At 69.0% G+C, this 49233-nt stretch carries 47 protein-coding genes, 1 tRNA gene and 1 riboswitch (1 of these 49 running past the window's edge); of the genes, 15 read left to right on the top strand and 33 right to left on the bottom strand.

Annotated features, from left to right (window positions below; translation table 11 throughout):
- Nucleotides 1-841, bottom strand: the 5' portion of a protein-coding gene (locus ACFPJ1_RS39695) for a ScyD/ScyE family protein (protein WP_380111526.1). Its footprint begins 269 nt before the window's first position; the window shows 841 of its 1110 coding nt (coding positions 1-841); it begins with the start codon at nucleotides 839-841; its stop codon lies off the left edge, out of view.
- A 269-nt stretch (nucleotides 842-1110) separates the two neighbouring features.
- Entirely contained in the window at nucleotides 1111-2082 is a 972-nt protein-coding gene (locus ACFPJ1_RS39700) for a heme o synthase (RefSeq protein WP_380111527.1), read from the bottom strand.
- A 415-nt stretch (nucleotides 2083-2497) separates the two neighbouring features.
- On the opposite strand from ACFPJ1_RS39700, the gene tkt reads away from it, so the two are divergent.
- From tkt to ACFPJ1_RS39735, 7 genes are all read left to right on the top strand, one after another.
- The gene (gene tkt, locus ACFPJ1_RS39705; protein WP_380111529.1) at nucleotides 2498-4711 is read left to right on the top strand and encodes a transketolase; all 2214 of its coding nucleotides are present in this window, start codon (nucleotides 2498-2500) and stop codon (nucleotides 4709-4711) included.
- 35 nt (nucleotides 4712-4746) lie between these two features.
- Nucleotides 4747-5859, top strand: a complete 1113-nt coding sequence (tal, locus tag ACFPJ1_RS39710) for a transaldolase (protein ID WP_380111530.1) — start codon at nucleotides 4747-4749, stop codon at nucleotides 5857-5859.
- A complete protein-coding gene (locus ACFPJ1_RS39715) occupies nucleotides 5856-7472 on the top strand; it encodes a glucose-6-phosphate isomerase (protein WP_380111531.1) in 1617 nt (538 codons plus the stop codon). The genes tal and ACFPJ1_RS39715 overlap by 4 nt, the downstream gene beginning before the upstream one ends.
- On the top strand, nucleotides 7469-9022 hold the full coding sequence (gene zwf / locus ACFPJ1_RS39720) for a glucose-6-phosphate dehydrogenase (protein ID WP_380111532.1): 1554 nt from the start codon (nucleotides 7469-7471) through the stop codon (nucleotides 9020-9022). Before ACFPJ1_RS39715 ends, zwf begins: the two co-directional genes overlap by 4 nt.
- Nucleotides 9019-10218 carry a glucose-6-phosphate dehydrogenase assembly protein OpcA gene (locus ACFPJ1_RS39725; protein ID WP_380111533.1) on the top strand — a complete coding sequence of 400 codons (1200 nt, stop codon included), beginning with the start codon at nucleotides 9019-9021 and terminating at the stop codon, nucleotides 10216-10218. Before zwf ends, ACFPJ1_RS39725 begins: the two co-directional genes overlap by 4 nt.
- Nucleotides 10215-10985 carry a 6-phosphogluconolactonase gene (gene pgl / locus ACFPJ1_RS39730; RefSeq protein WP_380111534.1) on the top strand — a complete coding sequence of 257 codons (771 nt, stop codon included), beginning with the start codon at nucleotides 10215-10217 and terminating at the stop codon, nucleotides 10983-10985. Before ACFPJ1_RS39725 ends, pgl begins: the two co-directional genes overlap by 4 nt.
- Nucleotides 10986-11055: 70 nt before the next feature.
- Entirely contained in the window at nucleotides 11056-11877 is an 822-nt protein-coding gene (locus ACFPJ1_RS39735) for an isocitrate lyase/PEP mutase family protein (RefSeq protein WP_380111535.1), read from the top strand.
- 76 nt (nucleotides 11878-11953) lie between these two features.
- Here the strand turns inward: ACFPJ1_RS39735 and ACFPJ1_RS39740 are convergent, their stop codons facing one another.
- The 6 genes from ACFPJ1_RS39740 to whiA all read right to left on the bottom strand — a co-directional run bounded on the left by ACFPJ1_RS39740 (nucleotide 11954) and on the right by whiA (nucleotide 16869).
- Nucleotides 11954-12313: an RNA polymerase-binding protein RbpA gene (locus ACFPJ1_RS39740; protein WP_380111536.1), complete on the bottom strand. Its 360-nt coding sequence runs from the start codon at nucleotides 12311-12313 to the stop codon at nucleotides 11954-11956.
- Nucleotides 12314-12329: 16 nt separating this feature from the next.
- Nucleotides 12330-12563: a preprotein translocase subunit SecG gene (gene secG / locus ACFPJ1_RS39745; protein ID WP_132298030.1), complete on the bottom strand. Its 234-nt coding sequence runs from the start codon at nucleotides 12561-12563 to the stop codon at nucleotides 12330-12332.
- On the bottom strand, nucleotides 12560-13366 hold the full coding sequence (tpiA, locus tag ACFPJ1_RS39750) for a triose-phosphate isomerase (RefSeq protein ID WP_380111537.1): 807 nt from the start codon (nucleotides 13364-13366) through the stop codon (nucleotides 12560-12562). The genes secG and tpiA overlap by 4 nt, the downstream gene beginning before the upstream one ends.
- A 6-nt stretch (nucleotides 13367-13372) precedes the next feature.
- A complete protein-coding gene (locus tag ACFPJ1_RS39755) occupies nucleotides 13373-14575 on the bottom strand; it encodes a phosphoglycerate kinase (RefSeq protein ID WP_380111538.1) in 1203 nt (400 codons plus the stop codon).
- A gap of 105 nt (nucleotides 14576-14680) precedes the next feature.
- Nucleotides 14681-15688 (bottom strand): type I glyceraldehyde-3-phosphate dehydrogenase, encoded by a 1008-nt coding sequence (gene gap, locus ACFPJ1_RS39760; RefSeq protein WP_380111539.1) that lies wholly within the window; start codon nucleotides 15686-15688, stop codon nucleotides 14681-14683.
- Between the two features lie 197 nt (nucleotides 15689-15885).
- The gene (gene whiA / locus ACFPJ1_RS39765; protein ID WP_132191256.1) at nucleotides 15886-16869 is read right to left on the bottom strand and encodes a DNA-binding protein WhiA; all 984 of its coding nucleotides are present in this window, start codon (nucleotides 16867-16869) and stop codon (nucleotides 15886-15888) included.
- A 177-nt stretch (nucleotides 16870-17046) separates the two neighbouring features.
- Between whiA and ACFPJ1_RS39770 the strand changes: the two genes are divergently transcribed.
- Nucleotides 17047-17577 (top strand): SigE family RNA polymerase sigma factor, encoded by a 531-nt coding sequence (locus ACFPJ1_RS39770; RefSeq protein ID WP_380111540.1) that lies wholly within the window; start codon nucleotides 17047-17049, stop codon nucleotides 17575-17577.
- Nucleotides 17574-18368, top strand: a complete 795-nt coding sequence (locus tag ACFPJ1_RS39775; RefSeq protein ID WP_380111541.1) for a hypothetical protein — start codon at nucleotides 17574-17576, stop codon at nucleotides 18366-18368. The genes ACFPJ1_RS39770 and ACFPJ1_RS39775 overlap by 4 nt, the downstream gene beginning before the upstream one ends.
- Before the next feature lies 1 nt (nucleotide 18369).
- Here ACFPJ1_RS39775 and ACFPJ1_RS39780 read toward each other — a convergent pair whose 3' ends face one another.
- From ACFPJ1_RS39780 to uvrC, 3 genes are read right to left on the bottom strand one after another with little or no spacing between them, the layout of a single operon-like run.
- The gene (locus tag ACFPJ1_RS39780) at nucleotides 18370-19311 is read right to left on the bottom strand and encodes a gluconeogenesis factor YvcK family protein (RefSeq protein ID WP_380111542.1); all 942 of its coding nucleotides are present in this window, start codon (nucleotides 19309-19311) and stop codon (nucleotides 18370-18372) included.
- A 7-nt stretch (nucleotides 19312-19318) separates the two neighbouring features.
- On the bottom strand, nucleotides 19319-20185 hold the full coding sequence (gene rapZ, locus ACFPJ1_RS39785) for an RNase adapter RapZ (RefSeq protein ID WP_380111543.1): 867 nt from the start codon (nucleotides 20183-20185) through the stop codon (nucleotides 19319-19321).
- 6 nt (nucleotides 20186-20191) lie between these two features.
- On the bottom strand, nucleotides 20192-22219 hold the full coding sequence (gene uvrC, locus ACFPJ1_RS39790; RefSeq protein WP_380111544.1) for an excinuclease ABC subunit UvrC: 2028 nt from the start codon (nucleotides 22217-22219) through the stop codon (nucleotides 20192-20194).
- Nucleotides 22220-22457: 238 nt separating this feature from the next.
- Here uvrC and ACFPJ1_RS39795 point away from each other — a divergent pair, with 238 nt between their 5' ends.
- On the top strand, nucleotides 22458-23696 hold the full coding sequence (locus ACFPJ1_RS39795; protein ID WP_380111545.1) for a S8 family peptidase: 1239 nt from the start codon (nucleotides 22458-22460) through the stop codon (nucleotides 23694-23696).
- Between the two features lie 100 nt (nucleotides 23697-23796).
- Here the strand turns inward: ACFPJ1_RS39795 and ACFPJ1_RS39800 are convergent, their stop codons facing one another.
- The 5 genes from ACFPJ1_RS39800 to uvrA form a co-directional block, all read right to left on the bottom strand.
- On the bottom strand, nucleotides 23797-24339 hold the full coding sequence (locus ACFPJ1_RS39800) for a Rieske (2Fe-2S) protein (RefSeq protein ID WP_380111546.1): 543 nt from the start codon (nucleotides 24337-24339) through the stop codon (nucleotides 23797-23799).
- Nucleotides 24340-24486: 147 nt separating this feature from the next.
- Nucleotides 24487-24717 (bottom strand): hypothetical protein, encoded by a 231-nt coding sequence (locus ACFPJ1_RS39805; RefSeq protein ID WP_380111547.1) that lies wholly within the window; start codon nucleotides 24715-24717, stop codon nucleotides 24487-24489.
- 16 nt (nucleotides 24718-24733) lie between these two features.
- The gene (locus tag ACFPJ1_RS39810) at nucleotides 24734-26026 is read right to left on the bottom strand and encodes a hypothetical protein (protein ID WP_380111548.1); all 1293 of its coding nucleotides are present in this window, start codon (nucleotides 26024-26026) and stop codon (nucleotides 24734-24736) included.
- Nucleotides 26027-26035: 9 nt separating this feature from the next.
- Nucleotides 26036-26362, bottom strand: coding sequence for a hypothetical protein (locus ACFPJ1_RS39815; protein ID WP_380111550.1), 327 nt, complete (start codon nucleotides 26360-26362; stop codon nucleotides 26036-26038).
- 81 nt (nucleotides 26363-26443) lie between these two features.
- Nucleotides 26444-29524 (bottom strand): excinuclease ABC subunit UvrA, encoded by a 3081-nt coding sequence (uvrA, locus tag ACFPJ1_RS39820; protein ID WP_380111551.1) that lies wholly within the window; start codon nucleotides 29522-29524, stop codon nucleotides 26444-26446.
- Between the two features lie 183 nt (nucleotides 29525-29707).
- Between uvrA and ACFPJ1_RS39825 the strand changes: the two genes are divergently transcribed.
- The 3 genes from ACFPJ1_RS39825 (at nucleotide 29708) to ACFPJ1_RS39835 (ending at nucleotide 31750) form a co-directional block, all read left to right on the top strand.
- On the top strand, nucleotides 29708-30415 hold the full coding sequence (locus tag ACFPJ1_RS39825) for a maleylpyruvate isomerase family mycothiol-dependent enzyme (RefSeq protein WP_380111552.1): 708 nt from the start codon (nucleotides 29708-29710) through the stop codon (nucleotides 30413-30415).
- 20 nt (nucleotides 30416-30435) lie between these two features.
- Nucleotides 30436-31095, top strand: a complete 660-nt coding sequence (locus ACFPJ1_RS39830) for an MBL fold metallo-hydrolase (RefSeq protein ID WP_380111553.1) — start codon at nucleotides 30436-30438, stop codon at nucleotides 31093-31095.
- Between the two features lie 82 nt (nucleotides 31096-31177).
- Nucleotides 31178-31750, top strand: coding sequence for a GNAT family N-acetyltransferase (locus ACFPJ1_RS39835; RefSeq protein WP_380111554.1), 573 nt, complete (start codon nucleotides 31178-31180; stop codon nucleotides 31748-31750).
- A 23-nt stretch (nucleotides 31751-31773) separates the two neighbouring features.
- On the opposite strand, the gene ACFPJ1_RS39840 is transcribed toward ACFPJ1_RS39835, so the two are convergent.
- The 14 genes from ACFPJ1_RS39840 to dop all read right to left on the bottom strand — a co-directional run bounded on the left by ACFPJ1_RS39840 (nucleotide 31774) and on the right by dop (nucleotide 43556).
- Entirely contained in the window at nucleotides 31774-32703 is a 930-nt protein-coding gene (locus ACFPJ1_RS39840; RefSeq protein WP_380111571.1) for a S1C family serine protease, read from the bottom strand.
- Between the two features lie 170 nt (nucleotides 32704-32873).
- Nucleotides 32874-32947 (bottom strand) — tRNA-Pro (locus tag ACFPJ1_RS39845).
- Between the two features lie 178 nt (nucleotides 32948-33125).
- Nucleotides 33126-34511 carry a ribosome biogenesis GTPase Der gene (der, locus tag ACFPJ1_RS39850; RefSeq protein WP_380111555.1) on the bottom strand — a complete coding sequence of 462 codons (1386 nt, stop codon included), beginning with the start codon at nucleotides 34509-34511 and terminating at the stop codon, nucleotides 33126-33128.
- On the bottom strand, nucleotides 34504-35232 hold the full coding sequence (locus tag ACFPJ1_RS39855; RefSeq protein ID WP_380111556.1) for a lysophospholipid acyltransferase family protein: 729 nt from the start codon (nucleotides 35230-35232) through the stop codon (nucleotides 34504-34506). Before ACFPJ1_RS39855 ends, der begins: the two co-directional genes overlap by 8 nt.
- A complete protein-coding gene (cmk, locus tag ACFPJ1_RS39860) occupies nucleotides 35229-35912 on the bottom strand; it encodes a (d)CMP kinase (RefSeq protein WP_380111557.1) in 684 nt (227 codons plus the stop codon). Before cmk ends, ACFPJ1_RS39855 begins: the two co-directional genes overlap by 4 nt.
- A 10-nt stretch (nucleotides 35913-35922) precedes the next feature.
- Entirely contained in the window at nucleotides 35923-36987 is a 1065-nt protein-coding gene (locus tag ACFPJ1_RS39865) for a prephenate dehydrogenase (RefSeq protein ID WP_380111558.1), read from the bottom strand.
- A 34-nt stretch (nucleotides 36988-37021) separates the two neighbouring features.
- A complete protein-coding gene (gene aroH / locus ACFPJ1_RS39870; protein ID WP_380111559.1) occupies nucleotides 37022-37390 on the bottom strand; it encodes a chorismate mutase in 369 nt (122 codons plus the stop codon).
- A 144-nt stretch (nucleotides 37391-37534) separates the two neighbouring features.
- Complete coding sequence (locus ACFPJ1_RS39875) at nucleotides 37535-38443, bottom strand: bifunctional 5,10-methylenetetrahydrofolate dehydrogenase/5,10-methenyltetrahydrofolate cyclohydrolase (protein WP_380111560.1); 909 nt, start codon at nucleotides 38441-38443, stop codon at nucleotides 37535-37537.
- A 29-nt stretch (nucleotides 38444-38472) separates the two neighbouring features.
- A riboswitch (ZMP/ZTP riboswitch) is annotated at nucleotides 38473-38567 on the bottom strand.
- A 5-nt stretch (nucleotides 38568-38572) separates the two neighbouring features.
- Nucleotides 38573-39241 carry a GNAT family N-acetyltransferase gene (locus ACFPJ1_RS39880; RefSeq protein WP_380111561.1) on the bottom strand — a complete coding sequence of 223 codons (669 nt, stop codon included), beginning with the start codon at nucleotides 39239-39241 and terminating at the stop codon, nucleotides 38573-38575.
- Between the two features lie 81 nt (nucleotides 39242-39322).
- Nucleotides 39323-39856 carry an NUDIX hydrolase gene (locus ACFPJ1_RS39885; RefSeq protein ID WP_380111562.1) on the bottom strand — a complete coding sequence of 178 codons (534 nt, stop codon included), beginning with the start codon at nucleotides 39854-39856 and terminating at the stop codon, nucleotides 39323-39325.
- 146 nt (nucleotides 39857-40002) lie between these two features.
- Nucleotides 40003-40872 carry a proteasome subunit alpha gene (gene prcA, locus ACFPJ1_RS39890; protein ID WP_380111563.1) on the bottom strand — a complete coding sequence of 290 codons (870 nt, stop codon included), beginning with the start codon at nucleotides 40870-40872 and terminating at the stop codon, nucleotides 40003-40005.
- Between the two features lie 31 nt (nucleotides 40873-40903).
- On the bottom strand, nucleotides 40904-41743 hold the full coding sequence (prcB, locus tag ACFPJ1_RS39895) for a proteasome subunit beta (RefSeq protein WP_380111564.1): 840 nt from the start codon (nucleotides 41741-41743) through the stop codon (nucleotides 40904-40906).
- Nucleotides 41744-41751: 8 nt separating this feature from the next.
- Nucleotides 41752-41961, bottom strand: coding sequence for a ubiquitin-like protein Pup (locus ACFPJ1_RS39900; RefSeq protein WP_132191293.1), 210 nt, complete (start codon nucleotides 41959-41961; stop codon nucleotides 41752-41754).
- A 74-nt stretch (nucleotides 41962-42035) separates the two neighbouring features.
- Complete coding sequence (gene dop / locus ACFPJ1_RS39905) at nucleotides 42036-43556, bottom strand: depupylase/deamidase Dop (protein WP_380111565.1); 1521 nt, start codon at nucleotides 43554-43556, stop codon at nucleotides 42036-42038.
- 73 nt (nucleotides 43557-43629) lie between these two features.
- Between dop and ACFPJ1_RS39910 the strand changes: the two genes are divergently transcribed.
- Nucleotides 43630-44130, top strand: a complete 501-nt coding sequence (locus ACFPJ1_RS39910) for an NUDIX hydrolase (protein WP_380111566.1) — start codon at nucleotides 43630-43632, stop codon at nucleotides 44128-44130.
- The gene (locus tag ACFPJ1_RS39915; RefSeq protein ID WP_380111567.1) at nucleotides 44127-44870 is read left to right on the top strand and encodes a phosphotransferase; all 744 of its coding nucleotides are present in this window, start codon (nucleotides 44127-44129) and stop codon (nucleotides 44868-44870) included. The genes ACFPJ1_RS39910 and ACFPJ1_RS39915 overlap by 4 nt, the downstream gene beginning before the upstream one ends.
- Before the next feature lie 40 nt (nucleotides 44871-44910).
- Here ACFPJ1_RS39915 and ACFPJ1_RS39920 read toward each other — a convergent pair whose 3' ends face one another.
- The 3 genes from ACFPJ1_RS39920 to ACFPJ1_RS39930 all read right to left on the bottom strand — a co-directional run bounded on the left by ACFPJ1_RS39920 (nucleotide 44911) and on the right by ACFPJ1_RS39930 (nucleotide 48217).
- Nucleotides 44911-45258, bottom strand: coding sequence for a hypothetical protein (locus tag ACFPJ1_RS39920; RefSeq protein WP_380111568.1), 348 nt, complete (start codon nucleotides 45256-45258; stop codon nucleotides 44911-44913).
- A gap of 190 nt (nucleotides 45259-45448) precedes the next feature.
- Complete coding sequence (gene arc / locus ACFPJ1_RS39925) at nucleotides 45449-47191, bottom strand: proteasome ATPase (RefSeq protein WP_132191298.1); 1743 nt, start codon at nucleotides 47189-47191, stop codon at nucleotides 45449-45451.
- A gap of 69 nt (nucleotides 47192-47260) precedes the next feature.
- Complete coding sequence (locus tag ACFPJ1_RS39930; protein ID WP_380111569.1) at nucleotides 47261-48217, bottom strand: tRNA (adenine-N1)-methyltransferase; 957 nt, start codon at nucleotides 48215-48217, stop codon at nucleotides 47261-47263.
- Between the last annotated feature and the right edge of the window lie 1016 nt (nucleotides 48218-49233).

The following is a 49233-nucleotide window of genomic DNA, read 5'->3' on the forward strand; positions in this document are numbered from 1 at the left end:
CGATCGAGGTGTACCCGTCGGCGTACCGCTGGCACTTGCCCTTGTACGGCTTCGCGGGGTCGCACACGGCGCCGTGCGAGCCGGGCTTGATCCGCCAGATCTGGGACGTGCCGGGCGTTGCCGGGAAGCCCCGGAGCTCGCCGACGTACCAGTAGCCGTCCGAGCCGACTGTGACGGACGTCGCGACCGCCTCGCTCGGGATCGAGCTACCGGCCGGCGGGGAGCCGGGCGGCAGACCGGTCGGGACCTTGACCGTGCGCGGCTTCAACCGCGCGACCGTCTTGATGTGGCCGTTCGGCCAGACCCTGAGCAGGTCGTTGTTCGCGGCATCGGACACCAGGACCGTGCCGTCCTTCAGCGCCGCGACGCCGAACGGGTTGGACTCGGTCGGGCTGTCGGCCAGGTTGTACGGATCCGGATCCGTCAGCTGGTACTTGCCGATGTCCGCGACCTTCACCGGCGACTTGCCCGGCCGCAGCCGGTAGAGCGTCGCGCCGCCTGGCGGCAGCGGCTGACCCGGTTCACCTCCCGCACCGGTCAGTGCGTACGTCGTACCCCACTTGTTGGTGTCGATGGCCGGTGCGAAGCCGCCCGGCACCTGGCCAAGCTTGCGGATCCGCTTGCCGTTCGCCCAGGCCTCATACACCGAGCCGTCGCCGACGCTGTAGATGATCTTCCCGCCGAACGTCGCGACGCCGCGCGGCGAGACCAGGTTGGTGACGACAGGTTTCAGGCTGCTGCTGTGCTTGCCGGTCGCCTCCGCCGGACCGGCGACCACCAGGACGGAACCGATCAACGCAACCGCCGACAACGCGGCCAGACGTGCTGTTCTTACCCCCACTGTTACCCCCCTCGTTCCCCGTCCCCCCAGGGTGGAGCCGTCCCCCACGGACACCACATCGCAACACTCCAAGTGGCTGAGGTCAACGGGAGGACTCCCCGCCACCACTCGTGTACCGACGGCGAAATCCTTGTACCGCAACGGTTTGTGCGGTCTCACGCACCCTCAGTGCATACGGAGTTCGATGCCTTGGGCAACGAATCGTCGCCGTTCAGGCGTCGGAGGCAACCAAAATCGGGCCCGATCAGGCAACGGATCCGGTCGACGGGTCAGCGCAGCAGCGGATCGATGGCCGCGGCGATGAAGAGCAGCGCCAGGTAGATGTTGGAGAAGTGGAACAGGCGCATCGGACGCAGGGCCGCGCCCTCGGCGCCGGTGTTCGCCCGGGCCAGCAGGGCGAAGGCCTCGCGGAGGAAGACGACGCCCAGGATCACGGCCGCCAGCGGGTACACCCAGCCGGTGCCGCCGACGGGCCAGAGCGCGATCGAGGTGATCACCATGACGATGCTGTAGGCCAGGATCTGCCGGGCCGTGGCGACCGGGGTGGCGACCACCGGGAGCATCGGCACGTCCACCGAGGCGTAGTCCTCGCGGTACCGCATCGCCAGCGCCCAGGTGTGCGGCGGCGTCCAGAAGAACACCACGGCGAACAGCACCAGCGGGGTCCAGGCCAGCTCACCCGTCACCGAGGTCCAGCCGATCAGGGTCGGGAAGCAGCCGGCGATCCCGCCCCAGACGATGTTCTGCACGGTCCGGCGCTTCAGCACCATCGTGTAGCCGAAGACGTAGAACGCGTTAGCGGCCAGCGCCAGGAACGACGACAGCCAGTTGACCAGCAGTCCGAGCTCGAGCGTGGCCAGGATGCCGAGCGCGATGCCGAAGATCGTCGCCGAGCGTGGGCTGACCGCGTGCCTGGGCAGCGGGCGGCGTCTGGTCCGGCGCATCTGCTCGTCGATGTCGCGGTCGAGCACGCAGTTGATCGTGTTCGCGCTGCCGGCGGCCAGGATCCCGCCGACCAGGGTCGCGGCGACCACCCCGAGCCCGGGCACCCCGCCCGCGGCCAGGAACATCACCGGCACGGTGGTGATCAGCAGGAGCTCGATGATGCGCGGCTTGGTCAGACCGACGTACGCCTTGATCACGTCGCGTACCGACGGACCGGTCACCTCGAGGGCTGGGTCTGCCGGGTGCGGCGCCGGGTACGACGTCGTCGCGGCTGGACGCGGATCGACGGCCGTCACGAACACCTCGAACTGAGTGGGTTGACGCCGGGGACCGGCGCTGACGGTTCGACAGTCTACGACGCCCCGTAGGAGCCCCACGCACCCACCCGTACCGGGGTGTCGGGCCGGCTCGACGGACAACCGTGCGGCCCTGGTAACGCGACCGTCGGACAGCGGTAATCCGCGCGTGGAACAAGAGGCATGGACACCGACCGGAGGGGAACCGATGTGATGTGCGGGACGCCCGGGCCGAGCCGGGAACAAGAGCGGGCCCCGCAGGGTTTGCGAGGTATGGAAGGCAGAGAGCGACCGGGCGAGTAGGCTCGCTCACGGTGACGCGCGGGGGCGCGATCGGCGTGGGACCAGCTGGTCCGGCCGGCCCTCGGACGCCAACCTGGACGTGTTCGAAGCCATCGAGAGGAGCGCCGCCGGCGTGACGGAGAAGACCAGCCCCAAGCTTGACTGGACCGAGCTCGACAAGCGTGCGGTCGACACCGTGCGGGTCCTCGCGATGGACGCGGTGGAGAAGGTCGGGAACGGCCACCCCGGTACCGCGATGAGCCTGGCCCCGGCGGCCTACCTGCTGTTCCAGAAGGTGATGCGGCACAACCCGGCGGACCCGTCGTGGACCGGTCGCGACCGGTTCGTGCTGTCCGCGGGCCATTCCAGCCTCACCTTGTACATCCAGCTCTACCTGGCCGGCTACGGCCTCGAGCTGGACGACCTGAAGTCCCTGCGCGTCTGGGGCAGCCTGACCCCGGGTCACCCGGAGCACGGCCACACCAAGGGTGTCGAGACCACCACCGGTCCGCTCGGCCAGGGCGTCGGCAACGCGGTCGGCATGGCGATGGCGGCGCGCCGCGAGCGCGGCCTGTTCGACCCGGAGACGCCGAAGGGCGAGAGCCTCTTCGACCACCACGTCTACGTGATCGCGTCCGACGGCGACCTGGAGGAGGGCGTCTCCTCCGAGGCCTCCTCGCTGGCCGCCCACCAGAAGCTGGGCAACCTGACGCTGATCTACGACGACAACAAGATCTCGATCGAGGACGACACCAACATCGCGTTCTCCGAGGACGTGGCCGCCCGTTACGCGGCGTACGGCTGGGACGTCCGCGCCGTCGACTGGACCAACGGCGGCACGGGGTACGAGGAGGACGTCCAGGCCCTGTACGACGCCATCGAGGCGGGCAACGCGGTCACCGACAAGCCCAGCTTCATCCGGCTGCGCACCATCATCGGCTGGCCCGCCCCGAACAAGCAGAACACCGGCAAGATCCACGGCTCCGCGATCGGCGCCGACGAGGTCGCCGCGACCAAGGTCATCCTCGGCTTCGACCCGGCGAAGGACTTCGAGGTCGCCGACGAGGTGGTCGAGCACAGCCGGCTCGCCCTCGAGCGCGGCAAGGCGCTGGAGGACGAGTGGGCCGGGAAGTTCGAGGCCTGGAAGCAGTCCTCCCCGCAGCGGGCGGAGCTGTTCGACCGGCTGTCGCGGCGCGACCTGCCGGCCGGCTGGAAGGACGCGCTGCCGAGCTGGGACGCGAATGCCAAGGGTGTCGCCACCCGGGCCGCCTCCGGCGAGGTGCTGACCAAGCTGGCGCCGGAATTGCCCGAGCTCTGGGGCGGTTCGGCCGACCTGGCCGGCTCGAACAACACCACCCCGAAGGGTGAGCCGTCGTTCATCCCGGCCGAGCACGCCACCAAGGAGTTCCAGGGCAACGAGTACGGCCGGGTCCTGCATTTCGGCATCCGCGAGCACGCCATGGGCTCGATCCTGAACGGCATCGCGCTGCACGGCGGCACCCGTCCGTACGGCGGCACGTTCCTGGTCTTCAGCGACTACATGCGCCCCGCGGTCCGGCTGGCCGCGCTGATGAAGCTTCCGGTCACATACGTCTGGACCCACGACTCGATCGGCCTCGGCGAGGACGGCCCGACCCACCAGCCGGTGGAGCACCTGGCCGCGTTGCGGGCGATCCCGGGCCTCGACGTGGTCCGCCCGGGTGACGCCAACGAGACCGCCGCCGCGTGGGCCGCGATCCTCCAGCACAAGGACCGCCCGGCCGGTCTGGCGTTGACCCGGCAGAACGTGCCGACCTTCCCGCGCGGTACCGACGGCTTCGCGACCACGGAGAACGTGGCCAAGGGCGGGTACACCCTGCTCGACACCGAAGGCACCCCCGACGTCGTCCTGATCGGCACCGGCTCCGAGCTCCAGCTCGCCGTCGAGGCCCGCAACACGCTGGCCGAGCAGGGCATCAAGGCCCGCGTCGTGTCGATGGTGTCGCGCGAATGGTTCGACGAGCAGGACGACGCGTACCGCGACTCCGTCATCCCGCCGCAGGTCCGTGCCCGGGTCTCGGTCGAGGCCGGTATCGCGCTGACCTGGCGCGAGATCGTCGGCGACGCCGGACGGAGCGTGAGCCTGGAGCACTACGGGGCTTCGGCTGACTACCAGCGGCTGTACACGGAGTTCGGCATCACCGCCGAGGCCGTCGTCCAGGCCGCGAAGGACAGCATCGCCGCAGCCGCCGAGCTCGGCGGCTCCGGAGTACCGGCCGGCCGACGGCCCGCCGGTCCGCTGGGTCCCGGTGACGACCCCGCGGTGAGCGCCGACCCGGATGCCGACGCCACCAACGAACGCAACTGAACAATCCACAACAGAACATTTCGGAGGCTTCGGACATGAACGATCGCTTGAAAGCACTCGCCGATGCCGGCGTGTCCATCTGGCTCGACGACCTCTCCAGGCAGCGCCTGGTCAGTGGCAGCCTGGCCGCGCTGATCCAGGACCAGTACGTCAGCGGGGTGACCACGAACCCGACGATCTTCGCCAAGGCGATCTCCGACGCGGACGCGTACGCCGAGCAGGTCACCCGGCTGGGCCGCGAGGGTGTCTCGACCGACCAGGCGATCCGGGTGATCACCACCGACGACGTGCGTGACGCCGCCGATCTGTTCAAGCCGGTGTACGACGACACCGACGGCGTGGACGGCCGGGTCTCGATCGAGGTCGAGCCCGGCCTGGCCCGCGACACCGCGAGGACGATCGCCCAGGCCGAGGAGCTGTGGAAGGCCGTCGGCCGGGAGAACGTCTTCGTCAAGATCCCGGCCACCAAGGAGGGGCTGCCGGCCATCACCGCGACCCTGGCCGCCGGCGTCAGCGTGAACGTCACCCTGATCTTCTCGCTGGAGCGCTACAAGGCCGTCGCCGCCGCCTTCCTGTCCGGCATGGAGAAAGCGGTCGAGAACGGTCACGACGTGACGAAGCTGGGCAGCGTCGCCTCCTTCTTCGTCAGCCGGTTCGACACCGAGATCGACAAGCGGCTGGACGCCATCGGCACCGACGAGGCGAAGGCGCTGAGGGGCAAGGCGGCGATCGCCAACGCACGGCTGGCCTTCGAGGCCTACGAGGAGATCTTCGCCTCCGACCGCTGGCGCGAGCTCGAGATCGCCGGCGCCAAGCCGCAGCGCCCGCTGTGGGCCTCCACCGGCGTCAAGGACCCCGCGTATAAGGACACCATGTACGTCGAGGAACTGGTCACCTCGGGCGTGGTGAACACGATGCCGCAGGCAACCATGGAGGCGGTCGCCGACCACGGCGACGTCACGGACGACGCCGTCCGCGGCCGCTACGACGAGTCCCGCAAGGTGATCGAGGACCTGGAGAAGCTGGGCATCTCCTATGACGCGGTGGTGCAGATCCTCGAGGACGAGGGCGTGGCCAAGTTCGACGCGTCCTGGTCAGAGCTGCAGAACACCGTGACGGCGGCGCTGAAGCAGGGATCGGCCAAGTGACCACTCCCGCTGTCCGTACCGAGAACGGTGACTGGGCCGCGACGATCGACCGGCTGGTGTCGGAGAAGATCGCCTCCCGGATCGCCGCCAAGGACGCCACCATCTGGGGTCCGGAGGCCGAGCCGGAGTCGTCGATCAGGCTGAACTGGGTCGACCTGCACGAGACCTCGCGGCCGCTGCTGGCCGAGATCGAGGCGCTGCAGGCCGACCTGCGGTCCGAGGGCCTGGACCGGATCGTGCTCTGCGGCATGGGTGGCTCGTCCCTGGCTCCCGAGGTGATCACCCGCACCGCGGGCGTCGACCTCGTGGTGCTGGACTCCACCAACCCGAGCGTGATCGCGCGGGCCCTGGCCGGCGACCTGCAGCGCACGGTGGTCGTCGTCTCCAGCAAGTCCGGCGGCACGGTCGAGACCGACAGCCAGCGCCGGGTCTTCGTCAAGGCGTTCACCGACGCCGGGATCGACGCCTCCTCACGGATCGTCGTCGTCACCGACCCCGGCTCGCCGTTCCAGAAGCTCTCCGAGGACGAGGGCTACCGGAAGACCTTCCTGGCCGACCCGAATGTCGGTGGCCGCTACAGCGCGCTGACCGCCTTCGGCCTCGTCCCGTCGGCACTCGCCGGCGCCGATGTCGCCGAACTGCTCGACCAGGCTGCCGAGGCCGCGCCGTCGCTCCAGGCCGACTCCGCGGACAACCCGGCGCTCGTGCTGGGCGCAGTACTGGCTGCCAGTGAGGGCCGGGACAAGGCGATCCTCGCGGCGCACGGCTCGGACATCGTCGGGTTCCCCGACTGGGCCGAGCAGCTGATCGCGGAGAGCACCGGCAAGAACGGCACTGGTGTGCTGCCGGTCGCGGTCAAGGGTGAGCACGCCCCTGAGCTGCACAAAAGCCTGCCCGACATCGTGCACGCACTTCTCGCGGACAAGGCGACCAACAACGAAGTACCGACCGGTCTGACGTCCGGGTCGCTCGGTGGGCAGCTGCTGCTGTGGGAGACGGCCACAGCAGTCGCGGGCTACCTGCTCGGGATCAACCCGTTCGACCAGCCCGATGTGGAGAGCGCCAAGAAGGCCGCGCGCGGTCTGCTGGACGCGCAGCCCGAGCCTGAGCCGGCGGCCTTCACCGACGGCGCCGTCGAGGTCCGTGCCACCGAGGGCCTGCTCGACGGCGTCGACACGGTTCAGGGCGCGCTCGACTCGCTGCTGAGCCAGCTCGCCGACGACGGCTACGTCGCCGTGATGGCGTACCTCGACTCCGAGCGCGACGAGAACCTGATGGCGATCCGGCCGGCCCTGGCCGCGCGGACCGACCGGCCGGTCACCTTCGGCTGGGGCCCGCGCTTCCTGCACTCCACCGGCCAGTACCACAAGGGCGGCCACCCGCAGGGCGTCTTCCTGCAGGTCACCAGCACCGAGACGGGCGATGTCGAGATCCCGGACCGGCCGTTCACCTTCGGCACGCTGATCTCGGCCCAGGCAGCGGGTGACGCGAACGTGCTGGCCGAGCGCGGACGGCCGGTACTGCGGTTGCACCTGACCGACCCCGCGGCCGGCGTACACCAGCTCATCTCGCTACTCGACGCCCACGACAAGTCGGAGGACGGCGGCACATGACCGCGGAACTCGATGAGGAGCAGACAAACCGGCCGGTGAACCCGCTCCGGGATCCCCAGGACAAGCGGCTCCCCCGGATCGCCGGGCCCTGCAGCCTGGTGATCTTCGGTGTCACCGGCGACCTGGCCCGCAAGAAGCTGATGCCGGCCGTGTACGACCTGGCCAACCGGGGCCTGTTGCCGCCCGGGTTCGCGCTGGTCGGGTTCGCCCGGCGGGACTTCTCCAACCAGGACTTCGCGCAGATCGTGCACGACTCGGTCAAGGAGCACGCGCGGACGCCGTTCCGGGAGGAGGTCTGGCAGCAGCTCGCCGAGGGCTTCCGGTTCGTCCCGGGAGACCTGACCGACGACGCCGCGTTCGAGCGGCTGCGGGAGACCGTCGAGGAGCTCGACGTCAGCCGGGGCACCGGTGGCAACCACGCCTTCTACCTCTCGATCCCGCCCGGCCTGTTCCCGGAGGTCGTGCGGCAGCTGGCCGAGCACGGGCTGACCAAGGAGCGGCCGGGTTCCTGGCGCCGCGTGGTGATCGAGAAGCCGTTCGGCCACGACCTGACGAGCGCTCGCGAGCTGAACCACGTGGTCGAGTCGGTGTTCCCGCCCCAGGCGGTCTTCCGGATCGACCACTACCTGGGCAAGGAGACCGTCCAGAACATGCTGGCGGTCCGGTTCGCCAACTCGATGTTCGAGCCTGTCTGGAACAGCAACTACGTGGACCACGTGCAGATCACCATGGCCGAGGACATCGGCATCGGTGGCCGCGCCGGGTACTACGACGGTATCGGCGCTGCCCGGGACGTGATCCAGAACCACCTTCTCCAGCTGCTCGCGCTGACCGCGATGGAGGAGCCGGTGAGCTTCGACGCCTGGTCGCTGCGGCAGGAGAAGAAGAAGGTGCTGGCGGCGGTCAAGCTGCCGGAGCGCCTGGACCTGCACACCGCTCGCGGCCAGTACGCCGCCGGCTGGGCGGGCGGCGTCAAGGTGAAGGGCTACCTGCAGGAGGACGGCATCCCGCAGGACTCGAACACGGAGACGTACGCCGCGATGCGGGTGGACGTGGACACCCGTCGCTGGGCGGGCGTGCCGTTCTACCTGCGCACCGGCAAGCGGCTCGGCCGTCGCGTCACCGAGGTGGCCGTGATGTTCAAGCGCGCGCCGCACCTGCCGTTCACCAAGACGGAGACCGAGGAACTCGGCCAGAACGCCCTGGTGATGCGGATCCAGCCGGACGAGGGGATGACGCTGCGCTTTGGCGCGAAGGTACCCGGCACGATGATGGAGATCCGCGACGTGAACATGGACTTCGCCTACGGCGGGTCCTTCACCGAGTCCTCCCCCGAGGCCTACGAGCGGTTGATCCTGGACGTGCTGCTCGGCGATCCACCGCTGTTCCCGCAGCACACCGAGGTGGAGCTCGGCTGGAAGATCCTCGACCCGGTGATCGAGTACTGGTCCAAGCACAGCCAGCCGGAGCCGTACTCGTCCGGCAGTTGGGGTCCGAAGTCCGCCGACGAGATGCTCGCTCGTGACGGACGCTCCTGGAGGCGGCCATGATCATCGACCTGACCAGCACGACGTCGAGCGAGATCGCCTCGGCGTTGCTGAAGGCCCGGCGCAGCGCCGGTTCCCCGGCCATGGGCATGGTCGGCACTGTCGTGGTCGTCGTCGACGAGGCGTCGCACCATGACGCGATGAAGGCGGCGAACGAGGCAGGCCGCGAGCACCCGTCCCGAGTCCTGGTGGCGATCCTGCGACCGGGTCGCGGTACCGGTGGTCTGGATGCCGAGGTCCGGGTCGGCGAGGGAATTCCCGGCGAGGCCGTGCTGCTGCGGTTGCACGGCGAGCTCGCCAAGGTGCCGGAGTCCGTCGTCATCCCGCTGCTGCTGCCCGACTCCCCCGTCATCGTCTGGTGGCCGGGTGGCGGTCCCAAGGCGCCTGCAGCGGACCCGCTGGGCAGTCTCGGCCGTCGGAGGGTCACCGACGCCGCCGAGACGCGCAAGGCCCGTGAGGCGTTCGTCGCCCGGGCCGAGAGCTATGTGCCGGGCGACACGGACTTCGCCTGGACGCGCTTGACCCCGTGGCGTGCGCTGATGGCCGCGGCCCTCGACCAGTACCCGACAAAGGTCAGCGGCGCCGAGGTGGTTTCCGCCCGGGGCAACGCCAGCGCGGATCTGATGGCAGCCTGGCTCCAGTGCCGCCTCGGTGTTCCCGTGGAGCAGCGGACCTCCCGCGGCCCGGGCATCACCGCGGTACGGATGTTCACGCCCGCCGGGCCGATCGCGCTGACGCGGCCGGACGGTGCGGTGGCGACGTTCAGCATCCCCGGGCAGCCTGACCGGCCGGTGGCGCTGAAGCGGCGGGTGACGTCGGAGTTGCTGAGCGAGGAACTGCGGCGGATGGACCCGGACGATGTGTACGCGCAGTCGCTGGCGTGCATGGTCGAGCGGGAGAACATGCCAGCCGAGGCCAAGACGGTCGGCGCGGCCGATCGCCGGTCCACGCAGAGCGCCGCCGAGAAGGCAGCAGCCCGTACTTCGCGCGTCGCCGGCAAGGCTGCCTCGCCGCGACTCGAGGCGAAGGCGGCCGGCAAGGGCCGTTCCGCCGCGAAGAAGACGACTGCTCGTAAGTCCGTCGCGAAGAAAGCGGCTGCCGCGGCCAAGAAGGCGACCACTGCCAAGAAGGCGCCAGCTGCGAAGAAGGCGGCAGTTGCGAAGAAGGGCACGAGCAAGAGGGTGGCCGGCCGCTCATGAGTTCACCGTCGATCCTGGTCAACCGCGACGCCGAGGGCCTCGCCCACGCCGTCGCGGCCAGGCTCATCACCCGCCTGGTGGACGTGCAGAGCAGCGGCGAGGTCGCGCAGGTCGTCCTGACCGGCGGCCGCGTCGCCGCGGTGGTCTACCGGGCCGTGGCGGAATCCCCTGCCCGCAGCGCGATCGACTGGCGCCGGGTCGAGTTCTGGTGGGGCGACGAGCGCTTCCTGCCCGAAGGAGACCCGGAGCGCAACGAGACCCAAGCCTGGGACGCGTTGCTCTCGCACGTCGACGTGGATCCCGCACTCGTGCACCCGATGCCGGCCGACACCGGCCAAGGTCCCGAGGCGGCCGCGGACGAGTACGCCGCGACCCTCGCCGCGGCAGCCGGTCCCGGTGATCGTGACGGCGTGCCCACGTTCGACGTCCTGATGCTGGGCGTCGGGCCGGACGGGCATGTCGCGTCGCTGTTTCCCGAGCACCCCGCACTGCAGGAGGTGGAGCGGTCGTCGGTCGCCGTACACGGAGCGCCGAAGCCGCCGCCAATCCGGATCTCGCTCAGCTTCCCGGCACTGAACCGCGCGCACGAGGTGTGGTTCGTGGTCGCCGGCGACGACAAGGCGAAGGCGGTACGGCTCGCCCTGTCCGGCACCGGACCGCTGCAGATCCCCGCCGCCGGGGTGAAAGGCCTGAACCGCACCCTCTGGCTCCTCGACGAGGCGGCGGCAGGCGACATTCCCCACGAGATCCGGGCACCCCGCACCTGATCCTTCCCGCTCTCTGGCGTCGCGGGGTGCTTCGGCGGTGGCCGAAGTGTTTCGCTGTCAGGATGGCGGTATGACGACCTTTCGTGAGCTGCACGACGGATCCTTCGTGATGCCGAACGCCTGGGACGCCGGGAGCGCGGTCCTGCTCGCCGAGGCCGGGTTCTCCGCGATCGCGACCACCAGTGCCGGGATCGCCTTCTCCCTCGGCGTCGGTGACCACAGCCTTCCCGACGGGGCGCCGTCGGTGTCCAGGGAGGTGATGTTCGAGCGGATCCGGCAGATCGCGGACGCTAGCTCGGTCCCCGTGAACGGCGACCTCGAGGACGGGTACGGCGAACGTCCGGAGCAGGTGGCGTCGACCATCCGGCTCGCGCTCGACGCAGGGCTCGCAGGCGGCAACATCGAGGATTTCGACGGCCGGGAACTGTACGACGAGGCGCTGTCGGTCGAGCGGATCGTGGCCGCCCGAGAGACGGGTGGAGCTGACTTCGTGCTCACTGCCCGTACGGATGGGCAACTACTGAAGCAGCCCACTCCCCTGGCGGACTCGATCCGTCGCGCCAACCTGTTCCGCGAGGCCGGCGCCGACTGCCTCTTCGTCCCCGGCGTCAACGACCTGGGCACGCTCGAGACGCTGGTGAAGGAGATCGACGGGCCGCTGAACGTCGTCCTCGGTCTCGGCAGCTCCACGCTGACCGCGCAGGACGTGTTCGGGATCGGCGTCACCCGGATCAGCCTCGGCGGCAGCATCGCCCGGGCGGCACTCGGCTTCATCCGGCGCAGCGCCCAGGAACTGCTGACTCAGGGGACCCTGGGCTTCGCCGCCGACCAGATCCCCCAGGCCGAACTCAACCAGCTGTTCGCGAAGAACGCCTCAGCGACGAAGGACTAGTACGCAGAGTGCTGGAACGCGGACGCCCGGGTGGTCCTTGCGGACCGGCCCGGGCGTGCGTTCGTCCTGGTGGAACTCAGAAGATCACTTCGCCGCGAGCGCGGCGGGCGCGGAGCTTCTGGAGTGCCTCGTCGAGGATCTCGGCCGCTTCCTGCTCACTGCGGCGTTCCTTGACGTAGGCGAGATGGGTCTTGTACGGCTCGATCTTCGGGGGCGGCGGAGGGTTGTTGACGTCGGTGCTGGTCGGTAGACCACACCTCGGACAGTCCCACGCCTCCGGGATGGCTGCCTCGACCGCGAACACCGTCGCCGTCTCGTGCCCATTGGCACAGAAGAACACGATGCGCTGCCGGGGCGCGGTGTCGCCGCGCTCCGCCTCACCCATCGGTCCGGCACCGACCCGGCTGCCACGAATTGCGCTGGCACCACCTGCCACGGGAGCTACTCCCCTCTCAGCCGAGCTTGTAAAGCAGGCCGAGCGCGACGATAGCAGCGAACCAGATCAGGCCGACGCCGATCGTGATCCGGTCCAGGTTCCGCTCGGCGACCGAGGAGCCGCCCAGGCTGGACGACACACCGCCACCGAACAGATCCGAAAGACCGCCACCGCGGCCTTTGTGCAGCAGCACGAGCAGCGTGAGGATCAGGCTGCAGATGATGACGACGATCGAAAAAGCGAGAATCACGAGGAGTAGCCTAACTGAAGGTCCAGGTAACGGCAGATACCGGCGAACTCGTCCACCTGCAGGCTAGCTCCACCCACCAGGCAGCCGTCGACATCCGGCTGGGCCATGATGCCACTTGCGCTGCTCATCTTCACCGACCCCCCGTAAAGAATGCGTACCGAGTCGGCCACCGCGGGTGAGATCTCCTCCAGCCGGCCCCGGATCGCGGCGCAGACCTCCTGCGCGTCCTCGGGAGTGGCCACCTCGCCGGTGCCGATCGCCCAGACCGGTTCGTACGCGATGACGATCTTGCGGACGTCGTCCGGCTTCAGCCCGGCCAGCGCACCATCGACCTGGCCCAGGCAGTGGTCGACGTGCCCGTCGGCCTTGCGGACGTCGAGACCCTCGCCGACGCAGATGATCGGGACCAGCCCGGCCGCGAGCGCCTTGGTGGCCTTCGCGTTCACCAAGGCGTCGTCCTCGTGGTGGTACTGGCGGCGCTCGGAGTGCCCGGCCAGCACGTAGGTGCAGCCGAGCTTGGTGAGCATGGCCGCCGAGATGTCCCCGGTGTACGCGCCCGCGTCGTACTGCGACACGTCCTGCGCGCCGTACACGATCTTCATCCGGTCACCGTCGACGAGCGTCTGCACGCTGCGGATGTCGGTGAACGGCGGCAGCACCGCCACCTCGACCCGCTCGAAGTCGTGCTTCTTGTCCTGCAGCGTCCAGCTCAGCTTCTGCAGCAGGTGCACGGCTTCCACGTGGTTGACGTTCATCTTCCAGTTGCCCGCCATCAACGGCGTACGGGCAGCGTTATCAGCCATCAGGTGTCAGTCCTCTTCCAGCACAGCAAGACCCGGGAGCTCTTTGCCCTCCAGGTATTCGAGCGACGCGCCACCACCGGTGGAGATGTGCCCGAACTGGTCGTCGGCGAAGCCCAGCTGCCGTACCGCGGCGGCGGAGTCGCCACCGCCGACCACACTGAGCCCGTCCACCTCGGTCAACGCCTGCGCGACGGCCTTGGTTCCACCGGCGAACGCCTCCATTTCGAAGACACCCATCGGGCCGTTCCAGAAGACCGTCCTGGCCGACGAGATCTCCGCGGCGAAGGCCTTGCCGGAGTCCGGGCCGATGTCGAGGCCGAGCTGGTCGGCCGGGATCGCGTCCGCGGCGACGACCGTGGCGGGAGAGTCGGCCTTGAACTCGGGCGCGACCACGATGTCGGTCGGCAGCACGATCTCGACACCCTTGGCCTTCGCGCTCTCCAGGTAGCCCTTCACGGTGTCGAGCTGGTCCTCCTCGAGCAGGCTCTTGCCGACCTCGTGGCCCTGGGCCTTGAGGAAGGTGAAGACCATGCCGCCACCGATCAGCAGCTTGTCCGCCTTGGCGAGCAGGTTATCGATCACCGCGAGCTTGTCGGACACCTTCGCGCCACCCAGGACGACGACGTACGGGCGGGCCGGGTCCTCGGTCAGCTTCTTCAGTACCTCGACCTCAGCGAGCACCAGGCCGCCGGCCGCGTGCGGGAGCTGCCGGGCCACGTCGTACACGCTGGCCTGCTTGCGGTGCACGACGCCGAAGCCATCGCTGACGAACAGGTCGGCCAGGCCGGCGAGCTCCTCGGCCAGCGCGGTCCGCTCGGCCTCGTCCTTGCTCTCCTCGCGCGGGTCGTACCGGACGTTCTCGAGCAGCAGGACCTCGCCCTCGTCCAGCTCCTGGACGGCCTCCTGCGCGGAGTCGCCGGTCACGTCGGTGGCGAAGTGCACCTTGATGCCCTCCGGCTCCAGCAACTCACCGAGCCGCTTGGCGACCGGAGCGAGGGTGAACTCGGGGTTCGGCTTGCCCTTGGGGCGGCCGAGGTGGGCGGTCACGATCACCTTGGCGCCGGCCTTGGCCAGCTTCACCAGGGTCGGCACGCTGGCCCGGATGCGGCCGTCGTCGCCGATCTTCTCGCCGTCGATCGGCACGTTCAGGTCGGAGCGCACCAGTACCCGCAGGCCGGCCACGTCCCCGAGGTCTTCGATCGTCTTCACAGTTCAGCTTCCTTCAACGCAGTGCTGCTTCGTCGGGGCGCCAACGTCCGAAGAACCGTGCGCCCTAGGCCACAGTTCTTCGGACGCAAGGCGAATGGGGAGCCGTCAGAGCGAGGCGCCGACGTGGTTGACCAGGTCGACGAGGCGGTTCGAGTAGCCCCACTCGTTGTCGTACCAGCCGACGACCTTGACCTGGTTGCCGATCACCTTGGTCAGGCCGGAGTCGAAGATGCAGGACGCCGGGTCGGTGACGATGTCGGTCGAGACGATCTCGTCCTCGGTGTAGGTCAAGTAGCCCTTCAGCGCGCCCTCGGCGGCCGCCGCCCTGTAGGCGTCCTTGACCTCGTCGACCGTGACCTCGCGGCCGACGGTGACGGTCAGGTCGGTGGCCGAGCCGGTCGGGACCGGAACGCGCAGCGCGTAGCCGTCCAGCTTGCCCTTCAGCTCCGGCAGCACCAGACCGATCGCCTTCGCGGCACCGGTCGAGGTCGGCACGATGTTCAGCGCGGCGGCGCGGGCGCGGCGCAGGTCCTTGTGCGGGCCGTCCTGCAGGTTCTGGTCCTGGGTGTACGCGTGGATCGTGGTCATCAGACCCCGCTCGATCGTGAACGCGTCGTTCAGGACCTTGGCGAGCGGGGCGATGCAGTTCGTGGTGCAGGACGCGTTCGAGATGACCGTGTGCTTGTCGGCGTCGTACAGCTGGTGGTTGACGCCCATCACCACGGTCAGGTCCTCGTTCTTCGCCGGGGCGGAGATGATGACCTTCTTGGCGCCGTTGTCGGCGTGCGTCTTGGCCTTGGTGGCGTCGGTGAAGAATCCGGTGGACTCGATCACCACGTCGGCGCCCACGTCAGACCACTTCAGGTTCGCGGGGTCGCGCTCGGCGAACGCCTTGAAGGTCTGGCCGCCGACGCTGATGTCGGTGTCGGTCGCGGACACATCGCCGGGGAAACGGCCCAGGATCGAGTCGTACTTCAGCAAGTGGGCCAGGGTCTGGTTGTCGGTCAAGTCGTTGACGGCGACGACCTCGATGTCGGCACCGGCCGCCTGCACGGCGCGGAAGAAGTTACGGCCGATCCGGCCGAAGCCGTTGATACCTACGCGAACGGTCACGGGACTGCGTCTCCTCAGAACTAGCTTTTGAGCACTGCCGCTATGCCCGAAACACTAGCCCAACAGCCCACTCGACCCACTGGTACCGTCCACATCAGACCACCACCCACCCACACGGTCGCAACGTCCGAACGACTGTGGGCCATAGGCCTCGGTACTTCGGACGTTGCGTTCCGCCAGGGGTCAGGCCGCCAGGGTCAGGCGGGGTCGAGCATGTCGGGGGTGAGGTTGGCCTCGGTGTTCGGGATGTTGAGGTCGGCGGCGCGCTTGTCGGCCATCGCCAGCAGGCGGCGGATCCGGCCCGCGACGGCGTCCTTGGTGAGGGCCGGCTCGTGCAGCTGGCCGAGCTCCTCGAGGCTGGCCTGCTTGTGCTCCAGCCGCAGCTTGCCCGCCACCTGCAGGTGGTCCGGGACGTCGTCACCGAGGATCTCCAGGGCCCGCTCGACCCGGGCACCGGCGGCCACGGCCGCACGGGCGGACCGGCGCAGGTTGGCGTCGTCGAAGTTCGCGAGCCGGTTCGCGGTGGCGCGGACCTCGCGACGCATCCGCCGCTCCTCCCAAGCGAGCACGGACTCGTGCGCGCCGAGGCGGGTCAGCAGGGCACCGATCGCGTCGCCGTCGCGGATCACCACCCGGTCCACGTTGCGGACCTCACGGGCCTTGGAGCCGATCCCGAGGCGACGGGCAGCACCTACCAGGGCCAGCGCTGCCTCCGGACCGGGGCAGGTCACCTCGAGGGACGAGGAGCGGCCCGGCTCCGTCAGCGAGCCGTGCGCCAGGAAGGCCCCGCGCCAGGCCGCCACGGCGTCGCAGGAGGCGCCTGACACGACCGCCGGCGGAAGACCGCGGACTGGGCGTCCGCGGTTGTCCACGAGGCCTGTCTGCCGCGCCAGAGCGTCGCCGTCGCGGACCACGCGGACGACGTACTTGGTCTGCTTCCGGATACCGGACGGGGAGATCACCACGACGTCCGACGGGTGTCCGAAGATCTCGGCGATGTCCTTGCGCAACCGGCGGGCGGCGGCACCGCTGTCGAGCTCGGCCTCCACCACGATCCGGCCGGACACGAGGTGCAGGCCGCCCGCGAAGCGCAGGACGGAGGACACCTCGGCCTTGCGGCAACAGGGTTTGGTGACCTGGATGCTGGTCAGCTCGGACTTCACCTGTGCTGTCATCGCCATGTAGGGAATCCTCCCACTGCTGTCAAAGACCCTCGCGTCACCACTGGTCCAACTGCCCGCACCCCTACCCCGTTACGGCTGACCTCACGCAGGTGATGGGTGGGCCGCAGAATTCGCGGCAGCAACCTTTCCGGTGGCCGGCGTCGTTCCTTCCCCGACAATCGAGAGGAGCGGCCGATGCGAAGACGGGACGAGGTGGACTTCACCGAGTTCGCGACCGCGGTCGTACGCCGGTTACGCCGTACGGCGTATCTGATGTGCGGCGACTGGCACCGGGCCGAGGACGCAGCCCAGGACGCACTGGTCCGCGTGTACAAGGCGTGGCACCGGCTGGACCACCGGGCGGGCCTCAACACCTATGCCCACAAGGCCGTCGTGTCGGTCGTGCTCGACCAGGCGAAGCGACCGTGGCGACGCGAGCATGTCGTCGACCAGCCCGTGGAACAACCTCTGGCGGACCCGGCCGGCACGATCGACGACCGCCTGCTGGTGATCCAGGCGCTGGCGGAACTGCCACCTCGGCAGCGCGCCTGCGTGGTGTTGCGGTACTACGCGGACCTCAGCCTCGAGGAAACCGCGAGCGTGCTCGGCATCGGCGTCGGAGCCGTCAAGAGCCAGAGCTCACGCGGCCTCGCCACTCTCCGCGAAGTGCTGAACCGCCCAGAGCTGGAAGAGCCCGTCGACGACCGGGAAGAGGTCTTGTCATGACACCCGAGATCAAGGACCTGCTGGCCGGTGCCGCCGACGACACCGACCGGCCGCTGCACCACTCCATCGACGACGTCGTACGCCGGGGCCGGCGCAGCCTGCGACTGCGCCGGGCAGGCGTGGTTGCGGCCGGCGCGATCACGGCCGGGGCCGTCGTCGCCGGCGTCACCACCTGGTCGGACGGCAACCCCGTCAACGGTGTCCAGCCGGCCAGTCCCCCGGCTATCGGGGAGCTGCTGCCGCTCCAGCCGCCGCCCAGCAGCCTCACCGACGCGCAGATCATCAAGCGCTGCGAGCCGCAGGACAAGCAGTGGCAGCGCGGCAGTCGCAAGGCCGGGGGTGGCACTGGGTCGATCACCGGCTGGAAGGTCGCCGTCAGCCAAGCGAAGGGCGCCTGGTTCCGGGCGATCCTGCTGTCTCCCGACCGCAAGAGCTGGGCGTTCTGCCAGCACAACGCCGGCACCGGCGCCCCTGGCGACAACTACCTGCGCGAAGACCTGAAATGGCAGCAGGCCTTCGAGGTTTGGACCGACCGCGACGGCGCGGAAGGCACCGTGCCGAAGAACGTCGCCGCCGTCGACTTCGAGATCGACGGCATCGTCAGTCCGGCGACGGTGCAGAACGGCTTCCTGCTCTGGTACGCCGAGCTGACGCCCACCGACGTACGCGACAAGCCGATCTGGGCGATCTACTACGACGTGAACGGGCGGGAGCTCGCCCGGTTCGACTCGAACGTCTACAACCCCTGGGAGGGGTACAACGCCGACCGGCAACCGGTCTACCCGAAGTGAGTCACTCGAAGATCTCGCGGTAGATCTTGGCGAGTTTGCCGGGGTCGTGGTGCAGGTGGCGTTCGTCGTCGGCGATGTCGGCGATCACCAGGTGTGCGCCGAGCGAGTCCGCAGTACGTTGCAGCGACGCCGGGTCCGGCACGTGGCCCTCATCCGCCAGCACGACGTCGATCCGCAGGTCGGGTGCGTGCGCGGCCAGTACTTCGAGGTGGGTCTCCGGCGAGAACCCGGCGGTCTCGCCCTTCTGCTCTCCCAGGTTCAACGTCAGCAGCCGGCGGGCGTTCGTCTCCTGCAGGCCGCGGGACAACGCCGGGACGAGCAGGTTCGGGATCACGGAGGTGAACCACGACCCTGGACCAACGACGACCCAGTCGGCCTCCGCGATGGCGACCAGCGCCTCCGGGCAGGCCGGCGGGTCGGCCGGGTCGAGCGCGACGTCCACCACGTGTCCCTCGGTGGTCGCCACCTCGGTCTGGCCGCGGATCTCGGTGATCGCCTCGGGATGCGCGGGATCCAGCCCGAGCACGCGCGCGGTGATGTCCAGCGGTACGGCGGACATCGGCAGTACGCGGCCCTGAGCGCCGAGCAGTCTGGCCACCCAGTCGAGTCCGTCGACGGCCTCGCCGAGCAACTCCCACAGGGCCACGATGAGCAGGTTGCCCACCGCGTGGTCGTGCAGGGCGCCGTCGCTGCGGAAGCGGTGCTGCAGCACGTCCGCCCAGGTGCGGCCCCACTCGTCGTCGCGGCACAACGCGGCCAGCGCCATCCGGAGGTCCCCCGGTGGCAGCACGCCGAGCTCGCTGCGCAACCGGCCGGAGGAGCCGCCGTTGTCGGCGACCGTCACGACCGCCGTCAGCTGGTCGGTGACCTGCCGGAGCGCGGACAAGGAGGCGGCGAGACCATGCCCACCACCCAGTGCGACAACGCGGGGCGATCGCGACACTACGCCGTCACTCCCGCCCCAGATCCCTGTGCACGACCAAGGTGGGTGACCCCTTCTCCCGCAGCCTGCGAGCGATCTCCTCGGCCATCGCGACGCTCCGGTGCTTCCCACCGGTGCAGCCGATCGCGACCGTGACGAACCGCTTGCCCTCGTTCAGATAGCCGGTCCGCAGGGTGTCCAGCACGTCCACGTAGTTCTGCAGGAACTGCTGGGCCAGCGGATGACCGAGCACGAAGTCTGACACAGGTTTGTCCTGGCCCGTCATCGGGCGCAGGTCGGGCTGCCAGTACGGGTTCGGCACGAAGCGCATGTCCGCCACCACGTCGGCGTCCACCGGGATGCCGTACTTGAACCCGAAGGAGACCACGGTCGCGCGCAGCTCGGCGTTCTCCTCCTCGCCGAAGGCGTTCACGATCTTCGCCGCGAGCTGGTGGATGTTCAGGCTGGAGGTGTCGATCACCATGTCCGCGCCGGCCCGGATGTCACCGAGCAGCTCGCGCTCGCGCTGGATCCCGGTCAGCAGCCGGCCCTCACCCTGCAGCGGGTGCGGCCTCCGGACGCTCTCCTGCCGCCGCACGATCACGTCGTCGGAGGCCTCCAGGAACAGTGTGACCGGCCGGTACCCCTTGGTCCGCAGGTCCTGGATCGCCGAGCCGAGCTCGTCGAAGAACATCCCGGTCCGGACGTCCACGACGATCGCCAGCCGGGGCGAGGCGCCGGTCCCGACGACCTGCTCGACGATCGTGGTCAGGAACATCGGCGGCAGGTTGTCGACCACGAACCAGCCGAGATCCTCCAGCACGTCCGCGACCGAACTCCGTCCCGCGCCGGACATTCCGGACACGATAATGAGGTTGCCGCTCGACTCGTCCATCAGTTCTCAAATCTCCCCGTTCAGGTCCCCGTCGGGCAGACCGGCAAGCTCCGGCCCGTCGTCGTCCAGTATCTCGCCCGTGGCGGTGTTGACCGACGGTGCGCGGGACGTGTCGGCCTTCGTTGCCGCGGAGTTCACTGCCAGTACTACGGACTCGGCGGTCCGGCGCCCGAAACCGGGCAGCTCGGCGACCTCGTCGACACTCGCCTGGCGCAACTTCTTCAACGAGCCGAAGTGTTTCAGCAGCGTCTTGCGGCGGACCTCGCCGAGCCCGGCGACATCGTCCAGCACGCTCTCGACCATCGACTTGGACCGCCGGTTGCGGTGGTGGGTGATGGCGAACCGGTGGGCTTCGTCGCGCAGCCGCTGCAGCAGGTACAGGCCTTCCGAAGTACGGGAGAAGATGACCGGGTCCTCGTCGTCGGGCAGCCAGACCTCCTCGAGCCGCTTGGCCAGACCGCAGACCGGGATGTCGCCGAGGCCCAGCTCGTCCATCGCCTGGCGGGCCGCCGCGACCTGCGGCGGGCCACCGTCGACGACGACCAGGCCCGGCGTGTAGGCGAACTTCTTCGCCCGGCCGGTCTCCGGATCGACCAGGTACGCCGTCGGGTCCTCCCCCTCCGGGATGTCCGCGCGGTCCTCCAGCAGCCGCTTGAACCGCCGGGTCAGCACCTCGGCGATCGACGCGACGTCGTTCTGGCCCTCGACGCCCTTGATCACGAACCGCCGGTACTCGCTCTTGCGCGGCAGGCCGTCCTCGAAAACGACCATCGAGGCGACCACCTCGGTGCCCTGCAGGTTCGAGACGTCGTAGCACTCCATCCGCAGCGGCGCCTCGGGCAGATCGAGCGCCGCCTGGATCTCCTCGAGCGCCAGGTTGCGGGTGGTCAGGTCGCTGGCCCGCTTGGTCTTGTGCATGGTCAGCGTCTGCAGCGCGTTGCGCTCGACGGTCGCCATCAGGTCCTTCTTGTCACCGCGCTGCGGAACCCGGATCGCCACCCGCGAACCCCGGAGCTCGGAGAGCCACTGGATCAGGGCTTCCTCCCCCTCGGGCACGGTCGGCACCAGGATCTCCCGCGGGATGGCGTCCGAGGTCTCCCCCGCATACGTCTGCTGGATGAACCGCTCGACCAGGTCGGCCGTGGTCGCGTCACCGTCCGCCTTGTCGGCGATCCAGCCGCGCTGACCGCGAATCCGCCCGCCGCGCACGTAGAAGATCTGTACCGCGACCTCCAGCGGGTCCTCCGACAACGCGATCACGTCCGTGTCGGTGCCGTCGCCGAGAACCACCGCGTTCTTCGCCAGCGCCTTGTCCAGGGCACTGAGGTCGTCGCGGATCTTGGCGGCCTTCTCGTACTCGAGCTCGATCGCCGCCGCCTTCATCTCCCGCTCCAGGCGGCGCACGTACGTCGCGGTCTGGCCGGACAGGAAGGCCGAGAAGTCCTCGACGATCTTGCGGTGCTCCTCCTGGCTGACCTGGCCGGTGCACGGCGCGGCGCACTTGCCGATGTAGCCGAGCAGGCAGGGCCGGCCGATCTGGCGGTGCCGGTTGAAGACGCCCTTGCTGCACGAGCGCATCGGGAACACGCGGAGCAGCAGGTCGACCGTCTCGCGGATCGCCCAGGCGTGGCTGTACGGACCGAAGTACCGGACGCCCTTCTTCTTCTGGCCGCGGCCGACCATCACCCGCGGGTACTCCTCGTTCAACGTGATTGCCAGCCACGGGTAGGACTTGTCGTCGCGGTACTTCACGTTGAAGCGCGGGTCGTACTCCTTGATCCAGGAGTACTCCAGTTGCAGCGACTCGACCTCGTTGGCCACCACCGTCCAGTCGACCTTCGCCGCGGTCGTCACCATCGACTGGGTCCGCGGGTGCAGGTTGACCAGATCCTGGAAGTACGACGACAGCCGGGCGCGCAAATTCTTCGCCTTGCCGACGTAGATCACCCGTCCGGACGCATCGCTGAAGCGGTACACGCCGGGGGAATCGGGAATCGACCCCGGAGCAGGGCGATAGGAGGAAGGATCAGCCACCGAACCAGCCTAGTTCGCCCCGCCGACAGCCCTTCCGCGGCACCGGCCGGCCGGCTGTCGGCACGGTGGTGGAGAGCTCATGGTTGCGATCGCGCGGAGATCGTGTTGCGGCTTGTCCCATAAGGCCGGTCTGACCCTGATTGGGATGGGCGCCCTCCGTAACTTGTAGCTCAGGGTAGATGCGCAGGACCTGAGCGTGAGGCAACGGGCCCGCGCTTGACTCGAGGGAGTTCCGCCCATGTCCCCAGTGACAACACCACGTCGGTTGCGGACCGCGATCGGTGCGACCGCCGCGGCCGCACTCGCCGTCACCGGTCTGGTCGCCACCGCGGCCGGCAGCGACGCCAGCCAGACAGCCCCCACCAGCGCCACCGCCACCGTTCGCGGCGCGGACAGCCCGACCGCGATCCCCGGCAGCTATGTGGTCGTCCTCTCCGGCAATCGCTCGCCCGCGGCGACCCGCGCCACCACGCAGAGCCTCGCGACGTCGTACGACGCGAAGGTGCGCAAGCAGTTCAGCGCGAGCATCAAGGGATTCTCTGCGAGCATGACGCCGGAGCACGCCCAGAAGATGGCCGCTGACTCGCGGGTCGCGTTCGTCCAGCAGAACCAGAAGTTCACCGCGAACCAGGACAACCCGCCGTGGGGCCTGGACCGCACCGACCAGCGCGACCTGCCGCTGGACCAGAAGTTCGAGCCCTCGGCAACGGCCGACAACGTCAACGTGTACGTCATCGACACCGGCATCTATGCCGCTCACAACGACTTCGGCGGCCGCGCCTCGGTCGGCACCGATACCGTCGGCGACGGGCAGAACGGCGTCGACTGCATGGGCCACGGCAGCCACGTCGCGGGCACCATCGCGGGCACGAACTTCGGTCTGGCCAAGGGCGCGAAGGTCTTCGGTGTCCGGGTGCTCGACTGCAGCGGCTCCGGTTCGACCGAGAGTGTTGTCGCGGGCATCGAATGGGTGACGGCCAACGCGAAGAAGCCGGCCGTCGCGAACATGAGCCTCGGCGGTGGCGCCGACGAGGCGCTGGACGCCGCGGTGAAGGCCTCCGTCGACTCCGGTGTCACCTACGCGGTTGCTGCCGGCAACGACAGCTCGGACGCCTGCGGTGGCTCGCCGTCCAAGGAGCCGTCCGCGATCACCGTCGGGGCGACCGACGACCAGGACGCCAAGGCGACCTTCTCCAACTGGGGCACCTGCGTCGACCTTTTCGCGCCGGGCGTCGACGTGGAGTCGGTCGGCATCACCGCGCCGGACTCGACGGCCAAGATGAGCGGTACGTCGATGGCGACCCCGCACGTGGCGGGTGGCATCGCCCTCTACCTGAGCGCGCACCCCGACGCGACGCCGGCGGACGTGGCGACCGCGCTGGTCGGCGCGGCGACTCCGGACAAGGTCGGTGACCCGGGCACCGGCTCGCCGAACAAGCTGCTCTTCGTCGGCGCGGTGGACCCGACCCAGAGCTGATCCGGCGGAGTACCTCTAGCTGAAGCGGAAGGCCCGGCCACCTGACCGGGCCTTCCGCATGTCCTCGACCGTCCCCCACAGCCGATCAGAGGACCGTCTATCAGGCGGAGGCGACGATGTTCTTGCCGTCGACCGCCACCGGGACCGCGGCGAGCGGCGCCGGCGCCGGACCGCTGATGACACTGCCGTCGGTGGCGTTGTACTTGCTGCCATGGCACGGGCAGGTGATGGTGTTGTCCTCCACCGTCCGGACGAGGCAGCCGGCGTGTGTGCAGACCGCCGTGAACCCCTTGTACTGGCCGGACGTCGGCTGCGTGACCACGACCTTCGCGTCCTGGAAGACCATCCCGCCGTTCACCGGGACGTCCGACACCGGACCGAGCACCGCTCCCCCACCACCACTGCTCGGAGTACCGGCCGAGGAAGGCGCCGAAGACGGTGCCGACGTCGGAGCCGAGGTCGGGGCCGAGCTGGAGCCGGTGCTCGACGGTGTGCTGCTCGCATCGTTGCCGCCACCGCACGCGGCGAGAAGCGGCACACTGACGCCGGCGAGACCGGCCACTGCGGCACCCCGGAGCACCGCCCGCCGGTCACGCAGTGTGTCGATCGCCTTGGCGAGTTCGGCCGTTCTGTCGTCGCTCATGAATCTGGACCTCCAAGAGCTTGCTGAGAAAAGTAGTTGAACGTTCTGCTTCTTTATTTTCTACCCGGCCTGACCAAACCAGGCCATACTTCGACGAACGAGCGGATCGGCACAACGGTTCATCACGGTGCCGAAATCGCTCGAAAGTCAGCGGGTGGCACGCTCCACCAGGCGGGCGGCGAACTCGAGCACGGCCCGGCGGGTGGCCGGTTCGAGCTGCTCGGGACGCAGCGGCCAGGCGTGGCCGAGATGCTCGTCGTACGGGAGGACGACGTAGCCGAGGCCGCGGTCGGACACCGCCGACTGCAGCCAGCGCACCGGCTCCGGGTCGTTCGGCTGGCCCTCGGCGATGATCACCAGGCCCTTCTGCACCAGCATCTGCTGACGTCCGTGGTCAACTGGTCGAGCAGATCGATGCTGGGCCGCGCACCCTCGCGGGACGACGGGACCACCAGCGCGACGGAGTGGGCCGCGCCGGCGACGTACCCGGTCGCCTCCTCGAACAGGCCCGCCGGGCAGTCGACGAGCGACAGCGGGATCTGGTTCGCTCCGCCGACGTTGCGGGCGGCAAGCACTTCGCTGATCGCGTCGGCGGTGGGCTCGAGCGGGCCAGCTGGATCCGCGAGTTCGGGGTGTTCGCGAGACCCTGGTCGAGCCGGTGGGTCAGCTTGCCCTCGCGCGGGAACGCGTCGACGGCCAGCACGATGTCGGTCCGCTGCGAGGCGAGCGCGTCGGCGAGCAGCGCGGTGACGATCGACGTCCCGCTCAGCGGCACCGGGCCGATCACGCCGATCATCCGGCCGATCCCGATCGGGCGGCGGATGATCGCGATGTTCTCCACGTCGCGTTGCATCCGGCCCGAGGCGCCGGCGATGTAGGCCGCCTCCGCGGCGAACCTGCCGATCCGGCGCAGGAAGCCGCCCGAGCCGGTCCGGTCCTCGTGCTGCAGCCCGACCGACCCAGTTGCCACCGGCAACGGCCCGGCGAGCGGGTCTTGGTACGCCGGGGCGTAGGCATGCGCGTCCGGTCCCCCGTCAGGCGCCGGGTTGTCCCACGAGCTCGCCTCCTGCGGCGGCATCTGCTGCGTCGGCGGTTGCGTGTACTGCTGCTGGTACGGCGCCGGTGGCACCTGCGGCACCGGCCCGTACGGCGGCTGCTCGTACTGCTGCACCGGCGGTTGCTGATACTGCGGGTACTGCGGCGCCTGCTGATACTGCTGGGCCGGGTCGTACTGCGGCTGCTGCTGATACCCCTGGTCATACTGCGGCGGGTACTGCTGCTCATACCCCGGCTGCACGTACTCCTGCGGCGGGTAGCCCTGAGGCGGCGGATAAGCCTGCTGCGGAGGCGGATAGCTCTCCTGCTGGTAGTTCTGCTGCTCCGGCACCGGGTAGTTCTGCGGCGGGTAGTTCTGCGGCGGCGGTTGATAGGGCGCCTGGTTGTACTGCGGCTGCACGTACTCGGGCTGCTGCTCCTGCGGCGGCACCGGCGCACCCCACCCACTGCCGGCAGGCGCGGGCACCGCCGGCATCGTCGGCGGCGGGTACTGCTCCAGACCAGGCGCACCCTCCTCTCCACCCACAGCAGGGGCGGAGGCGGCACCGGATGGCGCGGCGGCGTTCTCAGCCGCCGCAGACCCGTCGTCGAGGCGGTTCATCAGCTCCGCCCGCCAGTTGGACCCGGTCATACCATCCGATCAGAAGACATCGAGCAGATCGCTGAACACCCCGAATGCTCCGAGTACCAGCGGGATCAGCGCCACCACGGCCAGCACCTGGAGCTGGTCCAGGACCTGGCCGAGCCGGACCTGCACGTGGTCCTGCGGCGTCCAGCTCAGGCCGAAGGCTCCGACTATCGCCACCACCACGAGTAGTCCGCCTGCGACAAGTGTGCCACCCACCGACTGCTGGGACAGTTCCTGGACCAGCGCGGCGACCACAACTCCCGCCGCGGCGAACAGCCCCAGCACCTCCGCGGCCAGCGGGTACAGCCGCGACCGGGCGCACAACAGCAACGCCAGCACGGATGCAACGTCGGCCAGGAGGGTGACACTCCTGGCCGACGGTTGATCGTTGTACTGCGAGCGCGTGGGGTCCTTGTACTGCTAGCGCGCCACTCGCTTGGCGGCGGTCTTCTTCGCCGGCGCCTTCTTGGCCGCGGTCTTCGTCGCCACCTTCTTCGCAGCCCCGGTCGCGACCTTCTTCACCGCACCGTTGGCCGCCTTCTTGGCAGCACCATTGGCCGTCTTCGTCGCAGCGCCGTTCGCGGTCTCCTGAGCGGTCGTCGTAGTATCGCCGGACTTCGCAGCGGCCGCGAGCTTCTTGGCGCTCGGCTTCGCGGCACGACCGTGCAGGATCTCCGCGAGGAACTCACCCGTGTAGGAGTTCGGGTTCGCTGCGACGTCCTCCGGGGTCCCTTCCGCGACGAGCGTGCCACCACGGCGGCCGCCGTCGGGACCGAGGTCGACGATCCAGTCCGCGGTCTTGATCACGTCGAGGTTGTGCTCGATGACGAGCACCGAGTTGCCCTTGTCCACCAGGCTGCCGAGCACGCCCAGCAGCTTGCGGATGTCCTCGAAGTGCAGACCGGTGGTCGGCTCGTCCAGCACGTAGACCGTGCGCCCGGTCGACCGCTTCTGCAGCTCCGATGCCAGCTTGACCCGCTGCGCCTCACCGCCGGACAGGGTCGGTGCGGGCTGTCCGAGCCGCACATACCCGAGACCGACCTCGTTCAGCGTGGTCAGGTGCCGGGCGATCGCCGGGATCGCCGCGAAGAAGTCGGCGGCCTCCTCGATCGGCATGTCCAGGATGTCCGCGACCGTCTTGCCCTTGTAGTGCACCTCGAGCGTCTCCCGGTTGTACCGGGCGCCGTGGCACACCTCGCAGGGCACGTAGACGTCGGGCAGGAAGTTCATCTCGATCTTCAGCGTGCCGTCACCCGAGCAGGCCTCGCAGCGGCCGCCCTTGACGTTGAACGAGAACCGGCCCTGCTGGTAACCCCGGACCTTCGCCTCCGGCGTCTCCGCGAACAGCTTGCGGACGTGGTCCCAGACTCCCGTGTACGTCGCCGGGTTCGACCTCGGCGTCCGTCCGATCGGTGACTGGTCGACGTGGATCACCTTGTCGACGAGCTCCATGCCGGAGATCTTCGTGTGCCGGCCGGGGATCGTCCGGGCGCCGTAGATCTGCCGCGCGAGCGACGTGTAGAGGATGTCGTTCACGAGCGTCGACTTGCCCGAGCCGGACACACCGGTGACCGCGACGAAGACCCCGAGCGGGATCGTCACGTCGATGTCCTGCAGGTTGTGCTCGCGCGCGCCGTACACGGTGAGCTCGCGGCCCTCCGTCAACGGCCGGCGCACCGGCGGGATCGGGATCTCGCGACGGCCGGAGATGTAGGCGCCGGTGATCGAGTCCGGGTGGTTGCGCAGGTCCTCGACCGTGCCGGAGACGACAACCTGGCCGCCGTGCTCACCGGCACCCGGGCCGATGTCGACCACCCAGTCGGCGTGGTCGATGGTGTCCTCGTCGTGCTCGACCACGATCAGCGTGTTACCCAGGTCCTTCAGCCGGACCAGGGTGTCGATCAGCCGGCGGTTGTCCCGCTGGTGCAGACCGATCGACGGCTCGTCCAGCACGTAGAGCACGCCGACCAGGCCGGAGCCGATCTGCGTCGCGAGCCGGATCCGCTGCGCCTCACCGCCGGACAGCGAGCCGGCCGGCCGGTTCAGCGCCAGGTAGTCCAGGCCCACGTCGAGCAGGAACCGCAGCCGCTCGCCGATCTCCTTGACCACCCGCTCCGCGATCTGCTTCTCCCGCGGGCTCAACTCCATGTCGGCGAGGAACGCGTGCACCTCGTCGATCGACATCGCGCTCACCTCGGCGATGTTCTTGCCGCCCATCGTGACCGCGAGCGAGATCGGCTTCAGCCGGGCGCCGTTGCACGCGAGGCACGGGACCTCGCGCATGTAGCCCTCGAAGCGCTCCCGGCTGGTGTCGCTGGACGACTCCGCGTGCCGCCGCTCGACGTACGGGATCACCCCTTCGAAGGTGGTGTAGTACGAGCGCTCGCGGCCGTAGCGGTTCTTGTACGAGACGTGCACCTGGCGGTCGTGCCCGGTCAGCAGCGACTTCTTCGCCTTGGCCGGGAGTTCGCCGAACGGCGTACTCGTCTTGATCTTGAGGTCCTTGGCGAGCGCGCCGAGCAGCCGCTCGAAGTACTGCGAGACGTTCTGGCCCGACCAGGGTTGGATCGCGCCCTCGTCGAGGGACTTCGACGGGTCCGGGACCAGCAGCTCCGGATCCACCTCCATCCGGGTGCCGAGCCCGGAGCAGACCGGGCAGGCGCCGTACGGCGAGTTGAACGAGAACGAGCGCGGCTCCAGCTCGTCGATCGCCAGGGGATGGTCGTTCGGGCAGGCGAGCTTCTCGGAGAACCGGCGCTCGCGGTGCGGGTCGTCGTCCGGCAGGTCGACGAAGTCCAGCGTGACGATGCCGCCGGACAGGCCGAGCGCGGTCTCCACCGAGTCGGTCAGCCGCTGCTTCGCGGAACCCTTGACCGCGAGCCGGTCGACCACGACGTCGATGGTGTGCTTCTTCTGCTTGTCCAGCTTCGGCGGCTCGGTCAGCTGGATGGTCTCGCCGTCCACCCGGGCGCGGGAGAAGCCCTGACCGGTCAGCTGCCGGAAGAGGTCGAGGTACTCCCCCTTGCGGCCGCGGATGACCGGCGCGAGCACCTGGAATCGGGTGCCCTCGTCCAGGTCGAGGACGCGGTCCACGATCTGCTGCGGGGTCTGCCGGCTGATCGGCTCCCCGCACTCGGGACAGTGCGGCCGGCCCGCGCGGGCGAACAGCAGCCGGAGGTAGTCGTAGACCTCGGTGATCGTGCCGACCGTCGAGCGCGGGTTCTTCGAGGTGGACTTCTGGTCGATCGAGACCGCGGGCGACAGGCCCTCGATGAAGTCGACGTCCGGTTTGTCCATCTGGCCGAGGAACTGGCGCGCATACGCCGACAGCGACTCGACGTAGCGCCGCTGGCCCTCAGCGAAGATCGTGTCGAAGGCCAGGCTGGACTTGCCGGACCCGGACAGCCCGGTGAAGACGATCATGGCGTCGCGTGGCAGGTCGAGCGAGACGTCCTTCAGGTTGTGCTCACGCGCTCCACGCACGATCAGACGATCAGACACAAGCTCACTCTCAGCCGTTCTCGAGGGTTTCGTGGGACGCTCCGGGTGCCCATCAACAGGCTTCCCGACACGCTCCGGGGACATGCCCGATCATGCTAACGAGGTCCTCCGACAAAAACTTCCGCGAAGTCTCCGGCGGCCGAGGTACAGCCTCTTCGAAAGCATATTCGATAGTCTTCGACCATGGTCGCACCCCTGCAAACGAGCCGGCTGCTGCAAGAGTTACCGTCCGCTAACCGGAGACTCCTGGCCACCTCCGCCCGGCTGACGGACGCCGACGTACTGCGCCCGTCGCTGCTGCCCCGCTGGACTCTCGGGCACGTGCTCAGCCATGTCGCCCGCAACGCCGACGCCCTGGTGAATCTGTGTGACTGGGCTCTCACCGGTGTGCGCAAGCCGATGTACGTGTCCGTGGAGGCCCGCGAGTCCGACATCGAGGCAGGCGCCGCGCGGCCGATCGCAGTACAGCTCCAGGATATCCAGGCGGCCGAAGCCCGGCTGCTGGAGCGGTTCGAGGATCTGCCGGCCGAGGCCTGGGCCGCGGAGGTCACCTGGCCCAGCGGGACGACCCGTACCGCGGACCAGATCGTGGTGGCTCGCCTCAACGAACTGGAGGTGCACCACGTCGACCTGGGCCTCGGCTACACCTTCGACGACGTACCGGCCGAGTCCCGCGAGGTGCTGCTGACCTACGTGACCACCCGGTGGCCCGACGACTTCAACGCAGTACTGCGGAGCTCGGACTCGACCTGGTCGTCGCCTGAGCGGCCCGCCGGTGCAAGGATCGTCACTGGCGACACCGCGGCGCTGCTGGGCTGGGCGCTCGGCCGGACCGACGGGAGCACCCTCACGCTCGAGGGCACGCTGCCGGAACCGCCGCCCTGGGGATGACACGAGCTATGGGAGAACGCATGACGGAGTATCACGGCAACGTCCATGTCGGTGGCCCCGCGCAGACGCACGAGCTCGCGCAACTGATGATCACCAAGGTCGCCGTGGGCCCGATGGACAACAACGCGTACCTGTTGCGCTGCCGGCTCACCGACGAGCAGGTGCTGATCGACGCCGCCAACGACGCGGACACCCTGCTGAACGTGATCGGCTCCGAGGGCATCAGCAAGGTGATCACCACGCACCGGCACGGCGACCACTGGCAGGCCCTCGCCGAGGTCGTCGCGCGGACCAGCGCCCAGACCCTCGCCGGGCAGTACGACGCCGAGGGCATCGAGGTGCCGACCGACGAGCCCGTCGAGGACGGCGACCGCATCCACTTCGGCCGGATCGGACTCGAGGTGATCCATCTCGTCGGCCACACGCCTGGCTCGATCGCCCTGCTGTACGACGACCCGACCGGGCCGCCGCATGTGTTCACCGGCGACTCCCTGTTCCCGGGTGGTGTCGGCAACACTCGCGGTGACGCCGAGAACTTCCTGTCGCTGCTGAACGACGTGGAGACCAAGCTCTTCGACCGGCTCCCGGACGAGACCTGGGTCTACCCCGGCCACGGTGCCGACACCTGCCTCGGGGCCGAACGCCCCAGCCTCCCGGAGTGGCGCGCCCGCGGCTGGTAGACCCGTCGACGCTGATCGACCGACCTCCGGTGATCAGCGCGGTGGCCCGCTCGAAGTACGACCGGGACCCTAGGCTTCGGGTGTGAATGGATTCGCCGCTTATGACCCTGAGGCTTCTCGCCGCCCTGCGAACGACGTGATCTCGGTGCGGGGTGGGCGGGCTGCTGATCTCGCCATCTGCGCGGAGTTGATCGTGTCGCGGACCGGTGGGCCGGCCGAGGAGCGCGTCGAGCGACTGCGGGTTGATCTCGAGGATCCGGAGCGGTACGTCGCTGTTGCCTGCGCGGGGTCCGGGGCGGACGAGCAGGTGGTCGGTTATGGCGGGGTGATTCGGCATGAGCGGTTGCCTGAGCATCCAGCCGATACAGCGCCGAGTGGGTATTTCCTGATCGGGCTGATCGTCGCGCCAGGGTGGCGGCGGCACGGGATCGGCGAGCTGCTCACGCTCGCGCGGATGCGGTGGACGGCCGAGCGCGCCGACTCCATCTTCTACTTCGCGAACCTCGCCAACGGCGCGATCCTCGACCTCCACCAGAGGTTCGGGTTCGAGGAGGTGACCCGCGACTTCACCTTTCCGGGCGCTCCCCTGCAGCCCGGTACCTGCGTACTCCTGCGGGCGCCCCTCGTCGGGCAGTGGAAGCAATTGCCTGGTTGAGGGTTTGGTTGAGGGTTAGGGGTTCAGTCGGTCAGTTCGGCGGGGTGGGCTACTACGTCTACTAGGGCGCCGTTGCGAACTGCCGTGATTTCTGTTCGGCGGCCGATGGCGTCAGCGAACAGCTGGCGTTGGAGGGATTGGGCGTCCCGGAGCGGGGTGCCGTCGACGGCCAGGACCAGGTCACCCTGGCGTAGGCCGGCCAGGGCGGCGGGGCTGCCTGAGATCACCTCGACTACTCGCAGGGCGGATCGCTGGCCGAAGCGCTCGGCCAGTTGTGGGCGGAGCGGTGCCGGGGTTGTCACCAGGCCGAGGTACGCGCGGCGGACGCGGCCGTCGTGCAGCAGCGAGTAGATGATGCGCCGCGTCGTCGGATTCATCGGTACCGCGAGACCGAGGCCGATGCCCGCGACCGCGGTGTTGATGCCGATCACCCGGCCATTGCCATCGGCAAGTGCTCCGCCCGAGTTGCCCGGGTTCAGCGCCGCGTCGGTCTGGATCACGTCCTCGATGATCCTGCTCGCCGTTCCCAGGCGGACCGGCAGAGAACGCCCGAGAGCGCTCACCACACCCGCTGTGACACTGCCCGCCAGGCCGAGCGGATTGCCCACGGCAACCACCAGGTTCCCGACCTTCAGCCGATCCGCGTCCCCGTACTCCGGTGGATCCGGGATCTCCCGGTCGGCTCGCAGTACCGCCAGGTCGGACAACCGGTCCACCCCGGCCACGCGCGCCTGCGCCGTCGTACCGTCCGCGAACTCGGCGGTCGCGCCGCTGCCGTCGCCGACCACGTGTGCGTTCGTGAGCAGGTGCCCGTCTCCCGTGAGCACCACGGCCGACCCGGACGAGTCACCGCGCCGCCCCTGCACCCGCAGGCTCGCCACCCTCGGGATCAAATGCTCCGCCACTCCCGAGACCACCCGGGAGTAGGCGTCCAGTACGTCGTCATCCATCATCACGCTGCCTCCTGATTACATCATTACCCCGCAATCAAGCGCTGGCAGCACTCTGGCGCCGAACTTCCTGCCCGCAGCTGGTGACGCCCGCTCGCTCGACCCCGGTGGGGAGGGCAGGAGAACTCCGGAAAACACGAAGGGCACCGACCTGGTCGGTGCCCTCGTAGGGGTCGGGCTGACAGGATTTGAACCTGCGATCTTTCGGCCCCCAGCCGAACGCGTTACCAAACTACGCCACAGCCCGAACACTTGCTCCTCAGGAGCGAGCGGGTAAACCTTACCCCATTCCCGGGGCGTTTCTCACCACGGGTCGCGGGTGTCTCGATGGACGTGCGGACCCTGTTCCGGGGCCCGTCGGACCGGGCCGCGACCTGGTGAGCAGGGCCGCGGCCACACCGTTGCTTACGGCAACGAGAAGCCGGTCAGCGCTTCTCTTTCTTCTTCCGCGGGCGGATCTGGACGTGCACCGGGCTGCCGACGAAGCCGAAGTCCTCGCGCAGCCGGCGTTCGATGAAGCGTTGGTACGACGGCTCGAACGCGCCGGAGGTGAAGATCGCGAAGGTCGGGGGCATCGTGGTCGCCTGGGTGCCGAACAGGATCTTCGGCTGCTTGCCGCTGCGCACCGGGTGCGGGTGCGCAGCGACCAGGCGGCCGAGGAACGCGTTCAGCTGGCCGGTCGGGACGCGGGTCTGCCAGCCGTCCAGCGCGGCCTCGATGGCGGGCACGAGCTTCTCCATGTGCCGGCCGGTCAGCGCGCTGATGTTCACCCGCGGCGCCCAGCGGAACTGGACCAGGTCGCGGTCGATCTCGCGCTCCAGGTAGTAGCGCCGGTCCTCGTCGACCATGTCCCACTTGTTGTAGGCGATCACCAGCGCCTTGCCGGCTTCCTCGACCGAGTTCATGATCCGCAGATCCTGCTCGCTCATCGGCTCGGAGGCGTCGATCACCACGACGACCACCTCTGCACGCTCGATCGCGCTGTTGGTGCGCAGGCTGGCGTAGTACTCGTGGCCCTGGACGTTCTTCACCTTGCGGCGGATGCCGGCGGTGTCGATGAACCGCCAGGGCTTCCCGCCCAGCGTGATGAACTCGTCCACCGGGTCGACCGTCGTCCCGGAGACGTCGCTGACGACGACGCGGTCCTCTTTGGCCACCTTGTTCAGCAGCGAGGACTTGCCGACGTTCGGCTTGCCGACGATCGCGACCCGGCGCGGTCCCCCGGTCTCGGCATCCCGCTCGCGCGGTGCCTCCGGCAGAGCGGCCAGGACGGCGTCCAGCATGTCGCCGGTACCGCGGCCGTGCATCGCCGACACCGGGAACGGCTCCCCGATGCCCAGGCTCCACAGGTTCATCGCCTCGGCCTCGACACGCTGGTCGTCGACCTTGTTGGCGGCCAGCACGACCGGCTTGCCGGACTTGCGCAACACCCGTACCACGGCCTCGTCGGCGTCGGTGATCCCGACGGTGGCGTCCACGACGAACAGCACGGCGTCCGCGGCGTTGATCGCCACCTCGGCCTGAGCGGCGACCAGCGCGGCCATGCCGACGGCGTCGGGGTCCCAGCCACCCGTGTCGACCACGGTGAACTCGCGCCCGGACCAGTTCGCGTCGTACGGGACCCGGTCGCGGGTGACGCCGGGTGTGTCCTCGACCACAGCCTCGCGGCGGCCGATGATCCGGTTCACCAACGTGGACTTGCCGACGTTCGGCCGGCCGACGATCGCCAGCACGGGGACAGGGCCCCGGTCCTCGCGGTCGTGGGTCGTCTCGGCGAAGGCATCGCCGTAGCCGGTGGGCAGGTCACTCATCAGGATCCTTCTGGTCTGGCTTACCCGGGAGTGGGTGGCCGGTGGCTTCGACGGCCGCCCGGACATGCGCCCGCAACACCTCGCCGATCTGGTCGGCAACCGCGCGAACGTCGGAGTGCCTCCGAGGAAAGGGTACGCGGTCCACGGCGAAGCTCTCGCCATACACCACGTCCACCCGGCTCCCCCTGGGCGGGAAGTGCTCCACGTTCCCACCCGGCAGCCGGGTCCCCAGCAGCGCCACGGGCAGGATCGGGGCCCCGGTCACCATGGCCAGGTAGGCGACCCCGGTCCGGATCCGGCGGAAGTCGCCCGGCCCCCTGGTGCCTTCGGGGTAAACGCTCAGCACGCGGCCGTCCCGCAGTACCTGGATAGACCGGCGGATGGCCCAGACGTCGTACGTCGAACGGTCGACGGGAATCTGCCCGGCACGTTGCAGGAGGAACCCCTGGAGACCGGCGAAGGCCTCGATCTTGCCGAGCTGGTGGAGCATCCTCGGGGCGGTGGAACCCAGCAGCGGTCCGTCCAGCAGGCCGAGGTGGTTGGGGGCGAGCAGTACCGGGCCGGTCCGGGGGAAGTTGCCCTCGTGGTGCACGGTCACCTGGTAGCGCCGGCGGAAGTACGGCCCGACCAAATGGCGCATCACGCTGCCGAGCCGGTGCGGCAGCGGGGGAAGGTCGTCTGTGCGGGGCAGGTCCTGGTGCCCGGTCAGTTCGGCGGTCATGACTCCTGGTCGCGCGGCGCGGCCTCAGCCTCCTTCGCGAGCCGGCAGATCACGTCGACGACCTCCTCCAGGGACAGAGGGGTCGAATCGATCTCGACGGCGCCGTCGGAGGCCACCAGGAACTGCGAAACGGTGGCGTCGTCGGCGTCGCGGCGGACAATCTGGTCGCGCAACTGCTCCGCGGTGACCGCATCGGCCAGTTCGGCCTTGCGGCGGGCCATCCGGGCGTCCTGGTCGGCGGTCAGCAGCACCTTCAGCTCGGCCTGTGGAGCGACCACGGTCGCGATGTCACGGCCCTCGACCACCGCCCCGCCGGTCGGCTGGGACTGCGCGATGATCTCGCGCTGGCGGCGGATCAGCTCCTTGCGCACGTCCAAGTTGGTGGCGATCTTGCTGACGCTGGCGCTGATCCGCGGGTCCCGGATCGCCTCCGTCACGTCGGTGCCGTCGGCCGCGAACTGGGCCCGCTGCGGATCCGTGCTGACCGACAGCACCAGCGCCCGGGCACGCTCGGCGACCGCGGCGGTGTCGTCCAGGTCGAGGCCGTGTTCCAGCGCCGACCAGGTCACCGCCCGGTACATCGCTCCGGTGTCGAGGTAGCGCAGCCCCAGCTTGGTCGCGACACCGCGGGCGGTACTCGACTTGCCGGAACCGCTCGGGCCGTCAACAGCGATGATCATGGGCCGAAGGTTACCGGTGAACGGACCAGCCACGTTCGGTCAGTACCCGGACCAGCTGATCCACCGAGGCCGGTTTGACCGCCAGCTCGACCTCACCCACCGGGCGACCCGGGCTGTGGTCGATCCGCAAGTCCTCGACGTTGGCGCCGGACTCGGCCGCATCCGCGAACAGCCGGGCCAGCTGGCCGGGCCGGTCGGGAATGGTGACGAGCACCGGGACCAGCTCGATGTGCGGGGCGCCGTGCTTGCCGGGGACCCGGACCGCGCCGGACACGCCCTGGCCGAGGATCGAGGCGAGCTCCTCGCCCGCCTCCTCCTTGCCCAGGGCAACGAGCACCCGGTCGAGCTCGTCGCGGATCCGCTCCAGCAGGCCGGTGAGGGCGGTCGAGTTCGCGGACACGATCTGGGTCCACAGCCGGGGGTCGCCGGCCGCGATCCTGGTGACGTCGCGGACGCCCTGGCCGGAGAGCTCGAGGTGGGAGTTCGGTGCGTCGACGAGGGTGCCGGCCGCCAACGCGGACATCAGGTGCGGCAGGTGGGACACCCTGGCGACGGCTAGGTCGTGGTCCTCCACGGACAGCTCGACCGTACGAGCCCCGGCCGCCTCGGCGAGACGGCGTACGAGGTCGACGGCCTTGGGGTCGCTGGTCTCGTGCGGGGTGATCGCCCAGGTCGCGCCGTCGAAAAGATCCGCGCGGCCGGCTAGCGGGCCGGAGCGCTCGGAACCGGCCATCGGATGACTGCCGACGTAGCGGCTGAGGTCGTCGGTGAGGGCGGACGCGTCGGTGAGCGGCTTCGACTTCACGCTCGCCGCGTCGGTGATCACCGCGTCGGTCTGGCGCAACTGCTCGGCGATCACGGCGCCGACATGGTCAGGCGGTACTGCGACGACCACCAGCTGCGGCTCGATCTGGACCAGCCGCGAACCGGCGCCGATCCGCTCCGCCATCAGCGCGTTGTCCGGGTCGGCGTCCACCAGCTCGACCACCACGCCGAGCCGCCCGAGCGCCAGGCCGATCGACGTACCGATCAGGCCGGTGCCGACGATCCGGACCGGACCGCGCAGCTCCGTCATCGGGCGACCACCACTGCGGCCTTCACTGGGGCCTTCACTGGGCGCCGGTCAGGTCCGGGCGCAGGCTGACGGCGCCGTGCAGGTAGATGTGCTGGATCTTCTCCCGCGAGCGCGACGTCTCCGCGTGCACCATCATCCGGACCACCCGCGGCAGCGCGTGCGGTACGTCGATCTCCTGCATGCACATCAACGGGACGTCCGTCAGCCCGATCTGCCGGCCGGCCACCGCCGGGAACTCCGAGTGCAGGTCCGGCGTGACGGTGAACAGGATGCTGATCAGGTCCGCGGAATCGAGATCGTTCGCCTCGAGTACCGCCCGGACCAGCTCCGCGGTCCGCTCGAGCAGATGCTCCCGCTCATCCACCTCGAGCTGAGTGGCCCCCCGGATCGCCCGTACCGCCACAGCGCCTGCCTCCTAGTTCGTAGTCCCGACCTACCTCAACCCTAGGACAGCCCCGCCACCAGACGGACAGCCGTCTCGCATTCCGCACCCCAACCCCCACTCAGCGGCGGCCTCAGGCGGCGGCTCGACCGATCAGGGTTACTGCTAGGTGGTCTGCGCCTCGGCCGCGTCCACGGTTTGTTCCAGGAGAAGAGAAATGGTCATGGGGCCTACGCCGCCGGGGACGGGGGTGATGAGGCTGGCTACCTGGCTGGCTTCTTCGAAGTGGACGTCGCCGGTGTTGTTCTCGTTGTAGCCGGCGTCGATGACGACCGCGCCGGGCTTCACCCAGCTGCCGCGGACGAAGTTCGCCTTGCCCACCGCGGCGACCACGATGTCGGCGGTCTTCACGATCTCTGCCAGGTCGCGAGTCTTCGAGTGGGTGTAGGTGACCGTCGCGTTCGATGCCAGGAGCAACATCCCCACCGGCTTGCCGAGGATCGGGCTGCGGCCGATGACGACCGCGTGCGCGCCGGCCAGCGGTACGTCGTACGCCTCGAGCAGGCGGATGATCCCACCCGGCGTGCACGAGCGGAACCCGGGCTCACCGAAAGCCATCGCCGCGAACGAGTGCATCGTGACCCCGTCGACGTCCTTGGCCGGGTCGATCGCCTCGAACGCGGCACGCTCGTCGATGTGAGCCGGTACTGGGTGCTGCAGCAGGATCCCGTGCACCTTGGGGTCGTCGGAGAGCTTCTGCAGTTCGGCGACGAGTTCCTCGGTGGTGGTCTCGGCCGGCAGGACTACGCTGAGCGAGCCGATTCCCGCCTTTTTGCTGCGGTTCTGCTTCATCCGGACGTACGTCGCCGACGCCGGGTCGTCCCCGACCAGCACGGTCGCCAGGCAGGCCTCGACGCCGGTCGCGTCCTTCAACGCCTTCGCGCGGTCGGCGGCCTTCGCCACCATCTCCGCGGCGAGGTCCGTCCCCACCATCAGCCGAGCGGCTTCGCGGGGCGCGGCCTTGGCGTCGTCCGGGTTCGAGAACGTGAGGGTGTGGTTGCTGGGAGAGGTCATGGCGCGCTCCTTCGGGCGTCGACGAACAGGTCGGTGGCCCAGGCGCGCGGCTGCTGGTCGACGGATTCGCCGACGGACCGTTCCCCGGTGGTACACCACCTCAACGCCAGTAGCGGTCCGTGGTGAAGTTTACCGCGCCGCTCCCCCGGCCTCGTCCGCGCCGAGGAAGAACTCGCGGCAGCTGTCCAATCCGGAGATCTCAACCGGCCGGCGGTCGACCTGCTGCCAGTTCTCGCGGGTCAGCCGGAGGCGATCCGAGATCACGACCTCGCCGTGCAGGACGTCGCGGGAGATGCCGTCCGGGAGGTAGCCGAGCTTTCGGGACACGCCCTGGGACCCGACGTTGTCCTGGAAGACCTCCGAGAGAGCCGCTTCCGCGCCGAGTCCCTCGAACGCGAGGTGCAACAGCGCAGTACGGGCTTCGGTGCCGAGGCCTTGGCCGTGGTGGGCCAGGCCCAGCCATGACGAGGTCTTCACCTCGCGGAGGGTGGCGAACTCTCGGGACCCGAGCGTCACGAGACCGACCGGCTGGTCATCTTGGAACGCGCCCAGGTTGAGATCCCAATCGTCTGGAGTCCAGCTGCCGAGGGAACTCCAGTGTCCCTGGAGCACGTACCGCGCTCGCTCGGCGGGAGGTAGATCGGTCCACGGGGTCAGGAAGGGCCGTTCGCCTGCTTTGTGGACACCTTCGGCGGCGAGATCGGCGAGCGCCGACAACTCCTGCTCGTCGGGGAGGCGGAGTACGAGCCGTTCGGTGGTCAGCCGGAGGCCTCGGAGCGGCCAATGATCTATCAGCACGCGAACATCCTCGGGCTCTGGATCACTCCCGGCAAACGGATTAAGCCGCGCCGACGAGTCCCGCGACGTGCGGGTCGCTGGTCAGAGAAGGCCTGCGTGGTCGAGGGTCAGGTAGGCCGCGTCGGTGCCGGTCATTGCGCCGGGCGTGCGGAGTTCGCGGCGGAACTCTTCGACGGTGAGTTCCACCGGGACGCAGTCCTCGGTCTCGTCCAGGTGCTGCACGCCGTCCGGCCGGCAGCCGCGGGCGATCGCGACGTACTTGCGGTACACCGACGAGGCCGACGACCAATGCCAGCCGACCACCTCGATCGACTCGCAGGTATAGCCGGTCTCCTCTTCCAACTCCCGGCGACCGGCGGCGGCCGGCTCCTCGCCGGGGTCGATCAGACCACCCGGGAGGTTGGTGACGATCTGGTCAGGGCCGGCTCGGAACATGCGCACGGTGACGATCCGGCCTTCCGGGGTAAGCGGCAGCACGGTGATACCCGCGGTGATCCCGGCCGAGAGCTTCGGGCCGAAGACATCCCAGTCCACCTCCCGGCCGTCTGGTAACCGGTAGCGCCGCAGCCGGACCGTCAGGAACCCTTCGGACCCAGGCTTCTCGTCCAGGAGCACCCAAGGCTCCGGATCCCCCGGCCGGCGACCATCGGCCTGCGCCTCCGGCAACCGGCCGTCAGCCCTGGGTCGCTCGTCAGCGCGGGGGCGAGAAAGAGCGTCGTCCGCCGCGGGAGGTGTTCCCGCGGCGGACGATTCGTGGTTGCTCACAGAGGGCGGTCGGTGTCCGGGTCCTCGGGCGGCGCGATCGGAGCGTCGTCCTCGGGCGGCGCCACCGGGGCGTCGTCGGCGGACGAGGAGTCGCTCTCGTAGGTGCCGCCGTTCACCGTCTCCGCCGTCTCCGCGTGCACGGCCGGCTCGGACGGGGAGGTGTCGGGCCTGGACTCGGACAGGATCCGGGCCAGCGTCTCCTCCGAGATCCGCTTGAACTTGCGCACCTGGGTGCGGGTCCGGTCCAGGACGGCGACCTCGATCTGGTCCGGCTCGAGCTGCCGGGTCTCGGTGCCGTCGTGGCCGAGGGCGTCCACCGCGAGCCGGAGCGCGCCCGCGAGCGAGATGCCCTCCGAGTAGTGCTCGCCCACGTAGTCCGCCACCTGCTCGGCCGGGCCGCCCATCACGGCGTATCCCCGGACGTCGGCGATCGAACCGTCGTACGTGAGGCGGTAGATCTGGTCCTCGGCGGCGGTGGAGCCGATCTCGGCGACCAGGATCTCCACCTCGAGCGGCTTCTCGCCGCCGGAGGAGAAGATCGCGCCGAGCGTCTGGGCGTAGGCGTTCGCCAGCGCCCGGCCGGTGACGTCACGGCGGTCGTAGGAGTACCCGCGCATGTCCGCCAGCCGCACGCCGGCGATCCGCAGGTTCTCGAACTCGTTGTACCGGCCGACGGCGGCGAACGCCATCCGGTCGTAGATCTCGGCCACCTTGTGCAACGCGGGAGACCGGTTCTCCGCGACGAACAGGATGCCGTCGGCGTACTGCAGGGCGATCGCGCTGCGGCCCTTGGCGATGCCCTTGCGGGCGAAGTCGGCCCGGTCCCGCATCAGCTGTTCGGGTGAGACGTAGAACGGAACGCTCATGGAAATCCTTCTTATCGAGGCGCGGGCGGGCTCAGGTCAGCGGTGCGGCCGGGCCGTCCGGACGCTGCCGCCGGGCGGCGACGATGGAGTCGACGATCGCGCCGACCTCCTCCTCGGGCATCCGCTGGTAGCCGTCCGAGGTGACCACGCCGATCACCGGGAAGATCCGCCGGGCCATGTCCGGCCCACCGGTCGCGGAGTCGTCGTCGGCCGCGTCGTACAGCGCCTGGATCGTCGCCGTCACGCAGTCGGTCGCCGACATGCCGTCCCGGTAAAGCTTCTTCAGCGCGCCGCGGGCGAACAGCGAGCCCGAGCCGACGCTGTGGAAGGCAGTCTCCTCGTACCGTCCGCCGGTCGGGTCGTAGGAGAAGATCCGGCCGCCCTTCAGGTCGTGGTCGTAGCCCGCGAACAGCGGCACCACGGCCAGGCCCTGCATCGCCAACGCGAGATTGCCGCGGATCAGCGCGCTCAGCCGGTTGGACTTGCCGTCCAGGCTGAGCGTGGTGCCCTCGAGCTTCTCGTAGTGCTCCAGCTCGACCTGGAACAGCCGCACCATCTCCACCGCGAGCCCGGCGCTGCCGGCGATCCCGACGCACGAGTACTCGTCGGCGGGGAACACCTTCTCGATGTCCCGCTGAGCGATGATGTTGCCCATCGTCGCGCGCCGGTCGCCGGCCATCACGACGCCGCCGTCGAAGGTGGCGGCGACGATCGTGGTGCCGTGCGGGACGTCCTTGGACAGGTCACCTGTCCCCAGGGAGCGTCGTCCGGGCAACAGGTCGGGCGCGTGCCCGGCCAGGAAGTCCATGAAGGACGAGCCACCTGGGGTCAGGAAGGCTTCCGGCAACCGGCCGGAGGCATCGAATGTCATCTAGCGGTTCACTCCCCACCCTTTTGCACGAAGCCGCGGACGAACTCTTCCGCGTTCTCCTCGAGCACCTCGTCGATCTCGTCGAGGATCGAGTCGACGTCGTCGTCGAGCCGTTCCTTGCGCTCAGCGACGTCCTCGCTCGACTTGGCCTCGGTGACCTCTTCCTCGGTCGACGAGCGCTTCGTCTGCTTGTGCTGCTGTCCGCCGTCCTTCGCCATGGCACACACCTCCTAGAACCGCCGCCCAGGAGGGCCGCCCAACCGACCCTCACTGTGACATCTATATGGCGACCCTACCCGGCGGCGCCCCCAGTAATGGTGCGAACCAGGTCACTCGCGGTGTCGCACTGGTCCAGCAGCGCTCCGACATGTGCTTTCGTACCGCGCAGCGGGTCCAGCGTGGGAATCCGCTGGAGCGACTCCCGGCCCGGCAGGTCGAAGATCACCGAGTCCCACGAGGCCGCCGCCACCTGCCCGGCGTACTGCTGCATGCAGCGGCCGCGGAAGTAGGCGCGGGTGTCCGTCGGCGGGTGCGAGACGGCCATCCGGATCTCCTCGTCGCTGACCAGGCGCTGCATCCGGCCGGCCTTGACCAGCTTGTAGTACAGCCCTTTGTCCGGACGAAGATCGGCGTACTGCAGGTCGACCAGGTGCAGCTTCGGGTCGTCCCACTCCAGTCCGTCGCGGTCGCGGTAGGACTGCAGCAACTTCAGCTTGGCGACCCAGTCGAGCTGGTCGGCGAGCTTCATCGGGTCGGTGGCGAGCTGGTCGAGCACCTGCTCCCAGCGGTACAGGACGTCCTTGGTCTGCCGGTCCGCGTCGTCGCCGTACTTGTCCTCGACGTACTTGCGGGCCTGCTCGAGGTACTCCGTCTGCAACTGGACCGCGGTCAGCTTGCGGCCGTCCTTCAGCGTCATCAGGTGCGTGCAGGTCGGGTCGTGGCTGACCTCGTGCAGCGCGGTGACCGGGCGGTCCACGCTCAGGTCGTCGGTCAGCCAGCCGTCCTCGATCATCGCCAGCACCAGCGACGTCGTACCGACCTTCAGGTAGATGGAGATCTCGGCCAGGTTCGCGTCGCCGATGATGACGTGCAGCCGGCGGTAGCGGTCCGGATTCGCGTGCGGCTCGTCGCGGGTGTTGATGATCGGGCGCTTCAGCGTCGTCTCCAGCCCGACCTCGACCTCGAAGTAGTCGGCCCGCTGGCTGATCTGGAAGCCGTGCGCGTTGCCGTCCTGGCCGATCCCGACCCGGCCGGCGCCGGTGACCACCTGGCGGCTGACGAAGAACGGCGTCAGGTGCCGCACGATCGACGCGAACGGCGTGGACCGGCGCATCAGGTAGTTCTCGTGCGACCCGTACGACGCGCCCTTGTTGTCCGTGTTGTTCTTGTAGAGGTTCAGCGGCGGAGCGCCGGGGATCTGCCGGGCCTGGCGCGCGCCCTCCATGATCACCAGCTCGCCGGCCTTGTCCCACACCACCACGTCGCGCGGGTTCGTACACTCGGGTGCGGAGTACTCCGGGTGGGCGTGGTCGACGTACAGCCGGGCGCCGTTGGTGAGGATGACGTTCGCCAACCCGGTCTCCTCGTCGGTGAGCTGGCTCGAATCCGCCACCTCCCGGCTCAGATCGAAGCCGCGCGCGTCCCGCAGCGGGTGCTCCTCGTCGAAGTCCCACCTCGTCTTGCGCGCCAGCGGCTGCGTCTGGGCATAACCGTTCACCACCTGGCTGGAGGTCAGCATCGGGTTGGCCCCGGGCTGGCCTGGAACTGAGATGCCGAACTCGGTCTCGGTCCCCATAATCCGCCGAACACTCATGCGATCGAGCCTACGCGGTCACGCCGACTAAAGGTGTTGCCGTGTCCACAGGGTTACCTGTGAGACTGCCCGAATGGACGAACAAGTGGCACTGCTCGACAGCGACGGCCGGGTGTGCGGATCCGCGCCACGTTCCGTCATGCGGCGCGACAACCTGCGCCACGGTGCGACCGGAGTACTGGTCCGGAACACGGCCGGTGACATCTACGTGCACCGCCGGACGCCCACCAAGGACGTCTACCCAGGACGGTACGACTTCGCGGCCGGCGGCGTCGTGGCGGCCGGTGAGGACCCGTACGACGCCGTCGTGCGCGAGCTGGCCGAAGAGCTGGGGATCACCGGCGTCGAGCTCACGCAACTGCCGGAGGGCGACTACGCGGACGAGTTCACCAGCTACCACGCTTACCTCTACACATGCGTCTGGGACGGCCCGGTGAAGCACCAGCCGGAGGAGGTCGAGTGGGGCGACTGGATGTCCCCCGCGGAGCTCGTAGCGCGGCTGGACGACCCCGAGTGGCCGTTCATGCCGGACACCGCCGCCCTGCTCGGTCCACTCGTCCGCAGCCTCGCATGAGGATCGAGGACAACGGCTGGGATAGCCGCGCCTGGCTGGAGGGCGACTGGCTGCACCGCGAACCACGCCGAGAGGAGGTCCGCCCGCGCCTGCTCGCCGAGACCCGCCTCCTCCCCTGGCTCGCCCCACAACTCCCCCTGCCCGTGCCGGTCCCCGAGCCCACCGAGTACGGCGTACGCCATCGTCTACTCGTCGGAGACCCACTAGAAGCAGGCAGTACTGCGCTGGGCCGCGAGCTCGGCTCATTCCTGAGAGCGCTCCACGAGGTGGATCCGGCGGAGGCCGTCGCCCATGGCGCGGTGGACGCGGAGACGGCGGCCGCGGAGAAGACGGTGTTCCTCGACGAGGCCCGGGCGCAGGTTGTGCCGCTGCTGCCGCAGTCAGCGCAGGCCGCCGGCATGGCGCTGCTGGAGCGGGTCGGCCGAGTCCGGACGGCTTTGGTGCACGCAGATCTCGGGTCGGACCACCTGCTTGTCGCTGACGGGCGAATCACCGGGATCATCGACTGGACCGATGCTGAGATCGGCGATCCCGCGCTGGACTTGTGCTGGCTGCTCAAGGGCGCACCAGAGGCCATTGCCGAGGGCGTCAGCGAGGCCTATGACGTCACCCCGGAGCTCCGCAGCAGGGCGCACGACTGGCACCAGCTCGGGCCTTGGTACGAGGTACACCGCGGGCTGCTGCTCGACCTGCCGGAAGACGTGGAGAGCGGTCTGGAGGGCATCCTGGCGCGCCTGTGAGCCGCTCTGGCGACCTGCTGGCGGGCTACTGCCGGCGGGACTACGGCTGGCGGGCGATGAAGCGGGAGATGGAGCGGGCGAGGTTGATGCCGACCAGGCCGCCCCAGCAGATGATGACGGCGAAAGTGCCTTCCATCTCGCCGGCGATGGCGGTGATCGGGATACCGGCCACGACGGAGACGATCGCGAGGGCGAGGCCGCCGGGGTCGTTCTCCTTGCTCGGCGGCCCGGTCCTGACCGGCTCCGGCGCGGCGACAGGGCGTTGGGCGATCCGGGCGTCGATCTTCTCCAGGAACGCGTCGATGATCTCGGGCTCGTAGTCCGGCCCCAACTCCTGCCGCGCGGCCACCGCGGCGCGCAGGTCCTTGCGAATCTCGTCCGTCGCCATACCCAGGAAGGTACGACAGCTTCCCCCTCCGACGGATCAGGGAAGACCCCGGTCCAACCCCCTGAGCCGCGCCTCAGCGTGCACCCGACAGCCGCCCGCGCCACCGCGTACTCCGCCTGGGCTGACAACGCCACAACCACCCCGGTCCGTGCGGACCGGGGTGGTTGTGGCGTCGCGTGATGGGCAGGTGTTACAGGTACTGCCCGGTGTTGGTGGCCGTGTCGATGGAGCGGCCGGGCTCGGTGCCCTGCTTGCCGGAGACGAGCGTACGGATGAAGACGATCCGCTCGCCCTTCTTGCCGGAGATCCGGGCCCAGTCGTCCGGGTTGGTCGTGTTCGGCAGGTCCTCGTTCTCCTTGAACTCGTCGACGCACGCCTGCAGCAGGTGCTGCACCCGCAGACCCTTCTGGTTCTCGTCCAGGTAGGCCTTGATCGCCATCTTCTTGGCCCGGTCGACGATGTTCTGGATCATCGCGCCGGAGTTGAAGTCCTTGAAGTACAGGACCTCCTTGTCACCGTTGGCGTAGGTGACCTCCAGGAAGCGGTTCTCGTCGGTCTCGGTGTACATCCGCTCGACGACCCGTTGGATCATCCCGTTCACGGTCTCCGACTTGTCGCCGGAGAACTCGCCGAGGTCGTCGGCGTGCAACGGGAGCGTCGTGGTCAGGTACTTCGAGAAGATGTCGCGGGCACCCTCGGCGTCCGGACGCTCGATCTTGATCTTCACGTCCAGCCGTCCGGGCCGCAGGATCGCCGGGTCGATCATGTCCTCACGGTTCGAGGCACCGATGACGATCACGTTCTCCAGACCCTCGACGCCGTCGATCTCGCTCAGCAACTGCGGGACGATGGTGTTCTCGACGTCGGAGGAGACACCGGAGCCGCGGGTGCGGAACAGCGAGTCCATCTCGTCGAAGAACACGATCACCGGCATGCCCTCGGAGGCCTTCTCCCGGGCCCGCTGGAAGACCAGCCGGATGTGCCGCTCGGTCTCGCCGACGTACTTGTTCAGCAGCTCGGGACCCTTGATGTTGAGGAAGAACGACCTGCCCTCGACACCGGTCTTCTCGGCCACCTTCTTGGCCAGCGAGTTCGCCACCGCCTTGGCGATCAGCGTCTTGCCACAGCCCGGCGGGCCGTACAGCAGGACGCCCTTCGGCGGCTTCAGCTCGTGTTCCAGGAACAGGTCCTTGTGCAGGTACGGCAGCTCGACCGCGTCCCGGATCTGCTCGATCTGGCCGAACAGGCCGCCGATCTGGGTGTAGTCGATGTCCGGCACCTCTTCGAGGATCAGCTCCTCGACCTCGGACTTCGGGATCCGTTCGTAGACATAGCCGGAGCGGGGCTCCAGCAGCAGCGAGTCGCCGGCCCGCAGGGGCTGGTCGAGCAGCGGCGACGCGAGCCGTACGACCCGCTCCTCGTCCGCCTGCGCGATGACCAGTGCCCGCTCGCCGTCGGCCAGCAGTTCCTTCAGCATCACCACGTCGCCGACGACCTCGAAATCACAGGCCTCGACCACGTTCAGCGCCTCGTTCAGCATCAGTTCCTGGCCGAGCTTCAGCGCGTCCAGGTCGACTGAGGGGCTCGCCGCGACCCGGAGCTTGCGTCCCCCGGTGAACACGTCCAGCGTGTCGTCGTCGTTGCGGCCCAGGAAGGTACCGAAACCGGACGGCGGTTGGGCCAGCCGGTCGACTTCCTCCTTGAGGGCGATGATCTTCTCTCGGGCCTCGCGCAGCGTTTCCGCCAACCGCTCGTTCTGCGCGGTCACGCTCGCCAAGGACGCTTGGGTTTCCGACAGTCTGCTCTCGAGCGACCGGCTGTCCGCCGGGTGCTCCAACAGCCGACGCCGCAACGCTGCGACCTCGGCTTCCAGGTACCGGACCTGATTACGCAGCTCTGCCGCGGTAGGACTCTCGTCTCCAGCCACGATCATCACCTCACCATGTGGGGCTCGACCCTATGGACCTTACCCAGAAAACCTCACTGAGCAAGCTGAATCCCATCACGTGTCGGTTGCGGATGAATCGGTTGCCGTCGGCGTGTCCCCGACCGAATCGGACCGGCGCGGCCCGGAATAGTCGTCGCCGTACGCTCCGGGGGCCGGACGCCGCTTCTTCCGGGGCGCCTTCACCCCCGGCGCCATCCGCCGGGCGGTGACCAGGAACGCGGTGTGCCCCTGCATCCGGTGGCCGGGCCGTACGGCGAGCCCCTCGACGTGCCAGTCCCGGACCAGCGACTCCCAGGCCCGCGGCTCGGTGAACTCACCGTGCGCCCGCAACGTTTCGACGAACCGGCTCAACTGGGTCGTGGTGGCGACGTAAGCGCAGAACACCCCACCCGGCACCAAGGCACCCGCGGCGGCGTCAACGCACTCCCAGGGGGCCAGCATGTCCAGTACGACGCGATCCACGTCCGTCTCGTCCAGCGACTCCACCAGGTCCCCGACCTCGAGCCGCCAGGCCGGGTGCTCCCCGCCGAAGAACCCCGTCACGTTCTTGCGGGCCACCTCGGCGAAGTCCTCGCGCCGTTCATACGAGATGACCTCCCCATGGATGCCGACGGCCCGCAACAGCGCGGTCGTCAGTGCACCCGACCCGGCCCCGGCCTCCACCACCTTCGCCCCCGGGAAGATGTCCGCCATGGTGACGATCTGCGCGGTGTCCTTCGGGTAGATCACCGCGGCCCCCCGCGGCATCGACACCGAGTAGTCGGCCATCAGCGGCCGCAGCGCCAGATACTCAACGTTCCCCGCCGACCGGATCACCACCGCGTCCGGCCCGTCGATCAGGTCGTCGTGGGCGATCCCACCCTTGGTCGTGTGGAAGATCTTCCCCCGCTCCAGGAACACCGAGTGCCGCCGCCCCTTCGGGTCCGAAAGAGTGATCCACTCCCCCGCCTGGAGCGGCCCGTGGTGGACCCCGGAGTACGACACATCAGGAAAGTCACGAAGATCAGACATAAGGCGCTCACCCTAACTTCCCACCCCGCCCCCACCCGTACGCCGGTACGCCGCCCCCGGCTGATCCGGCCGGCACGAGCTCGGGTGGATTCCGCCAGCACGGGTTCGGGTGGTTGCGTCTCCGGGCTGCGTGATGGTGCTAGTCGGGCCGGTGTGCGTCAAGAGCGCCTTTGGCGTCCCTTCGGGATCGGAACAAGTTCCGACTCTTGACCCAAACCACCCCGACCAGGGAAGGACGCAGCTATCCCGGAGCCGCTGGGGGGTGTGGCGACGATGCCAGGGAATTCCTGGCCCAGACGCTCGGGAGGTCGCCCTGCCCGGCATGGCAGCGGGACTCCCTAAACCCGGCACTTTGTGCACCACCTGAGCAGATCCCGGCGACCCGGACACTCACCCGGAGCACAACCTGCACCTCGGACACCCTGATCCCCACAACCACGCCGCCACCGGCTCCCCGGCGGCCAATGCGGGCGCCCGATGACGGCTTGTTCGGCCGCTGGCGCCTAGCAAGCCGCGAGTGGTCGCACAACCATCCAGCGGACCCCGAAGCGAGCCACACGCCGCCGACCAACCGGCATACAACCCTCAGGTGGACGAACAACCCGGCAACGGTCGAACAACCCGCCAGCGCCAGTCCCCGAATCGGCACAACCACCACCCACCCAGACGAAATCACCACCCACCGGGGTGAAATCCCTCCCTCGGGGCGGCTGGCGTACTGACCGACAGGTAGTAGTCGCCGCACACGCCACCCCGACGTGCGACCCACGCCTGCGACCTCTGCGACCATCCAAGTACCACCTGTCGCTCGGTACACGCCACCCCCGAAAACACCACCCCAACCCGGCTCAGACCTCCCCGCGGGATCCGCGTAGCTGCGTCCTTCCCTGGTCGGGATGGGGTGGGTCAAGAGTCGGAACTTGTTCCGATCCCGAAGGGACGCCGAAGGCGCTCACTGGTGCAGCATGGCTGGTGTCGGTGGCTTTAGATGGGTTGCCGATGCACCCGAGGTGGCT

The organism is Kribbella qitaiheensis (assembly GCF_042657745.1).
GTDB lineage: Bacteria > Actinomycetota > Actinomycetes > Propionibacteriales > Kribbellaceae > Kribbella > Kribbella qitaiheensis.

What these genes read in the sequence shown, in the direction of transcription:
- ACFPJ1_RS39810 (WP_380111548.1), bottom strand. Translation starts at nt 26,026, where the DNA reads ATGACCGGGTCCAACTGGCGGGCGGAGCTGATGAACCGCCTCGACGAC.
- arc (WP_132191298.1), bottom strand. Translation starts at nt 47,191, where the DNA reads ATGATCGTGGCTGGAGACGAGAGTCCTACCGCGGCAGAGCTGCGTAAT.
- ACFPJ1_RS39875 (WP_380111560.1), bottom strand. Translation starts at nt 38,443, where the DNA reads ATGACCTCTCCCAGCAACCACACCCTCACGTTCTCGAACCCGGACGAC.
- ACFPJ1_RS39855 (WP_380111556.1), bottom strand. Translation starts at nt 35,232, where the DNA reads ATGACCGCCGAACTGACCGGGCACCAGGACCTGCCCCGCACAGACGAC.
- der (WP_380111555.1), bottom strand. Translation starts at nt 34,511, where the DNA reads ATGAGTGACCTGCCCACCGGCTACGGCGATGCCTTCGCCGAGACGACC.
- ACFPJ1_RS39930 (WP_380111569.1), bottom strand. Translation starts at nt 48,217, where the DNA reads ATGTCTGATCTTCGTGACTTTCCTGATGTGTCGTACTCCGGGGTCCAC.
- ACFPJ1_RS39775 (WP_380111541.1), top strand. Translation starts at nt 17,574, where the DNA reads ATGACACCCGAGATCAAGGACCTGCTGGCCGGTGCCGCCGACGACACC.
- tpiA (WP_380111537.1), bottom strand. Translation starts at nt 13,366, where the DNA reads ATGGCTGATAACGCTGCCCGTACGCCGTTGATGGCGGGCAACTGGAAG.
- pgl (WP_380111534.1), top strand. Translation starts at nt 10,215, where the DNA reads ATGAGTTCACCGTCGATCCTGGTCAACCGCGACGCCGAGGGCCTCGCC.
- ACFPJ1_RS39840 (WP_380111571.1), bottom strand. Translation starts at nt 32,703, where the DNA reads ATGATGGATGACGACGTACTGGACGCCTACTCCCGGGTGGTCTCGGGA.
- ACFPJ1_RS39770 (WP_380111540.1), top strand. Translation starts at nt 17,047, where the DNA reads ATGCGAAGACGGGACGAGGTGGACTTCACCGAGTTCGCGACCGCGGTC.
- ACFPJ1_RS39910 (WP_380111566.1), top strand. Translation starts at nt 43,630, where the DNA reads ATGGACGAACAAGTGGCACTGCTCGACAGCGACGGCCGGGTGTGCGGA.
- tal (WP_380111530.1), top strand. Translation starts at nt 4,747, where the DNA reads ATGAACGATCGCTTGAAAGCACTCGCCGATGCCGGCGTGTCCATCTGG.
- rapZ (WP_380111543.1), bottom strand. Translation starts at nt 20,185, where the DNA reads ATGGACGAGTCGAGCGGCAACCTCATTATCGTGTCCGGAATGTCCGGC.
- ACFPJ1_RS39825 (WP_380111552.1), top strand. Translation starts at nt 29,708, where the DNA reads ATGGTCGCACCCCTGCAAACGAGCCGGCTGCTGCAAGAGTTACCGTCC.
- ACFPJ1_RS39725 (WP_380111533.1), top strand. Translation starts at nt 9,019, where the DNA reads ATGATCATCGACCTGACCAGCACGACGTCGAGCGAGATCGCCTCGGCG.
- ACFPJ1_RS39830 (WP_380111553.1), top strand. Translation starts at nt 30,436, where the DNA reads ATGACGGAGTATCACGGCAACGTCCATGTCGGTGGCCCCGCGCAGACG.
- ACFPJ1_RS39920 (WP_380111568.1), bottom strand. Translation starts at nt 45,258, where the DNA reads ATGGCGACGGACGAGATTCGCAAGGACCTGCGCGCCGCGGTGGCCGCG.
- ACFPJ1_RS39915 (WP_380111567.1), top strand. Translation starts at nt 44,127, where the DNA reads ATGAGGATCGAGGACAACGGCTGGGATAGCCGCGCCTGGCTGGAGGGC.
- prcA (WP_380111563.1), bottom strand. Translation starts at nt 40,872, where the DNA reads ATGAGCGTTCCGTTCTACGTCTCACCCGAACAGCTGATGCGGGACCGG.
- whiA (WP_132191256.1), bottom strand. Translation starts at nt 16,869, where the DNA reads ATGGCGATGACAGCACAGGTGAAGTCCGAGCTGACCAGCATCCAGGTC.
- ACFPJ1_RS39865 (WP_380111558.1), bottom strand. Translation starts at nt 36,987, where the DNA reads ATGACGGAGCTGCGCGGTCCGGTCCGGATCGTCGGCACCGGCCTGATC.
- ACFPJ1_RS39795 (WP_380111545.1), top strand. Translation starts at nt 22,458, where the DNA reads ATGTCCCCAGTGACAACACCACGTCGGTTGCGGACCGCGATCGGTGCG.
- ACFPJ1_RS39800 (WP_380111546.1), bottom strand. Translation starts at nt 24,339, where the DNA reads ATGAGCGACGACAGAACGGCCGAACTCGCCAAGGCGATCGACACACTG.
- zwf (WP_380111532.1), top strand. Translation starts at nt 7,469, where the DNA reads ATGACCGCGGAACTCGATGAGGAGCAGACAAACCGGCCGGTGAACCCG.
- cmk (WP_380111557.1), bottom strand. Translation starts at nt 35,912, where the DNA reads ATGATCATCGCTGTTGACGGCCCGAGCGGTTCCGGCAAGTCGAGTACC.
- ACFPJ1_RS39735 (WP_380111535.1), top strand. Translation starts at nt 11,056, where the DNA reads ATGACGACCTTTCGTGAGCTGCACGACGGATCCTTCGTGATGCCGAAC.
- ACFPJ1_RS39805 (WP_380111547.1), bottom strand. Translation starts at nt 24,717, where the DNA reads ATGCTGGTGCAGAAGGGCCTGGTGATCATCGCCGAGGGCCAGCCGAAC.
- ACFPJ1_RS39900 (WP_132191293.1), bottom strand. Translation starts at nt 41,961, where the DNA reads ATGGCGAAGGACGGCGGACAGCAGCACAAGCAGACGAAGCGCTCGTCG.
- prcB (WP_380111564.1), bottom strand. Translation starts at nt 41,743, where the DNA reads ATGACATTCGATGCCTCCGGCCGGTTGCCGGAAGCCTTCCTGACCCCA.
- dop (WP_380111565.1), bottom strand. Translation starts at nt 43,556, where the DNA reads ATGAGTGTTCGGCGGATTATGGGGACCGAGACCGAGTTCGGCATCTCA.